Genomic DNA, 57,671 nt, shown 5'->3' with positions numbered 1-57,671 from the left:
CCGTTGAATTCTGGAAACAGGGCCTCAATGCAGCCGGAAATACCCAGGCACTTGCGGGAGCTGTCTTTACCCTGACGGGGAAAACAGGCGGAAAAACCTATCAGGCGGTCAGCGGGAGCGACGGAAAAATCCGTTTTGACTGTGTTCCAAGCGGTGATTACCTGCTCCAGGAAACCGGTTTGTCCGATGAGCTGAGAAAGGAATACCAGATCGATAACCGGGTGATCGATGTGACGGTGTCGGGTAACCGAGTGACATATCCGGCCGTCCATGATCCGGGAAGTACCAGCACGCATCCGGTATTCCAGAATACATCCTCAAAAGGAAAGCTAATAATAATCAAAACGGATGAAAAAGATCCCAATAAAAAGCTTGGCGGTGCCAGGTTCCATTTGTATGGGCCTTATGATGCGGCGGTTACGTCCCTTCCGGCCGGAGCCGTGCCTGTTCAGAATACGGACGGAAGTGATTACGTCATGGAAACAGGCGGCAAAGACGGCACAGCGCTGTCTATGCCTTTGGAAGCGGGAAAATATTTTATCCGGGAGATCGAGGCTCCGGAAAACTATGTGCTGTCTGTAGAGGTCACGGCTTCCGGCGTGTCCGCAAACACAGAAAACAGCATAACGCTTACCAACCGGAAGAAAATAGCGGTGACCATCAGCAAAAAGGGCGATGTCGCCGGATTATACAAGGAAGATCTGGCCGGCGCCGTATTTGAAATATACGATGCGCCTGCCGGCGGCGCGCTGTTAGGCACCCTGACCACCAAGCTGGATTCTTCCATGCATTCCACCTCCAATGAGATCTATCTGGAGAACGGGAAACAGTACTGGTATGAGGAAAAGAACGCGCCGGAAGGGTATCAGCAGATACAGGGGAGACAGCCATTTACGGTCGGCTCAGAAGATTCGGTCCATTTTGAACTGGAGATCGTGAATACCGCGGTGTATGGACAGATTAAAATCCAGAAGCAGGATGCCACGGATACAGGGAAAACATTGTCCGGGGCCAAATTCCAGATATTTAAAGATCCGGCTTGTACGCAGGCTGTCGGTGATGTGCTGACGACAGGCGCAGACGGAACTGTGCTATCCTCGCTGCTGGAGCCGGGAAATTACTACGTGAAGGAGCTTGAGGCGCCCGCAGGTTATGCTATTACGATCGAAGTGATCCGGGGCATCGACGGCGGAGGTAATGCTGCGGCTGATGGGGCCGGTATTGCGGTAAGCCAGAATGTGCAGACCCTGGTGAAGGTAAAGGATGAACCGCTGGCCAGCCTGAAAATCCTGAAAAAAGACTCGGTAACCAATGCCATGCTGGCCGGAGCCGGCTTTACACTGTACCGGGATGAGGCGTGTACACAGCCGGTCGGAACAGAAGTTTTGACTGACAAGGACGGTATCGCGGCATGGAAAGGCCTGGAACCCGGAAAGACCTATTTCCTGAAAGAAACCACAACACCGGCGGGTTATAAAGTATATCAGGAACCGGTAACCGTTACGGTCCCGGCCAGTGGCAGCGGCAGCTGGCAGGCGGATCTGACCTATGAAAAAGAGATCGAAAATATACCAAACGGTATGCTTAAAATCTATAAAACCTCGAATATGGATTGTGAAGGTTCTGATCGTGCAGCCTTACAGGGAGCGCAGTTTGAATTGTACCGGGCAGTATCGGAAAACGGCGCAGCGGATTGCTCCGATCCGGCAAATCAGATTGGAACGCGCACGACCGGCGAAAACGGCCAGGCGGCCTGGGAGAACCTGGAGGCCGGCAGCTATTGGCTCAAAGAAATCCGTGCGGACGGCCACGCAGTACCGGCAGACCCTGTAAAAGTCGAAGTGGCCCCGGGTGAAAATGTAGAAGGTTACGGGATTACCGATATAGAACAGATCGACAACAGTGCGGATAAAGGGAAAGTCCAGATTCTGAAAATCGATGAGAGTGATCCGGCGAAAAAACTGGAGAATGTTACGTTCCAGATCTATGCAAAGCGCGGGGATAACGATTATACCACAGCCGATGTGCTGGGTACGCTGACGACCGACGCAGAGGGCCAGGCGGTGTCGGGATGGCTGGAACCCGGGGAGTATGTGCTGATCGAGCAGGAGACTGCCGGCAGTCCGGAGGGATATGAGGTGGATGCCGCGCCTCATCCGTTTACGATAGCGGCGGGGAAAACCGATAAAACCTATGTGAATCATCCGCTTACAAACCGGTTGATGGGGAAACTCTATCTGTACAAATACGGTACATTCCCGATTGCCGGGGAGGATGGTTCCGTCACCAGCGGGGAGAGCAAATATCCGCTGGCCGGCGCGACGATAGAGATCTACAGAAAATTAACCGAGGATGCGTTAACCGATACATCCGAGCCCAATCTCCCGATATGGAGAATGGAACAGATGCCTTCCAAACAGGAGACGGGATGGCTGCCGGAGGGCGATTACTGGGTAAAAGAAACAGCCGCGCCGGATCAATATACCGCTTCCGCACAAATATATCAGGCCCATGTTACAAGCGGACAGTCTGAGGAGATTACAGGCTCCAATCAGGTGCATATCGATAACCGTTCGGAAAGAGGCAGGCTGCGGCTGTTTAAACGCAGCCATGGTACCAATGCCCTGTTAAACGGAGCCGAATTCCTCCTCTATCAGCAGGTGGCGGAGGGAACTCCTGGTGCACAGAAGTTCCTGGTAGGCGGCAGCGACGTCTGGCTGCTGAAAGTCAGGGTATCCGCTTCCTCCGATGATACCGGATACCTGATGCAGAGCGGTACCGACGGAACCGGATCGGCAGTGACGATCGAGATCGATCCGGGCACGTATTATCTGTATGAACAGAAAGCGCCTGACGGTTACTTTGTGGATGAACTGTGGACCGGGCCGATTACTGTGACGGCAGGAAATGAATCCACCGTAACGGTGGTCAATTATCCGGAAACGACGATCGACGGAAGTAAAGTGGATGCGGACACCAATATGGGTGTGTACAGCGCTTACTTCGGTCTGTTCCGCACGCAGGCGGATGCTGAGGCCGTGGTTCATTATCTGTGGGACAATGAGGCGGCGACCGACACGGTATTTCGCAAGGCGCTGGCCGCGAAGCTGACCGGTGGGACCTATGTCGATGATCCGGATCTGAAACAGATCGTACAGTGGGCGGTTACCGATGCCGGCGGCCGCTTCTCCTTCCGGGATCTGAAGGAGGGTACTTATTACGTAGCGGAACTGGTGCCTCCGGCCGGATATGATTATGATGAGACTGTGATCCGGACTCTGGCGGTTGACCAGGACGGCCATGCTACATCCGAACTGGTATTCTCGGATTATAAGCTGGGGCAGCTTCAGGTCTCCAAGGTGACCAGTCTAGACCAGGGAACCGCAGGTGAGCAGGAATACCGGGTAAACGGTGTGAAATATAATGTCTACCAGGCGGTCGAAGATACAAACGGTGCCTATGAGCGAAACGGTATAAAATACCGGAAAGCGGAATCAGCGTCCGCTGCCGGTTACACCAACGCCAACGGGATCTATACCAGCATTCTGCTGCCGAAGGGCGTGTATATTATAGAAGAAGAAAAGGATGAGTCGAAATATGAGGGAGGGAAAGCGCCGGATATCGTCGATATTACGGTTTCCTCTCCAGACTACCGGATCCTGGAGATTCAGGCCGGTCAGGTAAATGGGGCCACAGACAACGGGAAGGATAACGGGAAGCTGCTGGAGGACCATAAGTTCCGGAATCCTGCCAAAGTGGGTAAATTTGCGCTAAAGAAACTGAATGATCTGGGAAATCCGGTGACGGATGCGGCCGCAACCTTCAAGGTGCAAAGGTATAACGGCAAAGACTATGAGGATTACCAGATAGGTGGAAAGACCTATACATTCCAGACCAAACGCAACGGTGATTATACCTATCTGTCCGATTACCTGCCCGTAGGGGATTACAAGCTTGTGGAAATAAGCTGTCCTGGTTATACACTGGCAGCGGATGTGGAATTCTCCATCGCGGCCGGAAAGATCACGGGAGCGGCAGGTGCAGCCGCGGGCGGCGGACTGGCGGATCCGATCCTGGTTACGAATAACAGGCAGGGCATATTAAGCCTGGAAAAATCCGGTGTGTTCGGGGAGAAGAGTGACGCCTGGTATGCGCAGAAACTTCTGCCGGACGTTACATTCCGAATTTATAAAAATGTCAGCGGCGACAGGACTGCGGATTGTACTGACGCCAACTATATCGGATACAGGATTACGGGCCCCGCTGGAAAGATCATAGACTGGAAGCTGGATGCCGGAGATTACTGGCTGGTGGAGACAAAGCTTGGCAAGAATAGCAGCCAGTATCCGGAATATGAGCCGTTAGGCACACTGGCGGAGCAGATCAAAAAAGCATTTCCTGTAACCATAGCCATAGGCGAGACCACTTATCTGCGGACTGCGGACGGTACGGCGGTCGAAAATAAAGTGATCTACGGTAAATTTAAGATTAAGAAAGCAGACGCCAACAATACCGATCAGGTCCTTGGCGGAGCAGAGTTCGATATTTACCGGAAGGAAACCGGCGGCGCGTGGGAGCGTGCGAAGGATTCTGAAGGCAAGTGGGCGGTTCTTAAAACCGGTACGGACGGCACTGCGGTATCCGGGTATCTGCCGGCCGGCGAGTATTATGTAAAAGAGACAAAAGCGCCAGAGGGATATCTTACGAAGGATACGTATTTCGGGCCTTATGCAGTAGAGCAGGGGAAACTGGCGGACTACACAACCAGTGTGTCAAGTTATGTGACGAACCAGAAGGAATTTAAGATCCAGGTATACAAGACCGACGGCAAAACCAACAGCCCGCTGGGCGGTGTCACCTTCGGGCTCTACGAATCCGAACAGGATGCGGTGAACGATGAGAACCGGCTGGCTGCGGGCAGCACCAATACGGCAGGCAGTTATCTGTTTACCGGACTTTATGTGGAGAACTCGGGAACGAAGACTTATTATCTTCGTGAGATATCCACGGTCGATAATTACCAGATGAATGATACGGTCTATCCGGTCACCATTACCTACACGGACAGTGATCAGGTGACCGTGACGGCAACACCGAATCCGATCCCCAATATGCCTTACGGAAACTTTGCCGTGACCAAGACGGCTGCGTGGAACGGAGTCACCGTGACCCTGCCTGGAGTGGAATTCAAGGTATACCGGGTGGCAGCGGAAAATGTGGAACACAACGATGGAGACGCGCCGGTCGATACGATCAAAACGGTACTGGATGTAGCGACCAATTTTGCGACTGCTGTCAGTAAACCTCTTCCCTCCGGCTGGTATGAGGTGGTGGAGACACTGCCCGACGGATTTGCGCCGGAAACCGGAAAAACAGCTTCCGTCTGGGTGCAGGTGGAGGACGGTAAAACCAATGTTAAATATAAAGATACGCCGGTGGTGAATGTTCCCAATAAAGGAAAATTCCTGCTGAAGAAATACGACGGTGCCGATGGAACCGATCCTGCGTCTTTACACGGGCTGACCGGAGCGCAGTTTGAGCTATATAAGCAGCAGGCAGATCATACCTATCAGCTCCAGATCATAGACGGGGAAGAAAAACTGACCATGAGCAGCCCTGTATATGAATCAGGTATGCTGGAACCCGGTAACTACCGGTTAAAGGAGATCAAGGCGCCCTCTTACCAGAAAGCGGACGGTACCTGGGTTCAGTTCCAGCTGCCGGAACAAACGGAATTCGATTTTACGATTGTTGAAGGGATTACGAAAGAGGTCGTGTTCCACAATAGCCCCAAGGGCACGATTCAGGTGTCAAAACAGGGGGTTCAGTACGATGAGAACGGGCTGCCGATCGAATCGGCCAGAACTATGCTGAGCGGAGTTGTCTTTCGGCTGTATACAGGTTCTCCAGCAGATGGCGTGATGAACTATGTGGAAGTGCCCGACAGCGAGAGAACCACAGACGGCAGCGGCACCTGCAGCTGGACGGATGTGTCCCCCGGTACCTACTATATCCATGAGATCAGCGCTCCGGACGGCTATGAAGTCCAGGAAGATGATTTCTATAAAGTGACGGTGGAGGACGGACGGCTCGTCACAGATGAGCTACTGTATCGGCCTTTAAAGGCAGATAATCCGGACTTGCAGGCCGATGGTGTGATCGGAAATGACGCGGTCAAAGGAGCTATCCTGATCAGTAAGACAGATGGTGACACGGGCAATCCGCTGACCGGAGCCATATTTAAAGTATATGCGAAAGATGCAGACGGAAACTATACCCGGGAAGTGGACAGCGTAGAGGTAACCCGAGGGGACGGCATGGTGAAGACCAGGCTGTTAAGCGCGGCGAAAACGGGAACCACATATCTTGTCAAAGAGGTGAAGGCGCCGGATCCATATACGCTGGATGATACCTATTTTCCGACAGAGCAGGAAGTCACGGTGTATCCGTTCTTTGAGCCGGCGGTAAACCAAACTTCTAATTACGTATCATTCCAGAACAAGAAAATCACGGAGGATATGGGGAATTTCGTGAGTTCGATCACGAAAAGCATTGACGATGAGGATGAAACCGTACCTTCCACGCAGGTGCAGGCGGAACACAGCCTGATGTTTGAAGATTATACCGTCAACTTCACCCTGTCGGGCTATGCTGACGGTGCGAATATTCTGGGAGCCCGGGAATTCACAGTTACCGATAACCGGGTCACCCTTCAGTATCTGCAGAAACTAAATGACGGCAGCCAGATATATACCGATCTGCCGCAGGTGAACCGGGAAGATTACCAGTTTAATTCCGTAACGATACATCCGGCCTATTATGCGGATCCCGCCGCGGCGGCAGACGCGGTGCTGGAATACCAGTTCTACGGGGAAACCGTATGGAGGTCTTATAACAACGGCCATGTGTATTCGCTTACGGCGGATCAGACGCTTCCGCTGGATTCCCTGGGAGGAACGGTGACAGGGATCCGCGTCCATTACCAGAATGTGAAGAAAGGATTCCAACTGGCGGACGCCGCCAAAGGGATCACCATCAACGCCACATTCCACAGCCGGGAGGCCGTGGCTTCCGCGGATTTACCGGAAGTGCGGCGGATCGTGAACAGCGCGGACCTGCACTGGACGGAAGAAGTGTACAACAGCGAGGGGGTAAGTGAAAACGGCACCACAGCGGACATCAGAAGCAGCCAGGTGACGGCGTTGATTCCCAGGGCGGAAGATGTAATGCCGACGGTGAAGCTGACCAATATGATTACCAACGGAAGCGCCAGCGGGAATCAGTTCGCGGCTGGGTCCACGGTGGCCTATCGGGTGACGGCGGAGAATATCAGTACGAACGACGCGGTATTCAGGCAGCCGGTCCTTACCTTTGACCTGGCCGCTTACACCAGTCTCCATCAGAACTTCGGGTCGGCCGGAAACGGCTTCAAGGTAATTAAGAAATCCATGGATGCCCACGGTACCCCCAGCTATACGGAGATACCCGTGGATCAGTATACTCTGAAGGAAACCACGGTAAAAGCTGTCGCAGGTACCGGCAGTGACGGTTCACCTGTCACGGGGGAAGTGGATACCACCAGGTATATCTTTGAATTCGGCCCTGGCGTGGTACTCAAGCCCGGGGAAAGTATTATGCTGGAACTGGAGGCGATCATTGATTACAATAAACCCCAGGGGGCGATTAAGTTTACCTCTCCGGCCCATTTGAGCAGCAACTATACGATTCCGGCTTCCGCGGAAAACAAACTGGGTACCAGTTTCTTATCTCCGGACAACATGCAGGAAAATCCGGATATCGATGACACCATCGGCCAGACAGAACAGGGGAACCGGGAATACCTGTATGAGCCGGTTATCGTTCAGACTACGGACAGCAGCGGCACACAGCTGGTGAAGGAGATCAGCGCGGATAACAAGAATTGGAGTTATACCAAACCGGTCACCGTGAATCCCACGGATGAGGTTTATTACCGGATGACGATCTATAATTTTTCGCCGAACCCGGCCAAGACCATCCGGCTGGTGGATATTCTGCCGTTTACCGGGGACAGTTATCTGTTCAATGCCTTTGTCAGCCGGAATACGGATATCCCGTCCGGAGCCGGATTTGAGGAAATGCTGTTTGAGAGCATGGATATTCCCGACAAGGCCAATGTTGAGAATTATAAATTTTATTATTATGTGGAAGCTACCGCCGATGTCAACAGCTGGGAGACCAGAACGGGCAATCTGTATGCGGAGATGCCGTTCTTCTATGATACGCTGGATTCCGGAAACGGCAGATATGAGAACTGGGGCGGAAGATGGACTACAGGCATGCCTTCAGATCCCGGAAGGATTACCGCGATCGGGATGGAGATCACATTCAAAGACAGCGCGCTGTTGGAATACGGCGACTCCTTCCAGATGACCCTGACCATGAAAACGCCGGGATACACGGCGGATGAGATCGAGGACTATGCCACGAAACAGATGGTAAATACAGCAGCGGTGGCGGTGATCCGGCAGGCCCAGACGGGGATCGCGGACAGCATCGGTAACGAGGACCGTGTGGAGTCCAACGATGTGGCCGCCAAGCTTGTGCTGCCCACAGGCTCGATCGGGGACTACGCGTGGTATGACAATAATAACGACGGGCTTCAGGACGATACGGACACACCGGTGCCGAACCTTAAAGTATCCCTGTATCAGACGGTGACCAGCGCCAAAACCGGAACCAGCATGGAAAAACTCTATGCCACCACAACCACGGACGGCGTTGGAAAATACCTGTTTACGGATCTGCCCTGCAGTTATCTGAAAAAAGGTGCTGCCGCAGGCTCAGAAGACCCGAACGATTATGTGGGCGGAGAATTTTACCGCTACCGCGTGGTATTTGCCATGCTGGATGACTTCTCCAACACAACCAGATATGAAGGAGGAGACAGAGCCAAAGATTCCAATATCGATGAAAACGGGTCCACGGATTACGTGCAGCTGTCGGTGCAGATCAGAGACGGTAAATTATACGGCGAAGAGAATATGACCCTGGACGCGGGCTTTATCCGCCCGTACCGGCTGGGCAATCAGGTCTGGCTGGACTGGAACCGGGACGGTATGCAGGGCACCTATATCGATGTGGATGGTGTCGAGAAGCCGGAACCAGGCGTAAACAATGTGGGTGTCAAGCTTTATAAGGTGGATGGACCGGATGGCAGCATCGAAGGACTTTCGCCTTACGCGACCGCCGTTACCGCTTCGGTAAACGGGGAGGACGGCATCTATTGGTTTAACAACCTGCCGGAGGGCTATTATGTGGTGGTATTTGATACGACCACTCTGGTGAAGGAAGACGGCTATACTTATCGATACATGTTTACGGAAGATAATGTGGATACGTCCAGGGATGCCTATGATTCGGATGCTGTGATTTCACCTGAGCTCCACGCGGATGACAGGATCAGAAAGACACAGGTGATCCATCTGTGGCCCGGAACTTCCCCGGATCTGCTGGCAGATCCCCATGTGGATGACCGCTGGGATGCCGGACTGACGGTATACAGTGCCCTGGGCGGCTTCTGCTTTGATGACGAGAATTATACGGATATGCAGGACATCTACAAACCGCTGCCCGGAACCAAGGTGGATCTGTATCAGGTAGTGAACGGTATACGGGAAGGCAGCCCGGTCCGCACGGCGATGGTGGGAGAAGATGGTAAATATTACTTTGACCAGCTGATGGAAGGGGATTACCAGATTCATTTCACCTATCCGGAAGGTTATACGGCTGTCAAGCCGAATGTGGGCACGACGACCACCGATTCGGATACTAAGATTTTTACAGATGGAGACATGAGCCAGGGATTCACGGAAGTGATCCATCTGCCGAGAGATGTGGCGGACACAACCTGGGATGCCGGAGCCTATAAGCTCAGCACGATCGGAGATTATGTCTGGTATGACCTGAATAAAAACGGACTTCAGGATTCCAATGAACGCGGAGTTGCCGGAGTGAAAGTGATACTCCAAAGCAGGATGGATGGAGGAGCGTGGAGCAGCTACGCGTCCACGACCACGGATCAGAACGGCAGATACCTGTTTACGGATCTGAAGAGCAGCACGCGGTATGGAATCCAGTACCGGGTAGCATTTGACTTTGCGGACGGTATAAAAGTGACAATACCGAAACAGGGTGAGGACACAGCTGTCGATTCCGACGCCATGTTCAAAATCGAAGGACTGGGTTATGTGACTATGCCGATCCCGACCCTGGAATACGGAGCTGAAGATCTGACCTGGGATGCTGGTATTATATCGACCAAAGGGACCATCGGAGATTTCGTCTGGTATGACAAGAATCAAAACGGCATCCAGGATGAAGGGGAGTTCGGAGTAGCGAATATACCGGTGGCTCTGGAGATCTGCCCCAGCGGCGAGGTGGACAATGAGAATGCCTGGTATGTGTATGCAGAGACCAGGACGAATGCCAATGGCTATTATCGGTTCTATGATCTGGATGAAAACTATTACCGGGTGAGGTTCCAGATCCCTGATCAATATAATGTCACTCCTGCCAACCGGGGCATTGGAGATAACGCCCATGAGCTGGATTCCGACGCCTCCAGGGAGGCCACGGGGCGCTGGTTCTACAGCAGAAGCTTCTATCTGGATGTGGAGACAAAACCGGAGGACTTGTCCTGGGATGCGGGTGTCTATCTGAAGACCGAGGCACGCAGGGATACCAGGATCGTGATCAAACGTACGATTGTGCAGCACCCCACGGTATACCGGTATCTGCCTGCGGTCCGGACCGGTGATCATACGCCGCTTTGGCTCTATGTCGGATTGTTCACGGGCATGGGTATTTTGGCTGCCGGGCTGTTTTTAAGCTGGCGCAGAAGAAGAGGATCTTCCGGAGACGGTACTAAATAACGGAATGACTTTGTAAATTTACTATGAGAGGGAACCTCTTATTAGCAGGGCTCGGAACAAACTCGCCAAAGGGCGTCTCGAACAGTGTTCCGGGCCCTGCCAGATTCTCCCTTCGCCTGCGTAACCGGGAGATATAAAATATGCAGTGGGATCTCAAATAATTGATGAAGTTACCATATATTTCTTGGTTTTGTGACAATGGTGTGATTCTGGAGCATTATGATCATAAGTGAAAAGGGTAGAAAGCATTTAGAAGTATAAAGGATGTGAGTGTTATGAAAAAACAGATTATGAAGTTAGCTGCCAGTTTATTTATTATATTAGGAACCGTAGTGTTAGGTGGAACGACGGCTAAAGCAGCAGGATTTACTATAACAGGTGAGACTGCGCCAGGGCCTGGAGAGCAGGTTTTTACGGTATCCAATTATGGAGAAGCCGATCATTTTTCGTGGTCGGCGGACGGCGGTTTCAGCGGACAGTTCTGGCTGGAGAGCGGAAGCAGTACCAGGTTTTCCGTGCCGACGAATGATTATATCGTTGTACAGGTCAGCTCTGAAAAGAATGGGTCTGATTTTGCCGTAAGCCGGAATGAATATCCGGTGACGGTATATGCCAGCTACGGGGGAAGCAGAACTCAGCTGACAACACTTCTCTTCAATATGAATCAGGGAAGCATAGATTATACGGTGGATGCCAATGTGACGGTGAACGGTGTCACTTATACCTGTACCAACGGAACGACCCAGTATCTGTACTATGGGGAAGGCAGCAGCATGGAATTTATATATGAACAGGTGCAGCAGCCGGATAAATATATCGATGTATACTTTACCGATACAAACGGCTATATGCTGGGCAGTGACAGTTTTGCCGTTTCCTATGGAAACAGCGTGAATTATACGGCTCCGGCAGAATATCAGGCTAACAACCGTACCTACAGCGCGGTTTCCGGACAGAGTATGACCATATCCCACCGGTATGACAGCGCCAGAACTTCTTACAGCTTTACCTATGCAGCACAGACAGCGGCTCCGGATAAACCTTATTCCGTAGCCATCCGTCTGGTGGATGCATCCAGCAATGAGGTTTTTGCTGCGGAATCTATGACCATTCCCGCAGGCGGCTCCAATACCTTCAAGGTGCCGGGCACTTATGTAGCAGGTACGACATCCTACAGACTGGCCGCAAACCAGCCGGCCTCCATCACACACAGTGCGGATTATACACAGAGAAGTTACGATGTATTGTACGATGTAGTAAGTACAAAAGTGGAATATCAGATTAATATTCGTTTTACAGACGCGGTATCCGGCGAAACCCTGCGGACCGAGACGATTACCGTTCCGGTAGATTCTGTGGCTACCTATGATTTACCCTCCACAGTGGAAGCCAACGGTCATAAATATCTGCTGGCCTCCGGTCAGGCATCCAGGCTGACCCATGATTATAACAAGACGGCCAGAAATTATACCATCTATTACAATGAAGAAAACAGCGCACAGACAGCTTCCTATAATATCGGAGTCCAGTATGTGGATGTAAAGACAAATTCCGTATTATTCCGGGATACCAAGCAGGTAACTGCCGGAGGCAGCGTAAAAATTACCGCTCCCGCTTCTTATCAGAGCGCTGGAAACAGCTACGTAATGCTTTCTGGACAGTCTGGCGATGTAACCCACAGCTATTCGAACACCAGACGAAACTATATCATCTACTACCGGAATGTCAATGACACGGAAAATGAAAACACCGTCGTTACGGAACAGGTAGTCAACGAAATCATCAATGAAAACGGTGAGACCGTTGTTATACCCAGCGCTGTAGCCACGATCACCAATCCGGCCGGCACCCAGACCACAGTCGACCAGAACGGCAATCTGGTGACGATTCCGGATGAAGCGGTCCCGCTGGCAGACGGCTCCCAGCCGGAAACCCCGGAGGAGCAGTCACCGAAGACAGATGATAATGAAAAACAGGACCTGGTAAACATTGAAGATGAGCCGGTCCCGCTGGCAGCAGGGGCACCCGAACAGGCTTCTCCCAATGTCCTGATGATCACCGGTATCAGTCTGGCGGCGTTGGCGTTTCTTGGCGCATGTGGGATTCTGGTTGTGAGGAAGAGGAAAAGAGTTTAAAGAATCGTTCATTTAGATCCGCCAATCACTTTTGTGGTTGGCGGATTTTTATTCCTGCTGGTGGTTTGTCCAGAATTCATTAGGGGACTGTCCGGTCCTCAGATCATTTCCTTCCTCCTAAGATCCCACTCAAAACCTTGACAAATGGTGCTCGTATGATAGAATGAAAACTAGTGTAATTAGTGGGAACTCCGCTTGGGGCTTCTTGTTAGAGCATAAAGAAAGTGTATCTGATACATTAGGAGGAAGAGAAATGGCAGTACCTTACAACCATAGGGCCATTGAGCAGAAATGGCGGAAGAATTGGGAAGAGCACCCGGTAAATGTGAATGATGGAAAGAAACCCAAATATTATTGTCTGGATATGTTTCCGTATCCCTCGGGAAGCGGACTGCATGTGGGGCATTGGAGAGGGTATGTCATCTCGGATGTGTGGAGCCGTTATAAGATGCTGCAGGGATATTATCTGATACATCCCATGGGGTGGGATGCATTCGGACTGCCGGCAGAGAATTACGCGATTAAGATGGGTGTTCATCCGGCTAAGTCTACGGCAGAGAATATTTCTAATATTAAAAGACAGATTAATGAGATCGCTGCGATCTATGACTGGGATATGGAAGTGAATACCACAGATCCGGATTTTTATAAATGGACCCAGTGGATTTTTGTGAAGATGTTTAAAGAGGGACTGGCTTATGAAAAGGAGATGCCGATTAACTGGTGTCCTTCCTGTAAGACCGGCCTGGCCAATGAGGAAGTGGTGAATGGCTGCTGCGAACGCTGCGGAGCTGCTGTGACGAAGAAGAATCTGAAACAGTGGATGCTGCGCATTACCAAATACGCGGAGCGGCTGCTGAATGATCTGGATAAGCTGGATTGGCCGGAAAAAGTGAAGAAGATGCAGACGGACTGGATCGGTAAGAGCTACGGGGCTGAGATTGATTTTGAGGTGGTTGGCCGGGAGGATAAGATTAAGGTGTATACGACCAGACCGGATACGCTGTACGGCGCTACGTTTATGGTCCTGGCGCCGGAACATGCGATGGCCGCTTCTCTGGCTGCCGACGAGTATAAGGAGCAGGTGGAGAAGTATATCTTTGACTCTTCCATGAAGTCCAATGTGGACCGGCTCCAGGATAAGGAAAAGACCGGTGTGTTTACGGGCAGCTATGCGGTCAATCCGCTGAATCAGGCAAAGATCCCGATCTGGTTGTCGGATTATGTGCTGGCTGATTATGGTACCGGAGCGATCATGTGTGTACCCGCCCATGATGACCGTGACTTTGAATTTGCGAAGAAGTTTGAGATTCCGATCGTACAGGTCATCGCCAAAGGCGGGGTGGAGAATCCGGATTTGACGCAGGCGTATACGGAACCTGGTATTATGATTAATTCTGAGAAATTTAACGGCATGAATTCTGAGGATGCGAAGCGGGATGTGCCCGGTATGCTGGAAGAGCAGGGGATTGGCAAGAAGACCGTGAATTATAAGCTGCGTGACTGGGTATTCTCCAGACAGCGTTACTGGGGCGAGCCGATTCCGATTATCCACTGTGAGCACTGCGGCGCCGTGCCGGTGCCGGAGGATCAGCTGCCATTACTGCTTCCGGAGGTAGAATCCTATCAGCCCACCGGAACCGGGGAATCTCCGCTGGCTGACATCGAGGAATGGGTGAATACAACATGCCCGGTCTGCGGACGCCCGGCAAAGAGGGAGACGAATACCATGCCCCAGTGGGCGGGGTCGTCCTGGTATTTTCTGCGCTATGTGGACAGCCATAATCAGGAAGAACTGGTATCCAGAGAAAAAGCGGATAAGTACCTGCCAGTCGATATGTATATCGGTGGTGTGGAGCATGCGGTCCTGCATCTTTTGTACTCCCGGTTCTATACAAAATTCCTGTGTGACATGGGCGTGATTGATTTTGACGAGCCCTTTAAGAAGCTGTTTAACCAGGGTATGATTACCGGTAAGAATGGGATCAAGATGAGTAAGTCCAAGGGAAATGTGGTGTCTCCGGACGATCTGGTACGTGATTACGGCTGCGATTCCTTAAGACTGTATGAACTGTTTGTAGGGCCTCCGGATCTGGATTCCGAGTGGGATGAGAGAGGAATCGACGGCGTTTACCGCTATATCAACCGGTTCTGGAATCTGGTTATGGATTATAAGGACGGTAATGTAAAGGCGACGAAGGAGATGATCAAACTTCGTCATAAGATGGTCTATGATATAACGAACCGTCTGGATAACTTCAGCCTGAATACGGTTATTTCCGGTTTCATGGAATATAATAACAAATTTATCGAACTGGCCAAGAAAGAGGGCGGAATCGATAAAGAAAGCTTGGAGACCATGGTACTGCTGCTGGCGCCGTTTGCTCCGCATATCACGGAGGAGCTGTGGGAAGCGCTGGGACATACGGATTCCGTATTCCACAATACCTGGCCGGCTTATGAAGAAGACGCCATGAAGGATGACGAGAAGGAAGTGGCGGTGCAGATCAACGGCAAGACAAAAGCGGTGATCAGCCTTCCCGTCGACGTGACCAAGGAAGCGGCACTGGAGGCCGGAAAAGCGGCGATCGCGCAGAAGCTGACCGGGACAATAGTGAAAGAGATCTACGTGCCGGGACGGATTATCAATATTGTGCAGAAATAAGTTCGCATTCTATAATGCCTTTAATTGGGAGGGGACTGGCATCTTTCGGCAGTAAAGCCAGCCCGAACAGCAAATACGCGGAGAAAGGGGCCTGTCCCCGGAGGTTGACTCGAATAGACCAACATCCGGGGACAGGCCCCTTTCTCCACGCAGTTTCTTGAAGATTTGGCTTTACTGCCGAAAGATGCCAGTCCCATCCCCTGCATATTGCTATTCTTAGGAATTACGTATCCGAGGGTTATCAAGATGCAGATCCGGCGTTATCGGAACCGGCAGCGGCAGGGCAGCAGGAAGCGGCTCCTGTGTCTGTTCACAGCTCTGCCAGCAAAGTTCCCATGCGCAGCCGATCTCCGCAGACGCATCTTTCTGCCTCGCCCGCAGTAGCATCCGGGCAAACAAAGGACCGGTGATCAGACAGCGCAAAGACTTCACCGAGAGCTTATATACCACATCCGCACCATGCAGCCACAGAGTCATTTCCCGGTCGAACCAGAGGGAATTGACCAGCCCCCGGCCGAGGGCTGTGTGCTCATCGGCCAGTCCCAGAAGCAATGTCGAGCCGTTTACCTTGAGAAGCGAAGGGCAGACGAACGTCACCGGGCCGGACGGATGGACTGGACAGGGGGCCTGGAGGTATCCCCCGCAGTTACCCGATTCCAGCAGTTTTTGTATCTCAAGTGGAAGTTCCTTTTTCTCATACAACTGAAACAATGTCATCCAACCTTTCCAGATCACTGTCGGGATGATTTCCGCAGTGCTTATAATCATCATTGGTACAGAACAAACCGTATTCTCTTCGGATATCGTGAAGCCCTCTGGCGAGTCGGATATAGTAGTCAAGCGGGGGCATTTTCTGATATCCCAGCTTGGAATACCTGTGGGGCCGCCAGATGGTACTCAGGAAAATAACTCCGTTCTCAGCGAAAAACTCACAGGCCTGGAAATTGGATTCCAGGGCTTCCTCTACGGTTTTAAATCCATAAGGGGAAGCCATCTCGGCTCCGGCCACCACCTGCGTGCATACCTTACCTTTTCCGAAGATTTCCACGGCATCTACCGTGCGGCGGATCCATTCGTTCCGGCCAATATATTTTTCCTTGCCGGGACACAGGAGGGGGAAGAGAGACTTATCCCATATTTCAATATTCGGACAATATGCGGTCAGCCCGGTCTGCCCGTACAGGCGGCGCAGCTGTGTCTTCGTGTAGGCCGGCGCCATCAGCTGACTGGAAAAGCGTCCGCTGAAATTACGGCCGATCGCCTGTAAGATCCGGATATAACGGTCCACCTCGTCATCGAAAGGATGCTCGCCGCCAAAATCCGAACCGCCGGATAAGAAGATTTCAGAAAAACGTCCGGGCTCCCGGATCGCTTCTCTTACTGTTTCATAAATATCTTCGCAGTCAGCCTCCCCGTGATTTTCCCCGCCTGTAAAAAATGCGCAGAACCCGCACTGATGGCCTCCCTCCCAGAAACGGCAGCGCTCATATGCGGTGAGGATCAACTTCTGTGCACGGATATCTACCAGCGACTCCATCGGTGTCCCGCGGCTGGTTAACTTTCCGAAAAAAGCGGGTCTGGGAACAAAGTCTACCGTATCCAGCACATCATCCCCGTCTTTTAACTGGAATTCTTCCCGATCCTGATCCCAGTCCACCAGATAAGGGGCATCGAAGGTTTCTCCATAATTGATATAGACATTGCTGGCATCCCGCAGCAGAATCGCGCCGGGCATCGCTTTGTCCGCCGGCCGGCCCTGGAAATTAATACCAAAGGAATCTACCTTGCCGAAATTGTACAGCGGGGTCTGTAGCTGATCCAGCGCCCGTTCACTGAGCAGCACGCCGTCGCAGAGCATACTCAGTTTTAGAATAACAAAAGGAGACAAATCCGGATTGGCCGCACAGGTGTTTTCCAAAAGCTCCCGTTTCGTTTTATACATAAGAATCTCCATTCCGCCGCCTTTCAGTTAGCGGCACAATATAGCAATGAAAGTCTACATTCTGTCACACTAAATCTCCTAAATATAACCTATAAGAAAATCAGCCCCACGATCAGAATCCCTGTAGTTCCAATCAAGAAAAGGATGTCCACGGCCCGAAGAGGCACTCGAAAAGCGACTGCCCTTTGCACCCCGCCCTCAAAGCCGCGGGATTCCATAGCCATAGCCAGGCTTTCCGAGCGCTCCAGGGCATGGACCAGCATAGGGAAGATCCTTTTTGGAGAAAATACATAAGCTTTGATCCCCCGTACCTTTAACGCAGCGCCCACGGTTGCGTATTCGTTTCGAACCGTAGGAAAGAAATGATAAGCCGCAAGGATGCCATACGCAAATTTGGGCGGAAGGTGAAACTGCTGCATCAGGCTCATAACCAGTTCCATGGAATTCGTTGTGAAGGCAAAGAGCATACCCAGCCCTCCAAAGGCCATAATACGTGACGCCAGTTTCAGAGCCGTAGACCAGGAAGTGGCATAGAGGGTCCGTTGATCGACCATGCGTACAGCGATCTCAGCCTCCCCAGAGGAGGGAAAAAACAGTCCAGTCATGAACATTCCGGCTGCAGTCAGCAGAAATGGCAGCAGGGCGAGCAGCAGACGCCGGCGGTTTACGCCTGGGGTAAGGAAGGTTACCGTCAGAGCAGTGAGCGCGACCAGGACATTCAGTGTAGTGCAATAAGTCAAGGACAGCAGCAGGGAGGCAATGATCAGGGTCAGCAGTTTAAAACCCGGATTTAGTTTCGTCATAATCAATTCCCCTTTCAGCGGTCTTAATCATAATAGAATCCCTCTTTCGGCGGCGTAATGATCCAGATCTTCGGTTGACATCGGTGTGAGGCGGCCGTTCTCAAGTAATAGAATTTGATTAGCGAAAGCTCTGGCCAAAGCCAGATCGTGGGTGGCAATTACAGCGGTCAGGCCCTGCTGGACCCGCTGATTCAAAAGCTTGAGTATCTTTCGGCTGGAGCGTTCATCCTGGGCATAAGTGGGTTCATCCAGCAGCAGTAAAGGCCGGTCCCCGGCCAGCATAGACAAAAGGGCCAGCCGGCGCTGCTGCCCCTGGCTTAAGGAATAGGGAGATACTTCCTTATAGGGGAGCAGCCCGAATTCATCCAGAAGATCCTCCGCCCGTTTCTGAAGAATGGCAGCGTCGGCGGGGGGATCGATTACATGCAGGGTAGTCAGCACCTCTTCCTGGACCGTTAGTGTGAGAAACTGAAACCTGGGATTCTGAAATACCAGTCCGGCCCGGCCGCCTACCAGCAGCTCGCCTTTGTATTTACCCACTCCGGCCAGTGCGCATAAGAGGGTGGTTTTTCCGCTGCCATTTGGCCCAATCAGAGCCGTAACGCTGCCTTTCTTCAGTTGGAAGGTAAGGCGGTCGATGACAGTTTCCTTTTCATACTTAAGAGCCAGGTCTTTGGCCCGGACGATAGCGGGAGAGTCAGGGACGGTCTCCGGCGGTGTAATGCCGGTAAGCCAGTGATTATCCAGAAACAGTCCGTATCTGTCGAACAGTTCGCGATAGGATTCCAACTGATCCGGCAGAAGATTTTCATTTACCAGTGTTCCCTGCCCGTCCATCAGAGCGATCCGGCTGATAAAAGAGCGCCAGTAGCCGGGATTATGGTCCACGATCAAAAGGGTAAGCCCCTGCCGGTTCAGCTCCTTAAGTTTCCCTGCCAACTGTACACAGGCGGCAGGATCCAGATTAGCAAACGGTTCGTCCAGCACAAGAATCCGGGCGTTTGTAGCCAGAGAGGTGGCCAGGGCCAGTTTCTGTTTGGTTCCGCCGGATAAGATATGGATGGGGGCCGTGCCGATAGCCTCTAGCCCTGAAAAATGAAGCAGTTCCTGCATCCGCTCCTGCAGGTCGCCGTCATAATTCATATTCTCCAGCGCAAACAGGATCTCATGATCCGGCCGCCCCATACAAAACTGGTTATCCGGGTTCTGAAACAGGATGGAAATCTCCTGAGCCCGCTTGCTGGGCGGCATCTGTGAGACAGGCCGTTCACCGATCAGGATCTCTCCTTCCAGACTGCCTGCGTACTCCGGGTACAAGCCGGCCAGACAATAGGCCAGGGTACTCTTTCCGCAGCCGGAGGGCCCCATAAAAAGGACCGCCTCCCCCTGATCCACATGAAAAGAAAGATTCTCGAACACAGGTCCAGCCTGGGCCCCATAGCGAAAGGTCAGATTCCGGCAGGAAAGGATCGGACGGCTGCTATGCATGTGCTCTTCCCAGCGCATAGCTCTTAAGAAGCCCTGTCTTAGCCAGGCCGTCACCCATCAGTTTACACAAGATACCGGCGAAGAGGACGGAGCTGACCAGACGGATCAGGAACATTACGATCAGCAGCTTCACAGAAAGCAGCCCGTATCCGGAGCGGACGAAGCTCCACAAAAAGCTGGTGATACAGCAGCCTACAGCGGCCAGATTCATGGTAAGCGCGTCAAATCTTTTATAACGCCAACCCGCAAAGACAATTTCGCCGCCTGCGCCCTGGATGATTCCAGCCACGATTACCATAGGGCCGTACATATTTCCCATCAGCACTTCGATCAGTGCGGCAAGCACCTCAGAGACAATCGCAACGCCTGGTTTCTGAAGGATATAAGCAGCCAGTGTGGAAGCCATAAACCAGACGCCAAAGACAATCTCATTGGCCAGAGGCGCCAGTCCAAAAGGGGTTAGAGCAGTGCTCAGGAAAGAAGCCAGATACACACCGGCCAGATAGACGACGCCGAAGACAATGCAGAGCATTGCAACAAAAATTACTTCGTGAAGTTTCCATTTAAATTTACTCATGATTCATTCCTCCTAAAGCTATTCTATTTATTTTATAAATCTTCTTCATTTGTGGGACTGTTGACTGAGACTGTAAAGTGCAGAATATAATGCGGTACAGCCTGTTCCATCCGATGGCAGACATTTTCCAGATAATCAAAAATCTGATGGATATCCCCGGAAATCCTGGTCGCATAATGAATCGACTCCGGATGCAGCCCCGCGTCTTCCGCCATATGATAGACACCGGCAATGTGATCAATATAATCACTCACGCCCATAGGATAAAGAGCCAGCTTACAAAGCGCCGGAAAGCCTTTCTCCCTGACCTGTGAATTGGGAGCAGGGCCATCAAAACTCAGCAGACTGTCGCCATCGCAGTCTCCGGGACACCCTTTGGAAAATTGTCCCTCCATCGCCATATGTATGCCAGGCTTAAATGCATTGACAAAAAGTCCCCGCACGGCGTCCACCACATAGGGCAGACGCCCCCGATAAACCGTAGACAGGGCGTCCGACTCACTCCATACTGCGGAAGTGTCGGTGTATTCAAGCGCCCCCAGAATAATCGGTACAAAATCACGATCCATCGGATACAGAGAAAAACGGCATCCCGAGATATTTAACCCGGTTCCCCTCCCGGACCACGGCAGATCCTGCCCGCCGCAACAGCAAGATTGTTGCATCACACATCATCCTTTCCTGATAAATGTTCAATATTAAATGTTTAAATGGTAAAAAAATATAAAATAAAAAGGATGGCATTTTCCGCAAGAAAACACCATCCTTCAATATCAAGGTATCAATAAATACGATGTTTTAGAATTGCTTCCCTACGATGGTACTAACCAAATCAGGTTCAAAGGGTCAGAATTAAATCTTCTCAGCTCAAAAGAGTTCCCCTAGAATTCTAATTAAAAATATGAAATTGTATGGCTACAAATATACGCTGTTCACCAGCTGCTGTCAAGAACTAAAAAAAGTACAAGAATGATACGGTCCGCTTATTTCACATGATAAACATAGGAACTTTTCCTGGGCTTGGCTGCCTGCTCAGCGCCGTCCGCGTATCCAACAATACAATGCCCGATCCCCTCATAATCGCCTTCAATACCCCATTCCTTCAGCAATGCCTTTCCCTCCGGGCTGTCAAACTCCTCCTTAGCCCTGTGAATCCAGCAGCTGCCAAGCCCCAGATCATGAGCCGCCAGCATCATATTTCCTATCACGAGGCTGCCGTCATATAGATAAGTAGAACGGTTCCGGTCTGCCAGTACGACCAAAACTACAGGCGCTCCATAGAAAGGATCCGTCCCGGTCCCCATAATACCTGCATTCATACGGGACAGCCGGTCCCGGATATTCTTATTCGTCACTGCTGCAATAATCGGAGACTGGGCGCCCATACCGGTAGCCGCATAAGTCCCGGCTTCCACAATCTGATCCAGCAGTTCATCTGGAACCATATCCGGCTTATAAGAGCGAATACTTCTTCTGGTTAAAATAGCATCCATAACCTGACTCATAGCAATACCTCCTTCGAATCCCATATATTATAGAAATAACAGTAAAACAACAACAGTAAAAAATAGTAATAAATGAGTACTATAAATTTTTAAATCCAATATCTTAATTATAATACAATCTCACATATTTTCAAGATTTCACCGCTGAAAGAATTGGGACGAAAACGAATCCGAACATAGGATTTGTAGAAAAAAGCCGATTTATAAAATAGTAATAATTACTATTACTGTGATTAAGTCACAGAACTAAGGACTGCAAGATGGTAAAATAAAACAAAAAGGAGGTTCGTTACAATGAAAACGTATGTATGTACTATTTGCGGCTTCGTCTATGATGAGGCCGGAGGCATCCCGAACGCAGGAATTGCACCGGGAACCAGGTGGGATGAATTAGCGGCGGACTGGGTATGCCCATTGTGTGGGGCGGCAAAGTCAGAATTCAAGGAACAGGGATCCGTTATTCCCGCAAAAAAACCAACCGCCGTGCTAGAGGCGGATCAAGACAGGAAAGAACTTACCCCATTAGAAATGAGTGCATTGTGTTCCAATTTGGCAAAAGGATGTGAAAAGCAGTATAAAGCCCGGGAGGCAGCCCTGTTCACGGAGCTCGCCCAATCTTTTAAGGCAGGTTTGACCCCTTCAGAGGAAGCGGAGACAAAGAATCTAATATCCCTCATTGAAAAAGACCTGGAGGAAAGATTCCCTCTGGCCAATGCGGTTTCCGCCGATGCAGAAGACCGTGGTGCAATGCGTGCGCTGGTATGGAGTGAAAAAGTGACCCGTATCCTAAAATCCCTTTTGACCAGATATGAAAAAGAGGGGGATGCCATGCTGGAACACACAGGTGTATATGTCTGTACGATCTGTGGGTTTATATATATTGGGGATACTCCCCCGGAGATATGCCCGGTATGTAAAGTTCCGAATTGGAAATTTGAAAAAATAGAAGGGAGGGCATCCTGATGACAAAACAGTACGCAGTTAGAAATATACGGCTATGCACCAAGGATTGTCTGTGCCTCTATGTCTGCCCGACAGGTGCAACAGATACGGAGAACAGCATCATAGATGTCAAGAAATGTATTGGTTGCGGAATATGCAGGGATGCCTGCCCGTCCGGCGCGATTTCTATGGTACCGGTGGAACTTCCGCCCCAGCAGGGACACACGGAAGCGGTTACATCGGCTCTCCGGGCTATTATGCACAGTAAATCAGAGCAGGAAAGCATTGCGGCGTCACTCCCGGGGCGACTGACAGCCGCTATAGAGCGGTCCAACCGCATTATGGCAGAGGATATGATCCGGGAATCCGGATATATGCTGCCCCAAAGTGCCAATACCCGCACTTTCCTGGAAAAACTCCTGGACACACAGCATGGAGAAGGATTCCCGCGTGCAGCCGTAGAAGAACTATTATCCATGCTTCAGACAAATGAAAAAACGGAGAAAGGCGGCTGAACAGCAGCTTAGGAAAATACGGAAGCCGGATTCTTGATACCTGAATCCGGCTTCCGTGTTTTCCAGCTTGCGAGCAGCAATTCCCCTCAATACTTGTTGGATTGTGTTGGGTTTGTGTGGAAATTTCTTTGTTTCGTGTTGACATTTCAGTTGGTTTTTTATATAATTGTACTAACAGAAAACTCGGAGAAGTATCCTCTTTTCCAGGTGAAAATAGAATCACATGTGTTACGGTATGCTGAAAAGTATACATACGAATCAGAGAAATGAAACTAAAATAAAGGTGAAATCTATGAGCAGATCAAAGAGAATCAATGTTTTGAATGCAAGGCCGGTGAATCAGGACGGATTTATTGACGAATGGCCGGAAAAAGGATTTATCGCTATGAAAAGCCCCTACGATCCGAAGCCTTCCATTTCCATCCGGGATGGTGTGATCGTGGAATTAGATGGAAAGAAACGGGAAGACTTCGACTTTATCGACCAGTTTATTGCGGACTATGCGATCCGGATCGACCGGGCCGAGGCATCCATGGAGATCTCCTCTCTGGAAATCGCGAGGATGCTGGTAGACATCCGCGTTTCCCGGAAAGAGATAATGAAAGTGGTATCCGGGATCACCCCCGCCAAGATGGTGGAAGTGATCAATGAATTAAATGTAGTGGAAATGATGATGGCCATGCAGAAGATGCGGGCCAGAAAGACCCCTGCGAACCAGGCGCACATTACGAATCTGAAGGATGATCCGGCTCAGATCGCTGCGGACGCGGCGGAGGGAGCCTTAAGAGGTTTCCGGGAAGAGGAGACCACCATGAGTACCGCCAGATACGCCCCGTTTAATGCGATCGCCCTGCTGATCGGGGCCCAGGCCGGCAGAAGGGGTGTGCTCACCCAGTGTTCTTCGGAGGAAGCGACGGAGCTGGAACTGGGAATCCGCGGATTTACCACCTATGCCGAGACGATCTCTGTGTATGGAACCGAGCAGGTGTTTGTGGACGGGGATGACACCCCTTATTCCAAGGCGTTTTTGAACGCGGCTTACGCATCCAGAGGATTAAAGACCCGGTTTACATCCGGGGCGGGCTCGGAGGTGCTGATGGGAAATGCGGAACAAAAGTCCATGCTGTATCTGGAATGCAGATGCCTGTATGTGACCAAAGGCGGCGGCTCCCAGGGGATCCAGAACGGATCGGTCAGCTGTATCGGCATCCCGGCCAGCGTGCCTTCGGGGATCCGGGAAGTGCTGGGAGAGAATCTGGTGGCTTCCATGCTGGGATTGGAGTGCGCGTCCTCCAATGATCAGAGCTTTTCCCATTCCGATATGCGGCGTACGGCGAGAACCATGCTGCAGTTCATGCCTGGTACCGATTTTATATTCTCCGGTTACGCGGGAGAACCCAACTATGATAATATGTTCGCAGGGTCAAATTTTGACGCCGAGGACTTTGACGATTATAATGTATTACAGCGGGACATGCAGGTGGACGGCGGTCTGCGCCCGGTGAAGGAAGAGGAAGTGATCGCCGTCAGGAATAAAGCGGCCAGAGCGGTTCAGGCTGTGTTCCGTTACCTGGGGCTGACCGAGATCACCGACGAACAGGTGGAAGCCGTCACCTATGCCCATGGAAGTAAGGATACGCTGTCCAGGGATGCGGCTGCGGACTTGATCGCTGTGGAAGAGATGATGAACCGGGGCGTCACTGGCATCGATATTGTAAAAGCGCTGGATGAGAGTGGTTTTTCTGATGTGGCGGAAAGCATCCTGAGTATGTTAAAGCAGCGTGTGGCCGGTGATTACATGCAGACATCGGCGATCCTGGATACGGATTTCCATGTGATGTCCGGAGTAAACCTGCCGAATGATTATCTGGGGCCGGGTACCGGATACCGGGTCAGCGGTGAACGCTGGGAAGAGATTAAGGCGATTCCGCACAGAATCGACCCGAATCAATTTTAGGAGGTGTATCCATGGAAATCAACGAGCAGCTGATCAAACAGATTACGGAAATCGTAGTAAAACAAATCAACGGTCAGGGGAGCGAAAATCAGCATCCCCAGAATCCGAAAACCTCCTATGAAGGATATCCTGCGGCCCATAAAGGCACGGATCCCAAGGAAGTGGTGATCGGCGTAGGGCCGGCTTTTCAAAGAGAAATCAATCATACCATCAACGGCCTTGATTTAAAGGAAGTGCTGAAAAATATCGAGGCGGGAATCGAGGAAGAAGGGATGGTACCCAGAGTGGTGAAGATCCTGAAAACCTCTGACGTCTGCTTCATGGGTCTGGAAGCCGCCAAACTGAGCGGTTCCGGCGTGGGAATCGGCCTGCAGTCCAAAGGGACGGCGGTTATCCACCAGAAAGATCTGTATCCGTTGTCCAATCTGGAGCTTTTTCCTCAGGCGCCGCTGATGACGCTTGAAAGTTACCGGAAGATCGGAGCCAACGCGGCTAAGTACGGAAAAGGGGAGAAGGTTACTCCGATGGAAGGACGAAACGATCCGATGGTCCGGGCTTCCTATCAGGTAAAGGCAGCGCTGATGCATATTAAGGAAACGGAACAGGTAGATAAGAATATTCCCTATATCGAATGGGCGGAGGTATAGAGCATGAGATATCCGTTAGGAGAATATGAAGCGGATTCGATCCGCTCCAAAACAGGAAAAAAATTAGACGAAATCACTTTGGATGAGATCCGCAAAGGGCATGTCTCTCCGGAGGATATAAAGATATCCAAGGAAATGTTGTATAATCAGGGGCAGGTAGCAAAAGACAGCGATAATCCTGCGCTGGCAGCGAATTTTGAACGGGCATCTGAACTGGTGGATGTACCGGACGATGTGATTTTACACATGTATGACAAGCTGCGGCCGAACCGCTCGACGAAATTAGAGCTGGTGACGATCGCAAAGGATCTTCTGGAAAAATATCACGCGCCGAATTGTGCGAAGCTTGTGCTGGAGGCGGCGGATATCTATGAAAAGAGAGGGATTCTTCTTTGAACTATATTGCAGGCGTAGACATTGGCAATTCCACAACGGAAGTCTGTATCGCGGCTTTAGAAAACGGCAGGCTACATTTTCTGGGAAGCGCATCGAAGATGACGACCGGAACCAAGGGGACCCAGGCCAATGTCGCAGGAATTCTGGCCGCTTTAAAAGAGGCCTGTGAAAAACTGAATATGTCTGCCGGTGAGATATCGCTGATTCGTATCAATGAGGCGGCTCCGGTAATCGGGGATACCGCAATGGAGACGATTACGGAGACGATTATCACGGAATCCTCCATGATCGGGCATAACCCCTCCACCCCGGCAGGTGAGGGGCAGGCAGTGGGACGCACGATTTCCCTCGGACATCTGAAACAGGGCAATTCCTACACGCCTTATATTGTCATGGCGGATAAGAGCTGCTCCTATGAAGAGGTGGCGGATACGCTGAACCGCTATGCGCAGGCCAGAAATGTAACCGGGATGATTCTGCAGGCGGACGAGGCCGTGCTGGTGGAAAACCGGCTGGAACGCAAGATTCCTATCGTGGATGAAGTCCGGTATATAGAAAAGATCCCGGAGGGAAAGCTGGCGGCACTGGAGGTGGCTATGGCCGGTTCCAGCGTGCGTATGCTGTCGAACCCATATGGAATCGCCACGCTTCTGGAGATTGACGCCCAGGAGACAAAAACGGTTACACCCATAGCCAAGAGCCTGATCGGGAAACGCAGCGCCGTGGTGATAAAGACACCTCACGGCAATGTCCGGGAACAGATCCTGCCGGCAGGTGAGATCTACATAGAGGCAGAGAAAGACCAGACCGTAAATATTGACGCGGGAGCGGACGCCATCATGCAGGCGCTTGCACAGGCCGGCGAGATCAGGGATATTCGCGGGCAGGAGCAGACAAATGTAGGAAACATGCTGGCCCGGATCAAAAAGGGAATGAGCACGGTCTCCGACGAGAATCAGGAAGAAATCCGCATCACGGATCTGCTGGCCGTGGATACGCTGGCGCCGGTGGTGATATCAGGTGCCCTGGCAGGGGAAACCTGTCTGGAGAAAGCGGTGGGAATCGCCGCCATGGTAAAAACCAGACAGCTTCCCATGGAAAAGATCGCGGATGAGCTGCGAAGACAGCTTAAGACGAAGGTAAAGGTGGCGGGCGTGGAGGCGGTTATGGCTGCGCTGGGCGCTATGACGACACCGGGAACCAGGCTTCCTCTGGCGATACTGGATCTGGGAGGCGGTTCCACCGATGCGGCGGTAATGACCCCGAAAGGAACCGTGCGGATGGTGCATCAGGCAGGAGCCGGAGAGTTAGTTACCATGCTGATTCAGGTCGAACTGGGGCTTCACAGCAAAAACACAGCGGAACAGATTAAGCGGTATCCGCTGGCTAAAGTGGAGAGCCTGTTCCATATGCGGTTGGAAAGCGGAGCCATTGAGTTTTTCCCGGATGCGATTGAACCGAAATATTTCGGCAGCGTAGTCCTGCTGACCGGAAAAGAAATGATCCGGATTGACGAGGATATCCCGATGGAAAAGATCGCTGCGGTGCGGCGGGAAGCCAAGCGGAAAGTTTTCGTGACCAATGCCGTCAGAGCGCTTCAGGCGGTGGCGCCGGAACAGGATCTTAGGAATATACCGAACGTCGTATTGGTGGGCGGATCGGCGGAGGATTTTGAAATACCGGAAATGCTGATGGAGAAATTTGCCGAATACCGGATCGTCTGCGGCCGCGGCAATATCCGCCGGACGGAGGGCCCCAGGAATGCGGTGGCCACCGGACTGGTTTTATCTTATCTGGGTGATAGCCATGTTGATGATGAATAAACCAAGTATTTTTATCTATATATCGGATGCCCGGACGGATCTGCTCCATGAGATCTGCGCGGGAATCGAAGAAGAGGGTGTACCCTACGAGGTGCGGGAAATGCCGGTGCAGGATGTGGACGCGTTAGCATATGCCGCCGCGGAGGAGTCGGTTCTCGGTTCCGGAATCGGGATCGCTGGGGATACGGCTGCGATGCAGCTTCGGAAGATTCCGAAAGGGCAGAATATATTCAAGATCGTACATCCCGGCAGAGAACAGTGCCGCGCATTAGGGGCAAACAGTGCCAGGGCGGTCAAACGCCAGAAATTTAAGGGGAATGACGTATGAGCATTTATACTAGAACCGGCGACAGTGGAATGACCAGTCTTATGAAAGAAAAAAATATATCAAAATCCGATGACCGGATCCAGCTGCTGGGGACCATTGATGAGCTGACCAGCAACCTGGGGCTTGTCAAGGCAGATACGGACCAGACGAATGTTGTTAAGTTTCTGGAGCGGATTCAGAATAATCTGATGACGGTGATGGCGAAGGTGGCGGATCCGTTCAATAAGGATTACCGGCTGAGTAAGGATGAAGTCACGGCTCTGGAACAGGAGATCAACCGCCTGGAGAGCCTGTTTGAGCGGGAAAAGAAGTTTATCCTTCCCGGTAAGACCAGGCGTTCGGCGCAGATGGATGTGGCCCGGACCGTGGCCAGAAGAGCGGAGCGCTGGCTGGTGGCTGTGGATAAAAAATACGGCGGCGACCTGATCATAAAACAGTATATGAACCGGCTGGCCGATTATCTCTATGTGTTGGCCAGGTATACGGACTACTCCGAAAGTAATCGGCAGCAGGATCAGCCTGCAGATAGTCAGAAATCCCAGGAAAAGAGAACCCAGGAAACCGCTGCTTTGCAGAATCCGGCAGGGGATGCACAAATGAAGGGACAGGACGGAATGCAGATGAAAGAAATGAATGAGGCGCTGGTGCAGGCTGTTCTGCACAGGCTGGGAACTCCTGGTCGTGTGGGTCTGGACCTGGCGAAAAAGCTGATAGAGAAAATAGAGCTGCATGCGCTGCAGATGGGGCTTCCTTCCGTGATCGCCATCTGTACGCCGGAGGGTAATCCGGTGGCGGTTCATGTGATGGACGGCGCGTTCCTGGCAAGCTTTGATATAGCGATGAAGAAGGCGTACACCTCGGTAGCGGTGAAAATGTCTACGATGGAATTGAGCGCGTTAGCGCAGCCGGGCGGTACCTTCTACGGTGTAGACAAAGCCGATAACGGCCGGCTGATTATTTTTGGCGGCGGCATCCCCTTAAAAGCAGGGGATACGATTATCGGCGGACTAGGGATCAGCGGTGGAACAGGCGAACAGGATCATGAGTTGGCGCAGTATGGTCAGCAGATATTAAAGGATTTATTGCAGCAGTGAGAAAAATGCAGGTAAAATGTCCGATAAAATAATACTTTAGGAGGTAAAAGTAGTGAAAAAATTTTATGATGGAGACATTGAAAAGAGTCCGAGAATTCAGAAACTGATTGATCATCTATATGGGAAAATGCCGGTGATTGAGGCGGATCGTGCTGTTTTGCTGACGGATAGTTATAAGGAAACAGAAGGGGAACCGGTCATTACCAGAAGGGCGAAGGCTTTCTATAAAATTTGCCGGGAGCTTCCGATTACTATTCGTCCGGATGAGTTGATCGTGGGCAGTAATTCGATAGCGCCAAGAAGCTGTCAGGTTTTTCCGGAGTATTCATTTGAATGGCTGGAAAACGAATTTGATACTGTTGCAGCGAGGGACGCCGATCCCTTTTATATGTCAGAAGACACGAAGAAAAAGCTCCATGAGATTTATCAATATTGGAAAGGTAAGACCACCAGTGAACTGGCTACCGCTTATATGGCACCGGAAACACTGGTTGCCATTGATCATAATATTTTCACGCCTGGTAATTATTTTTACAATGGTATCGGGCACGTGACAGTGAAATACGAAGAAGTGCTGCAGATTGGCTTCGAGGGAATCAAGGCGAAAGCACAGGCTGAACTGGATGCCTGCAAAATAACAGATGCGGATTATGCGAAAAAGTCTCATTTTCTGGAAGCCGTTATCTTATGCTGCCAAGGCGCTATTGATTACGCCTACCGTTATGCTGCGCTGGCATTGGAAGAGGCATCAAAAGAGAGCGACAAACAGCGGAAATTAGAGTTGCTAATGATCGCCCAGAATTGCGCACGGGTACCGGCAAAACCAGCCAGATCTTTCTATGAGGCCTGCCAGTCTTTCTGGTTTGTACAGATGCTGATTCAGACAGAATCTTCCGGCCATTCGATCTCTCCCGGACGGTTTGATCAGTATATGTATCCGTTTTATGATGCGGACCGTAAATCCGGGAAGCTTACCCGTGAATTTGCCCAGGAGCTGATGGATTGTGTCTGGGTAAAATTAAACGATCTGAGTAAGGTAAGAGATAAGGATTCTGCGGAAGGCTTTGCGGGCTACAGCATGTTCCAGAACTTGATCGCAGGCGGGCAGGATGAGGAAGGAAATGATGTGACCAACGATCTTTCGTTTATGTGTATTGAAGCCTCCATGCATACACAGTTGCCGGCTCCGTCCCTTTCTGTGAGAGTATGGAACGGTACGCCGAATGAATTTCTGATCAAAGCGGCGAAGCTGACCAGAACCGGTGTGGGACTGCCTGCTTATTATAACGATGAGGTAATTATCCCGGCTTTGATGAGCCGCGGTGTTGCCATAGAGGATGCCAGAACCTATAACATTATTGGATGTGTGGAACCCCAGAAGGCGGGAAAAACAGACGGCTGGCACGATGCGGCATTCTTCAATATGTGCCGGCCGCTGGAGATGGTATTTTCAAGCGGAATGGAAAATGGCGTACAGGTAGGCGTTCGGACGCAGGATATCAACACGATGAAGACCTTTGATGAATTACTGCGTGCCTATAAGGAGCAGATGGATTATTTCATCGGACTGATGGTAAATGCAGATAACGCCATCGATGTGGCCCACGCGGAACGCTGTCCGCTGCCTTTTGAATCCTGTATGGTGGACGACTGCATCAAACGTGGAAAATCGATACAGGAAGGTGGGGCGGTTTACAACTTTACCGGACCTCAGGGATTCGGTATTGCGAATATGACGGATTCGCTGCTGGCCATCAAACAGCTTGTATTTAACGAGAAAAAATTGACGCTGGCGGAATTTAAAAAGGCGCTGGATGATAATTTTGGAAAAGGATTAAGCGAAGAACGGCTTCAGGCACTGACCACCAAGATTGCCAAAGAAATGGCAGAAGCAGGCCAAACGGTGGGAGCGAATGAAATCCGCGTAATCTATAATACGGTCAAGGAGAACAGCGTATCCGAAGCGGATAAGAAAAAATATGACCAGCTTCTCAAATGGATTGAGGAGGTACCCAAGTACGGGAATGATATTCCCGAAGTGGATGCATTTGCCCGGGAAGTGGCTTATTACTATACGAAGCCCCTGCAGAATTATCGGAATCCCAGAGGCGGCTTGTATCAGGCTGGCTTATATCCGGTATCGGCCAACGTGCCGTTGGGTGCCCAGACCGGCGCAACGCCGGATGGAAGGCTTGCCAATACTCCGATCGCCGATGGTGTTGGACCGGTACAGGGAAAGGATACAATGGGTCCTACTGCCACAGCGAATTCTGTGGCAAGACTGGACCATATCATTGCCTCCAACGGAACCTTGTTTAACCAGAAGTTCCATCCGTCAGCGCTGAGCGGTATGGAGGGACTTCAAAAGTTTGTGTCATTGATACGGGCGTTTTTCGATCAGAAAGGTATGCATATGCAGTTCAATGTAGTAAGCAGGGAGACACTTTTGGATGCGCAGGCCCACCCTGAAAAATATAAAAACCTGGTGGTGCGTGTGGCAGGTTACAGCGCATTATTTACCACTTTATCCAAATCGCTTCAGGATGATATCATAAACCGTACCGTACAGGGATTTTAACAAAAAGTGAAAATAGACAGGGAGTACCTGTCAGATAAGCGCTGGGAAAAGATAGAAAGCAGACAGGAGAAAAATGATGGACACAAGCATTAGCAGCCAGACAGGCAGAATATTCGACATCCAGAAATTTTCCATCCACGACGGTCCGGGAATCCGTACAATTGTATTCCTGAAGGGGTGTCCGCTGCGGTGCAAGTGGTGTTGTAATCCGGAATCTCAAAGTCATCAGATCGAGACGATGCTAGTGGACGGTATGGAAAAAACCATTGGACGGGATGTGACGGTGGAGGAAGTGATGGATGAGGTCTTAAAAGACCGTGCTCATTTCTGGCGCTCCAGGGGAGGTCTTACATTATCCGGTGGAGAAGCATTAGTGCAGCCGGATTTCGCGAGTGCCTTGCTTCAGGCGGCAAAAGAGGCGGGGATCAGCACCGCGCTGGAATCCACAGGATTTGCAGACTTTGATATGATCCGGGACAAGATCCTTCCGTATCTGGATGTATTCCTGATGGACATCAAACACATCAATGAGGCGAAGCATAAGCTGTACACCTCCCAGAGTAACGGGAGAATACTGGAAAACGCCAGGAAGATCGCCGAAACAGGACAGAATCTGATCATCCGGGTTCCAGTAATTCCAACCTTCAATGATACGCCGGAGGAGATCCTGGAGATCGCCCAGTTTGCACGTTCGCTGCCTGGAGTGAAGAGAATTCATCTGCTGCCCTATCACAGACTTGGTCAGGATAAGTATGGACAGCTGAGCAGGGAGTATCTGCTGCCGAATATCGTGCCGCCGGAGAATGACCGGATGCAGGAGCTGTTCGAAGTGGCGAAGACTACCGGGCTGGATGTGCAGATTGGAGGATAATAGGAGGGGCAGAAGCGGGCTGGGACAGGTCGGCAGCGAAGCCCCAAAAGAAGCGATTTGGCGCCCGCTTCTTTTGGGGCTTTGCTTCCGGCCTGCTCCAGTCCGCTCCTGTTTTGGTGGTATTTGGGGACGGGCTGCAAGGCGGCATTATGTGATGATGTGGAGGAGTTTAGGAATAGAATAGGGGAGTAGAGGAAATGGCAGTTTCAGTCGAAAAAGAGGCAATTTTTGAGCATGAACCAATACCAAGGGCAGTTGCTGCGTTGTCGGTTCCGACGATTATCAGTTCGCTGGTCACGGTGATATACAGTATGGCGGATACGTATTTTGTCGGCTTGCTGAATGCACCGGTGCAGACGGCGGCGGTTACGCTGGCGGCTCCGGCGCTGCTGGCTTTTAATGCAGTGAATAATCTGTTCGGGGTGGGCAGCTCCAGTATGATGAGCCGTTCTCTGGGGAGAAAAGATATAGAGACGGTCCGGTTGAGTTCGGCGTTCGGGTTTTACGGTGCGCTGATCTGCGGGATCTTGTTTTCCCTGTTGTGTACCGTGTTCCGGCCCGGGCTGTTAGGACTGCTGGGAGCGGGGGTGGATACGATCACGGCTACCAGCGCGTATCTGGACTGGACGGTGACGATCGGAGCGGTCCCGGCTATTCTGAATGTGGTGATGGCCTATATGATCCGTTCGGAGGGCGCTTCTGTAAATGCCAGTATCGGTACGATGAGCGGCTGCCTTTTGAATATCGCGCTGGACCCTATTTTTGTGCTGCCCTGGGGATTTCATATGGGGGCAGAGGGGGCGGGACTGGCGACCTGTATCTCGAATTGTTTTGCTCTTGTTTATTTTTTGGTTTATCTGATGGTGAAGCGTGGGAAAAGCTGCGTCAGCATATCACCGCGGTCGTTTAAGCTGCGGCGCAATGTGGTGTTCGGCGTTTGTACCGTGGGTATTCCGGCGGCGATTCAGAATTTGTTAAATGTGATAGGAAGTACGGTGCTGAATAATCTGGCGGCGCCGTTTGGGGCTTCCGTGCTTGCTGCTATTGGCATTTGCTCTAAGATCAATATGGTGCCTATGTATCTGGCTATGGGGCTGGCCCAGGGCGTCATGCCGCTGATCAGCTATAATTTCGCCAGCGGCAATACGAAGCGTATGAAGGCGGCCATGGGATTTACCATGAAAATAGCGGAGTGTCTGCTGATCGTGACTGCGGCCGTGATGTTTTTTGCGTCAAATCCACTGGTCCGGTTCTTTATCGAGGATGCGGATACCGTGGCCTTCGGCTCCCTTTTCCTGAGGGGATTCTGTCTTGCGCAGCCGTTTCTGGCTATTGATTTCCTGTGTGTGAGTACGTTCCAGGCGGTGGGAATGGGCAAGGAATCCCTGATCTTTGCGATCATGAGAAAACCGGTTTTGGAGATTCCGTTTATGTATCTTCTGAACTTTCTATTTCCTCTTTATGGCCTTCCCTTTGCGCAGGCACTGACGGAAGTATTTATGGCGGCACTGGCCGGAGTCGTGATGATTCGGTTTTTGCGCCGTTTGAGAGCCGGAAGAAAAGGCTAGATAGTTATTAAAGTTCTGGATTACATAATACCGAAACTGTAGATTTTGTAATTTTTATCGTCTTTGGATTTTCCTACAAGGAAGCTTCGCTCGTGTTCACCGGGGCCCCATTGGGGGCCATTTTCCAACATTTTTTCTGAATAATCCCAGGAGAATTTTACGTGGATGACAGCATAGTCGGTTAGCTTAAATTGTTCGATCTCATCCCCGATTCCATAGTAGCAGAGAGGATTCTCGGAGCCATTCTCTGACTTTGGCTCTTTATATTGCTCCGGAGTTAAGGTGTCGATCTGGTGTACGGTGTAGGTCTTGAGGTAAATACCGTCGTTAAAATTGTCTTTTTCATTATCGATGGAGATGTTATGCGGTTCGATATCCGCCAGGATCTCTTTCTTTTTATCGAATTCCCCCTGTATTGTATATAAAAATTCAAGGATTACGGTCTCTTCCGCGGCAGATGCCGGTATGTCCTCCAGAATCAGACTTCGGTCATCTACGGTATATTCGGTCTCACCGCCATAGCTGTAGGCGGGGGTTTTGGAAGCCGGGCCGCAGGCAGTTGCTGCCAGGATAAGGCAGAGTGGTATTAGGATACTGGAGCGTCTCATATTAGGTCCTCCTTTAGGTATGAGGTTTTTTAGGGGTACGGGATCTGTGAGCCGTGTGTCTGTTTTAATCTTAGCGGATAGGAACAGGGATGTCAATTGGGAAGCTGATTGGAGAAAGGGGAGAACGATTCGTGCTGCGTACCTTGCATGCCAGTAAAAAGACCGGCGGTCAAAAGACCGCCAAAATAGTTTGCAAAACCGCTTGAAATAAAATATAATAAAACGAGTAAGTAGAGTTAAGGAAGCGGAACTGCTCTATGTCTGGCAAAGGATGCGACGCTATGAAAAAGTCTGGAAGCATGATTCTTTATATGGTTTTGGTTTTCGTTCTGCTTGCCCTGGTGAAAACCGGGACAGGTTCTGAAGCGGGGACTTACGCTGCCGTTTCGGAGGATACGCAGATTTTTGCTTACAGTTATCAGAGAACTCCGATATTTACCGTGGTATCTCCCATGGAGATTACAATGGGCATGCAGGAACAGGAGGGGAACGGGAGAATTACAAACCCTTTGTCACAACGGGATGAAGAATTCTTCTTTGACGGTTTACTGGCCGCTCTGTTGCTGTTGTCGATGGAATTCCTGTTAGGACGTATCTATAACATTTTTCTATGGATACGCTCTGTCTGCCTTACATTCTTATGTGTTCTGATGAATCAGGTCTTTATCATACACCGGTCGGATGGAAAAAAACGTGCGGTTTTTATCTGATTTTATTAATTATTAGGAAAATAAAAATTGGAGGAACCGTACCTTGAAAGATAAAAAAAATCATATATGGTTTGCGATGATACTCATTGCAGGCTTTCTTTTGTTAACTATTTTCGGAGCGGGCAGTGACGTGAAAGGTATCCGGGATATGCGTTTTGGTATTGATATCCGTGGCGGAGTGGAAGCGGTGTTTGAACCGGTTGGGGTAACCGGGGTTCCATCGGAAAAACAGATGGAAGCGGCGCGAAATGTCATGGAGAGCAGGCTGGACGCCCAGAACATAACGGACCGGGAAGTGACTGTCGATAAAAGTGAAGGGCATATAATCGTGCGTTTCCCGTGGAAATCCGACGAAAAAGAATTTAATCCGGAACAGGCGATCTCTGAATTAGGGGAGACCGCGAAACTAACCTTCCGGGACCCGCAGGGAAATGTCCTGGTGGAGGGGCAGAACGTAGCGGACAGCTCCGTTACGCGGAATACCCAGACCGGCGAGTATGAGGTAGAGCTCCAGTTTGATTCGACCGGAGCGAAAGCCTTTGCAAAGGCCACGCAGAATCTGGTCGGACAACAGATGGGGATCTATATGGATGAACAGATGATATCGAATCCCAAAGTCAAACAGGCGATCAGCGGAGGGCAGGCCGTGATCAACGGCATGGCGGATTATGAGGAGGCCAAGGCTTTGTCGGATAAGATCAATTCCGGCGCCCTGCCGTTCTCGATGGAGACCAGCAATTATAATACCATCAGCCCGACACTTGGGAGCCAGGCTTTAAAAGCAATGGTAACCGCTTCTATCGTAGCGATTCTGCTGGTGATTATTTTCATGATCAGCATTTACCGGCTGCCCGGAGTGATCAGCTGCCTGACCCTGGTATTTCAGATGTGCCTTCAGATCCTGGCCCTATCCATACCGCAGTATACGCTGACGCTGCCGGGTATCGCCGGACTGATCCTCTCCGTGGGCATGGCGGTGGATGCCAATATTATTATCAGTGAGCGGATCGGGGAGGAACTAAAGACCGGGTCCAGTATCCGAAGCGCTGTGAAGAAAGGTTATCACAACGCGTTCTCCTCTGTGCTGGACGGCAATCTGACGACAGCGGCGGTGGCGGTGATCCTGATGATCTTTGGTTCGGGAACCATGCTGAGCTTTGGTTATACCCTGTTTACCGGTGTTATCATTAACCTGCTGGCTGGTGTCTGGATGTCCAGATTTATGCTGGAATCTGTAATCCGTTATGATAAATGCAGCAAAGAAAAACTCTTCCGCAAGAAAAAAGAACGGAAAATGATCCGGTTCGCGGAAAAGAGAAAATGGGTTTTTCTCTTTACGGCCTGCGTCCTTCTCATCGGCGGGGCGATCACGGCGGTAAACGGTGTGAAGCTGGATACCCAGTTCACCGGAGGGGTTGTCTTAAAATATACGTATACAGGCGACGCGGATACGGAAAAGATCAAAGAATCGGCGAATAAAGTCCTCGGGCGCCCGGTCAGTGTACAGACATCTGAGGATTCCGCTACCGGGGATAAGAAGCTGGTGCTGACCCTGGCCGGAAACGAGGGAATCAGCCCGGATGATCAGAAAAAAGTATCCGAGGAGATCAATCAATTAAGCGATACCCAATACGAGCTGTCGGAAACCTTTGCCGTGGAACCATACATAGGGGCAAAAGCGCTTAAGAACTCTGTGCTGGCCATCGCGCTGTCCGCGCTTTTTATCATCGTGTATATCTGGGTGCGTTTTCAGTCCCTGTCTGGACTGTCGGCCGGGGTATCCGCAGTCGCGGCCCTGCTTCATGACGTGATCCTGGTATTCTTCGTTTTTGGAGTGTTCCGGATACCGGTCAACGACGCTTTTGTGGCGGTGACCCTGACCATTATCGGTTATTCCATCAATGATACCATCGTTCTCTACGACCGGATTCGGGAAAATATAAAAAAGCAGAACACCGGAAAGAAAGAATCCCTGTGCGCGCTGGTAGACCGCAGTATTACGGAGACCATCGGACGTTCGGTAAAGACCGCAGTCACCACGGCAATCTGCGTGGCGGTCGTGTTAGTCTTTTCCCTGGTTTATCACATAGAGTCCATCCGGGTATTTTCCCTGCCTCTGCTGGTGGGGATTATCAGCGGATGCTATTCCTCTGTCTGCGTCGCCGGACCGCTGTGGGTATCCTGGAAAGAGTTTAGGAGCCGCGCAAAGAGTACGGTGAAGTAACGGGCCTGAAAGCCCGGTGCGAGGAACACCCATGGTAATTTAGGAAAGTGAGGGGGCTTTAAAAAAACTCCTCTCAGAACAAAAAACATCCCGCCATAGCCACGGTAAATCCAGGTTTTAGCGGGATTGTTTTACTTAAAATCGATAATATATCGAGTTTTTTAAAGCCCCTTTTTTGGTGCCATGAGTTGATTTAAGCGGTGGATAATCCGTGTAAAATGAGAAAGATTCCAGGAGGAGATGGGGGATGGAATCCGATGGGACAAAAACAAAAAATTGTGAAATTTTGTGAAAAAAGAACAAAAATCGGAAAGATTTCAACCGAATTCGGATTAAAAAATAGGGAAAATGATGAAAAATAATTTTGGAATTGACAACATAAATGGTGTCTGCTATGATAAAACCATAAGAAATGGGAACATTCCCAAATAAAAATACTCATAATATATACAGTATTACTAACTTTTTTTTTAGTCTAAATTGGGAATGTTCCCATAAACGAGCCGACCCAGGACAAAGAAGAGCAGAGGAATGCAATGGCAACGATATTTGATGTGGCGAAGCGGGCGGGGGTTTCAAAATCTACCGTGTCCCGGGTTTTAAATCATCCGGATTCCGTGAAGGAAAAGACCAGAACAGCAATCGAACGGGCTATCCGGGAATTGAATTATTCCCCCAGCTATTTTGCCCAGGGAATCCGGACCGGGAAAACCAAAACCATCGCGATGCTGGTACCGGAATACAGTAATATGTTTTACAGTGAAATGTTCCGGGGAGTGGAAGATATCGCCCTGGCCCACGGATATATGGTGCTGGTCTGCAATACGGAGCGGCATTCCAATTCCGAGGAAGAGTACATTGAAGAACTGCTTCGCAGAAATGTGGACGGTATTATTTACAATACTTACCAGATAAATGAAAAAACGATCTGTTATCTCCAGGAAATATCGGATAAAATACCGGTGGTTTTCATGGACCGGATCTTTCAAAAGAATGAAGGAATCTCCTATGTATTGACAGACGGCTATAACAGTACCCGCAAGGCGGTACATTATCTGTTCGAACGGGGCAAACGTAATATAGGGTATATCCGGAACACGGAAGATATCGCTGTCATAGAAGAGCGTTATCAGGGATACCTGCAGGGGTTAAAGGACTGCGGGCTTCCTGTGAAGCAGGAATTTATCTACCGGATCGAGCATGAGCACGAACCGGATTACATCAGGCTCGGAAGACGGGCGGCCAAGCATTATCTGAGGCTTGGCAGGCGGCCGGACGCGATCATGGCGGCCATCGATACGATTGCGATCGGATGCCTGCTGCAGTTGAGAAGGGAAGGCGTGCGGATACCGGAAGAGATCAATGTAGTGGGATACGATAATATTTCTCTAAGCGAGCTGATCGAACCGTCCCTCACCACGATCGCGCAGCCGATCCGGAAACTGGGACAAAAGGCCGGAGAGATCGTCATTGCCAGAATCAACGGGGAAGAAATCGACCATCAGGTAATTTATGACGGGGAACTGGTCATACGGGACACGACGAATTAATGATATGAATCTCCACAGGCGAGATTGATATAAACCAAAAACAATCCAAGGAGGATATGAAATGAAAAAGAAATTATTAAGCGTATTATTATGCATGACCATGGCAGTTTCCATGCTGGCTGGATGCGGCAGCAAAGAAGAAGCAAAGGAACCGGCATCGGAAGCGGGAAAAGAAGAAGCCGCGCCGGCGGCAACCGCAGCCGGCGATGAAGCGAAGGCCGGCGAAGGCGAGGCAAAGGGCGGAAGCTATAAGATCGGCATCTCCGTGCTTACCATGTCCGGACAGTTCTTCATCGACATGGTAGCCTCCGCGCAGAAAGCGGTAGACGCAGTGGGCGGTGAGCTGATCGTCAACGACGCCAACAACTCATCTGAGACCCAGGTGGCGGCGCTTGAAAACTTCATCCAGGCCGGTGTCAATGGAATCATCGTAACTGCAGTAGACCCCACCGCTCTGGCTCCCGTGGTAAAAGAAGCCAAAGACGCGGGGATCGCAGTTGTGTGCCATACTTCAAAAGTTGACGGCTATGACGCATATATCGGTGCGGATGAATATCAGCTGGGATATACCCAGGGCCTTGCAGTTGGAAAATGGATCGCGGATAAATGGGGAACCGATGAGAAGATCGAAGCGGGAACCTTAAATTACGATCTGCTGGAATCCGTTATCCAAAGAAAAGTGGGAATTATGGAAGGGGTTCAGGAAAATGCCCCGAATGTGGAATTCGTGGCGGATGCCACTGCAGCGGATCAGACGGAAGGTATGACCGCGACCGAGAACTTCCTGCAGGCACATCCGGAACTTAGAATCGTATGCGGAGTCAGTGACGGAGCGGCTCTTGGCGCATACGAGGCATTTAAGGCGAACCAGATGACCGATCCGGAAAAATACATCATCGCCGGTGTGGATGCCACAGACGAAGCGCTGAACAAAATCAGCGAAGCAACGATCTATCAGTTCACCGTAGACCAGAACCCGACCGGAACCGGACAGAAGTTAGTGGATACCTGTATCGCGGTCATCGACGGCGGACAGTTTGAGAAAGACTTTAATCAGGAACTGGTTGCAGTAACCCCTGACAATATCGCTGATTACAAATAAGAAAAACACCAGAACAGGCACCGATCGTTCAACACCGTACTTTGGGCTGACCAGAGGATAAAAATGAAAAACGGCGGAATCGGTGCCTGTAGTATGTAGAGAACTTCTTGAAGGAGGAGTGGATATGGAGACAATTCTGGAATTAAAGCATATCACGAAAGAATATCCGGGTGTGAAAGCGCTGAGTGATATGAATGTTACATTTTATAAAGGCGAAGTCCACGCCTTGATGGGAGAGAATGGAGCCGGGAAATCCACCCTGATCAAGGTTATCTCCGGAGCCATTAGACCCAATGCCGGAGAAATTATATATGAAGGTAAATCCTACCGAGAAATGAATCCGATCCTGTCCCAGAAGCTGGGTATCGGGGTCATTTACCAGGAATTCAATCTGGTGCCGGAGCTATCCATTGCGGAGAATATATTTCTGGGAAATAAACTGACCAAAGGCCTTACGATCAACCGGAAAATGATGAACCAGAAAGCCAGGGAGATCATGGAAGGCTTTGGAATCAAAATCGATGTGACAAAACCGGTCAGGAGCCTGACCGTGGCCTACCAGCAGCTGGTGGAAATCGCCAAGACAATATCCAATGACGTAAAAGTATTGATTATGGACGAACCGTCCGCTCCGCTTACGAACCGGGAGATCGAAGCTATGTTCCGGATCGTGGAACAGCTGAAGAAAAAAGGAGTGGCGATCATATACATATCCCATCGTATGGAGGAGATCTTCCAGATCGCCGACCGGGTGACTATCATGCGGGACGGTGAATACGTGGGTACCAGGCAGACACAGAAGACCGGCCGCGCCGAGCTGATCAGCATGATGGTGGGCCGCACGCTGGATGACCAGCAGTATCCGGCGGTGGACAAAGAAATCGGAGAAACCGTGCTGGAAGTCAGAAACCTGTCCACCCCTGCTCTGCTCAAAAATGTAAACTTAAGTGTGAAAAAGGGAGAGATCCTGGGTCTGGCGGGCCTAGTGGGAGCCGGCAGGACGGAAACCGTCCGGGCGATCTACGGTGCGGACCCAAAATCTACGGGTGAAGTCTATGTCCACGGCAAAAAAGTGGAGATCAAAAAGCCAAGGGATGGAATCAGAGACGGAATCGCCCTCATTCCTGAGGACCGGAAGAAGCACGGAGTCCTGCTGGAGATGAGTATCCGGGACAACATTTCCTTCATATCCATCCGGGATATCTGCAAAGCAGCTGTCGTAAACCGCAAAGCCGACCGGAATCTGGCCCAGTCCTACATTGACAGGCTGAAAATCAAGACACCCTCCATGGAACAGCTGGCTAAGAACCTGTCCGGCGGAAACCAGCAGAAAGTAGTATTAGCCAAATCCATGGCCAGCAAATCGGATATCCTGATCTTTGACGAGCCCACCCGTGGGATCGATGTGGGTGCCAAACAGGAGATCTACATGCTGATGAACCAGCTGGCAAAGGACGGAATGGCGATTATTATGATATCCTCGGAAATGCCGGAGCTGTTAGGCATGTCCGACCGGATTCTGGTCATGCATGAGGGGGAAGTGACAGGTGAGTTATCCAAAGAGGAAGCGACGCAGACGAAGATTCTGGAGCTGGCCTCAGGAAAGAATTGATGACAAAGTATACCTATATGTGCTGAAATACGCACGCAAGGAGGAAAATATGAGCAAAAATATTTTAAAACAATTCAGTACCATTATATTACTGTTCATTATGGTTATCTTTTTTGCCGTCATGACAGATACGTTCTTTGCAGCCAAAAATATGATCAATATCCTGCGCCAGGTAGCAGTCCTGGGAATCCTCTCCGCCGGTATGACCTTCGTCATCATCTCCGGCGGCATGGACTTAACCGTTGGTTCCCTGTTGGGGCTGACCGGCGTGGTCTGTGCCAAGTTCCTGGTGGAATACCAGATGAACAGTGTGCTGGCTATCCTTCTGACACTGGTTATTTTAACCTTATTCGGAACGATCACGGGAATGCTGATCGTGAAGCTCCATGTAGCCGCCATCGTCATTACCCTGGGCATGATGACCGTAGCCAGAGGCCTGGCCTTTATCATCTCCGGCGGGCTTCCCATCTATGACATTCCCGAAGGCGTCGTTACGCTGGGACAGGGCTATGTAGGGGCTATTCCCATTCCGGTCATCACTATGCTGGTCATCGTCATCATTGCCGCATTCATCTTGAACCGCACCTACTACGGCAGATACGTGTATGCCATCGGAGGCAATGAGGAAGCCGCCAGGCTGGCCGGTGTCGCTGTCGATAAAATTAAAGTGTCTCTCTATTCCGCCAGCGCGTTTCTGGCCGGCATCGCCGGTGTGACCCTGATGGCCCGTGTCAGCTCCGGCGCACCAGCTTCCGGAACCAGCATGGAAATGGATGTGGTTACCGCGGTCGTCATCGGCGGCGTCAGCATTAACGGCGGGAAGGGCAAGATCTCCGGCGCCTTCATCGGCGCGCTGATCATCGGTGTCTTAAGCAACGGACTGACCATTATGAACATCGGCGAATACTATCAGCAGGTGGTAAAAGGCCTGGTCCTGATCCTGGCGGTAGCCTTTGACGTATTTACCAACACGGACCGCATCAAAAAGGTAAAATCCGCCTGAGAATAATACGGAACAGAAAGGAACCATGTACCATGAAAAATATACTGTGTTATGGGGATTCCAACACCTACGGACTGAAATCCGACCTGGTAAGCCGTTACGAGAGGCATGAGCGCTGGACCGGAATCCTCCAGGAACGTTTAGGAAGCGAATACTACGTCATCGAGGAAGGCCTGGGCGGCCGTACGACCGTCTGGGATGACCCGGTGGAGGAGCATAAAAACGGTAAGACCTACCTGCTTCCCTGTCTGGAAAGCCATAAACCTCTGGATCTGGTGATCCTGATGTTAGGCACCAACGATTTAAAGCTTCGTTTCTCCGTCTCCAGCTTTGACGTGGGCTCCGCCATGGAAAACCTGGTTAAAACAATTTTAAAATCGGAGGCCGGCCGGAACCAAGCCGCCCCGGAGATTCTTTTGATTACCCCGGTCCCGATCCGCAGCGTGGGAAACCGCGACCTGGACCGGATGCTCCAGGGGGCGGTAACCAAGAGCCGTGAACTGGCGTCTTACTATGAGCGCATCGCCCGGCAGTATCAGATTCACTACCTGAATCCTGAGGGGCAGGTGGAACTAAACGAGCAGGATGGAATCCACTATACCCTGAAAGGGCATCAGGAGATGGCTGAACTGATTCAGAAAATGGTCTGCGGGATTTTTGCTGAGGGGAAATAGTTTCTAATAGGAATTGGGACGAAAACCTATCATTTTAATGCATTCGATTCGATTTAGCAAGAAATGTGAAACATTTATCTTGTTATTGTGCTATGTTATTAAAAGGAGGTGTCCCATGAAAAATAACCTGCAGGAGATCGAAGGGATTCTGGATTTTATTGAGAAACATCTTTTTGATGAGAGATTAGATCTGGATAGCATTTCCGCAGAAAGCGGATATTCAAAATACCATCTGCATCGGATGTTCGCAGCCGTTGTGGGTTTTCCGATTCACAATTATATACAGAGGAGAAGATTAACAGAAGCGGCTCGTCTGTTGGTCGCTACAGACAGGCCCATATTGGAGATTGCCCTGTGCTCGGGCTATGATTCTCAACGCTCTTTTTCGAGGGGATTCAAAAACCTGTATAAGGATAGCCCTGCCGTTTTTAGAAAGCGCAAAGATTTTCTTCCCCTGCAATTAAAATATGACGTCCAAAGACGGGAGGAGCTGCGTGCAGACCGGATACAGGACGTTAAAATAATAAACTCCGGTCAGATAAAGCTGGTGGGATATAGGGAAAGTACTAAAAAGGGATTCCGGGTAATTGGAAAATGCTGGAGAATCCTGCACAAAAATAAAAGCAAAATATGCAGCAGAACTGATCCTGCGTATCTAATCGGCATCGATGACTATTCATCCCAGGAACAAAGCTGCGAAAACCCCGACTTCAACTATATTGCCGCCGCACAGGTAGATACCTTCACCAGAATACCCGAAGGAATGCGATGCTTCACGTTACCTCCGAGTACCTATGTGGTCTTTTCCTTCCGCGGAAAAACAGAAGATAGTTTCCAACCCATTGTGGAATATATATATCAGGAATGGTTTCCCCATTCCACCTGTCATTTCAACGAGAATAACCGTTATGACCTGGTAAAATACGGGGAAGCAGCAGATGAAAATGGCCTGAGCGATATACAGTTCTGGGTTCCGATACGAAGCTAAAACAAATCCGGCGGGGAGTCCGGTGAGTTACGTTACGCGGAACTCACCGGACTCCCCGCCGTTTCAAAGAGTCCAATTTGTATGCCGGCAGAATTCTGCCGGCTTTTTAGCTTGACCCGGACGACTCCATCAGGGCTTTTTAGGGGCCATCATGGCAGCCATATTTTTAACATAATCGATTTGCTTTTGTTCTTCCGGGGATTTCCCCATTTTCAGGGCTTCGATAATCAGGTCCATCTCATTGTTGTTGAAAGACATGCCGCTGTTCTGGGCCTGTGACATGGCGGCCATCATAAAGGGAGCCATTTCGTTCATCCCTTTTCCTTTTCCCTGATTGGCCAGGGCCATCAGCATCTGAAGCTTGGCCGGGTCTATTCCGTTGAGCTTCGGGTTGTTGGTTAAGTTTTCTTCTGACATAGGAACCTCCTTGTGGCTTATCATAATTTTGAAAGGCCTTAGGCCATATTACCCAGCATGGCTGAGTATGTATCGAACATTGCCTGTTGTTCCGGAGAGAGCATGGATTTTAAGGCATCCATAGAGTTTGCAGGGCCCGCATTTTCTCCGGAGGATGAGGTGGACGATTGGTATGCCTGGTATAAGTTCATAGCCTGAAATACATTGAGCAGCATATCCATGGTTTCCCGTTCGGAATCCGTGCAGAAGGGGCGGATGTCATTCAGCATATTCAGGGGATCGGATGAATCTGCGTTCAGAGAACATGCCTGCAGCTGTTCATCGTCTACGTTGAAGAAATCCATCGTATTTTTAAATTCCAGAAATTTAACATAAATAGAAAGAAAGCGCTGTTCCGTTAAATGTACATAGGGAATAGCCGCCTTGATCATCTGCAGATGCCGCGGTGAGACCTGGGCGTCCAGGGCCGTCATTGTGAGTCTTTCATTTTCTTCCATGGAGACCTCCTAAGGTCTTGTTTAAAAATGTATATGTGCCAGGCCTAAAAGATATGACCGATTTCCCGGGTAATCATATAATATAATGTATTATATGATAATAAAGAGGAGTTTGACATGGACCAATTAATAATAGATGGGACCGCTGTATATGAGCTGGATGAGGAATGCATCTGCCGTAAAAAACAAAGGCTGGAAGAGGAGTTAAAACAGCAGGAGATCTCAAGGCAAAGAGAAAGCGGTTCCCGGAGAAATTAAAAAGGTATTCCTGCGAAAGCAGGAATACCTTTTTTTATTCAATAGGAAAGTGCGCCTATGGAATAAAAATACCCTCCGGGGGATCGCACTGCGGCGGAAAGGAAGATGCCGCTTACGCGGCCCGCCGCAGGCGGAGAGTTTCGCAAGCGAAACTCTTTTTAACTGATTAGCAGCATCCGATGTTGTTTCCACCACAGCTATTGCCGCCGCAGCAGAAGAGTAACAGGATGATAATCCAGCAGCAGTCGCCGCCGAAGCCGCCGTTGCAGCCGCCATTGCAGCCACCGCCACCATTGCCCATTCCGCCACAGCAGAACAGCAGGATGATGATCCACCAGCAGCTATTGCCTCCGAAGCCTACGTTTCCTTCGCATCCACATCCGCAGTTTGTAGCAGCTAAATCACTCATGTTTTGTTCCTCCAACAAATATTTTGTTTACACTTCATAATATGTAGGTGGGCTTGATTATGTTTACAAAATTTAAAATAATTTTTTATTTCTATTTATGATAGGTTTTAGGTATCGTATCGGAATATCAGGATATTTTAAATGCTGACCCGGATCATCAGATTCTTTGAAAAGGCTGTTTTCACAGGGAACGCTTTGTGATAAACTAAAACACGTACGAGTGCAAGGAGGAAAATATGAATTTTGATATTATATGTTTGGATAAAGCTTGTGTGATGCAGGAGGGAGGAAAGCCTTATTACCGAATGGATGAACTTCTTAAGGAGCTTACGCGGACAGGATATCCGACTGTATATTCGACGGAGGAGATCCCTCAGGGAATAGAGCCTGGCCGGGTCCTGTGCGTATCCAACCGGGCGGAGGACATGCCTGCTTTGCGTGCGGCGGGAAGAAAATCCGGTCTGGCGCTGTGGGGATGTTCTTCGGTACGGCATACAAAAGCGGATTACTATTTTATACAGCCGTTCGATATCCTGAATCTTCTGGATACCGACCCGCAGGTGTGGGACAGACAACGGTGGCTGTCCTGGGCGATCGAACTGCAGTTCATCGGGCAGGCGGGAATCACCTATTCCAGGGATCCTTTTGACCTGGAGCGGTTTGCCAGGATCAGGGAGATCGCTGCGGAGATACTTCATATGCAGTCGGGAGTCCCGCTTGCTAAGGTGAAAGATTTATTCTGTAATGAGACGGGATTCCAGACGCCGAAGATGGATACCCGCGCGGCGATCTTCCAGGACGGCAGGATTCTTCTTGTAAAAGAGCGGGACGGTACCTGGTCCATGCCGGGCGGATGGGTGGATGTGAATCAGTCCATCCGGACAAACACGGTGAAGGAAGTGGAAGAGGAGGCGGGGCTTTGTGTGGTTCCCAGCCGGCTGATCGCGGTCCAGGACCGGAACCTCCACAATACGCCTCCCTATGCTTACGGTATACTGAAAGCGTTTGTGCAGTGTGAGATTGTAGAAGGACAGTTTGTGGAAAATATCGAGACGCAGGAAAGCCGATTCTTCGGACCGGACGAGCTGCCGGATCTGGCAGATGAGAAAAACACCGCCGAGCAGGTAAGATTATGCTTTCTGGCCAGCCAGGATCCGGACTGGGTAACCGTCTTCGACTGAAGCTAGTGAATTTATAAGGAAAAGGGAGAAAAAGAGGATGATTACATATTTGGGAGATAAGATCGATATCCGGCTGGCGGCATTTTTCGGAATAGTGTTTGCGTTTGCCGCTACCTGCTTTTTACTTCAGAAATTCAGCGGCCTGCTGCCCACGGACCAGGGCAGGGAATACGCCCATGATGGCAAGCTGTCCGCAGGGAAACCGAGAGGGGCCGGCTTTTTATTTATTCTGGTGTTCCTGGTGTCCGCGCTGCTGTTTATCGGAATCGAGCGGGAAATGGTGATCTATCTGATTCTGGTGGCCGCCGCCATGATGACTGGTTTTCTGGATGACTGCTCGAAGGCGCCGTGGGGAGAGTATAAAAAGGGCCTGCTGGATCTGATCATTGCGGTAATGGTGGCTGTGACATTTCTGAATTTTAACAGCAATACGGTTGAACTGATGTTGTTTCAGACCAGCCTAACGATTCCCCCGGTGGTGTTCGGTATTCTCATTGTAATTCTGGTGTGGGTATCGGTGAACGTGACCAACTGTTCGGATGGAGTGGACGGACTGTCCGGAACGCTGACGATCGTTACCCTCCTTTCCATCTATGTGCTGGACCGGATGAAAGGGATGGATGAAAACTATAATTATCTGATTCTTCTGTTTGTAATCTGTCTGCTGGGATACCTGTGGTTTAACGCGGCTCCCAGCAAGCTGATGATGGGAGATGCGGGATCCCGGGCCATGGGATTATTTATCAGTATCGCAGTGCTGAAGATGGGAAGTCCTTTCCTGTATATACTGCTGGCACTGGTACTGATCCTGGACGGGGGACTGGGGCTCTTAAAAGTCTCCCTCCTTCGGTTCCTGAAAATTAAAATCCTGAAAAATGTCAGGACACCGCTGCACGATCATGTCAGGAAGGTGTGGGGATGGTCAAATACCCAGACGGTATATCGGTTCGCAATCATCCAGATTATGATTGCGGTGGGAGTGGTTTATATAGCCTCGCTGCTGGCCTGAAGTCAGCGATATATCCGAAAGCCGGCAGTCAAGATTGGGAGGGGACTGGCATCTTTCGGTAGTAACGTTACATCTTCAAGCAACTGCGTAGAGAAAGGGGCCTGTCCCCGGATGTCGACTGGAATAGTCCCACCTCCGGGGAAACAGGCTCTTTATTTCTTCGAATGGACCGGCATCCGGGGACAGGCCCCTTTCTCCACGTTGTTGTTTGAAGATTTAGCGTTACTGCCGAAAGATGCCAGTCCCCTCCCAGTTGCCCGTAAATATGTACAGCTGGATACCCGCCGGTTCCACTTGACAAATAAGAGAGAAACAGATATGATGCTACTAATTTAGTAAATTACTAAATTAGTAGTGAACAAGATCTCTGAAAATGGGAAAGGAGCAAGCAGCGATGGATAAATCCAGAAAGAAAGAACTTCAAATGGAATATAAATTACGTAAGCCGGATATGGGGGTGTTCGCCATTTCCTGTTCCGGGAATGGAAAACATTACGTGGGATACGCCCAGGATCTGAAAGGAAAGATGAATGGGCATTATTTTAAAGTGAGTTCAGGATTTCATCCAAACCGCAGAATGCTGGCGGACTGGAAGGAATATGGAGAACAGGCCTTTGAAATGAAAGTCCTGGAACAACTGCCTTACGATGAAAAAGAGGAGAACAAGATGGACTACACAAAAGAACTCCAGGAATTACAGCTAAAATGGATAAGCAAACTTGAGAAAGCGGAGGAATTATAATATGAAAATACCGGTAACCTTAAAACATAAACCGGTCATCGTATCGGAAAACTATGAAAATATCGATGGGAGAAAAGCGTATCACACTGATGCCAAAGGGCTGTCACTGGGGTTGGCCCAGTGGAACGACAGAGGAAAAGTGGACATTTCAGCCAAGGTCTGGCGCTATACCGGAGAAAAATGGTCCCGCCAGTCGGAGGAACTGCCGATGCACCGGGTACTTGATCTGTCTATTCTGATCTGCAGAACCATGCAGTATTTCCAGGAGGCTTACCGCTATCCGAAGCTATACGATTCAGCGCATACCACGATTGACCGGGTGGGCCTGCAGGGGGATGCCATGACGGTGGCGGTGTGTACGGAGAATCCGATGATCGATGAAGATATCCGCCTGTTTTCCCAGACGCTGAGCGACGATGGCGAGATGATCGGAGAGCGGCTTCGGGTCCTGGGACAGATGCTGAAAGATATGGGATATGCCTAACAATTGGCCTGCAGTCTACAGATAAAGGGATGAAAGATAAAGGAATAAAAGATAAAGGAATAAAAGATAAAGGAAAAAAGACAAATAAAGGATAGATGGATGAAGGAAAAAATACTGATCGTGGAAGATGATCTGGCCTTAAGTGCCGGACTGTGCTTTGAACTGCAGGCGGACGGATATATCGCTATGGCGGCCTACAATTCCGCTGGATCTGGATCACAGCTGCATCGACCGGAGGATGGTCGGTGAGATTGTGGAGATGTTGAAACTTGAGGACAGGCTCACAGCTTTTCCCCATGAACTGTCCGGCGGCCAGCAGCAGAGAACGGCGATCGCCAGAGCCCTGGCGGTAAAGCCGGCTATCGTTCTGGCAGATGAGCCAACCGGGAATCTGGACAGCAGGACCAGCCAGGATGTGATGGGACTGCTCAAGAGTATGGCGGATCGCTTCCATCAGACACTGGTTATGATCACCCACAATGAGGACATAGCCCAGATGGCGGACAGACTGATCCGTATTGAAGATGGGAAAATCATATCATCAGGAGGAAACGGGAATGTTCCGGAACAATAACCTGTCCGTATGCTGGCGGCTGGTCAGGAGGGAATTCAGGTTCCATAAGGGCAGAAATCTGATGGCTGTCTTAAGCGTGGCATTGACGATGGCGTTATTTACCGTGTTGTCCGTCATAATACAGAGCCTGGTGGGCAGTGTCCGTGATTATTGCATCCATGATATGCATGCAACGGAAGAAATGTACCGGCAATTTCTGGTAAGCCAGCTGCCGGAATTGTTTCCCTATTTCTTAAGTTTTATTCCTGTATTTGTCTGCGGCTTCCTGATCATTTATAATATTTTCCGGATCGGGGTGGACGCGGATATTCGTTTTTATGGGAAGCTCATAACCCTGGGAATGACACCCAGACAGGTCCGTGTGATCTGGTATGGGCTGGCGCTTGCCGTCTGCGGGCTGGGTATACCGGCTGGCGCGGCCCTGGGAATCGGCGGGGCTGTGGTTTTTGAACATGAAATCCTGAACTTTTCTAAAATCCCGATTGGGATGATTGTGAGTCTGAAAGCGATAGCCGCGGCAGGAGTGCTGTCCCTTCTGACCGTATTCGTTTCCAGCTTCCGGCCGGCCCGGATCACGGCTGGCATATCACCGGCACTAGCCGTCCGCTATATGGAACTGTCGGGATTCGAAAGAAAGAAGGAGAAAAATAAATTTTTCCCGATATCGATTGGTACAGGAAATCAAGTGGGGGAAGATGATAGGAAAAAGAGGATAACGCCCAGGAGAATGGCTGTTTACCATCTGGCCCGCAGCAAGAGAAGAACTGCGGTTGTGATTGCCTCGCTGTCGCTGGCTTTCATTTTGCTGAGCTGTGTCTATGTCCAATATATAAGCGCGGATCACGATATTTATCTTCATTTTATCACTTTTTCGGATTATACATTGTCTGTAGAGGGAGCCGGCGCGGACGGGGCCAATATCAGCCGTGATCTGGAACCGTCTTTGATCCGGCAGGTGGAAGCGCTGCCGGGAGTCAGCCGCAAAGGAGCGCTCTATAAACAGGAAGAATGGCTGGACCTGGGGGAGCATGTCTACAGCAGGCTGACGAATTATTTTGAGTCAGAGGGGGGCTGGCGTTTAAGGGAGATGGAATCCGATGTTTACTGGACGAAAGCCTACGAAAATATGCGGAAGAATCATACCTGCATCGGTATGGTCTATGGCATAGACAGCAGCTATACGGAATTGCTGGCCAGGCCGGAACAGCTGATAGACGGAACCTTTGACGCGGAACTATTTGCATTCGGCGCCTACGCCATAGCCGAGGGAGTGGAGGGCGGGGGCGGACAGCCGAATTATCAAGTCGGGGAACAGGTGGAGATCGGAGGCAGGACATTCGAAATCATGGCGTTGTCCATAGCACCTGCCTATCTAAGAGCAGACAATGACAGCGCGGAATCCGCTTTTTCCCTGGGCCTGTTTATTCCCGAGAAGAGTTTCAGACAGCTGTATCCGCAGAGGGGGATTCGTGAGCTCCATCTGAATGTGGAGGAAGAGGAACGCGCCAGAGTTGACCGCTGGCTTGCTGATTACCAGAATACGAAGGATCCGTTTCTGGATATCCGGTCCAGGGAAGCGCTGAAAGAAACCTTTGACCAGCAGATCCGTTCCGGTGCAGCGGTCGGTGCGCTGATGGCTTTGACCTTTGGGGTGATCGGCATATTTAATCTGGCCAATACGCTGATTGCAGGACTTTTATCCCGCAGTCAGGAATTCGCGGCCTGCCTGAAACTGGGAATGTCAGACAGACAGCTGCTGTATATGATGATCTGGGAAGGTGTCTGCGAGATCGGCCTGGTGCTTGCTGTTGTATATCCGCTGGCCTTGCTGGCGGCAGGTCCCGGAATGTATCTGTATCTTACCAAAGTCAGTAATCTATGGGCATATCAGTACCGATTTTCCATATGGCCGCTGTTAATCTGTACACCGATTATGCTGGTGGCAGCGGCAGGGATTCCTTTTCTGTGTTACCGGATCATAAAAAGACAGAGTGATACTTCCATGGATCCTGAGCGGCCAGGAGCATGGAGCTGATTATGGAGATGCTGTCTTTTACATTATTTTGTTCAAGAGCGACATGCAGGAGCGTGGTGTAGGAGTAATAGTCCCACATCTCAAACAATCTTGCGGCCTGCTGGGATAGTCCGGCTATGCCGTAGGCTATATCCTGCCGGTCTTCGCTGAGCGCGATATCGGTTAGACTGTTTAAGATCAGCTGGATTTCGTTGAGTTTGAAAAGCAGCTGACGTTCCAGAAAAACAGAGATGAGGAGAACTGTGAAATGGAAACTATCTTACGGACGAAGGATCTGAAAAAATATTATGGAACCGGGGAAACGGTGGTAAAAGCCCTGGACGGTATTGACCTTTCCATTGGAAAAGGAAGTTTTACGGCCATCGTCGGAACCTCCGGAAGCGGAAAATCGACGCTTTTAAACATGCTGGGCGGTCTGGATCATCCAAGCGACTGCAGTGTAATCGTAGGAGGAACTGAGCTGACCGGTCTGGACGAGGAGCAGCTTACCATATTCCGAAGAAAACAGATCGGTTTTATTTTCCAGAATTACAATCTGATTCCGGTTCTGAACGTATGGGAAAATATCGTGTTTCCGTTATCTATGGATGCACGCGAACCGGATGAGGATTTTATCGACCGGATTGTAACTTTGTTAGGGCTAAATGAGAAACTGTACCATATGCCGAATCACCTGTCCGGCGGACAGCAGCAGCGGGTGGCGATCGCGCGGGCGCTGGCGTCCAAGCCCTCCATCGTTCTGGCCGACGAACCGACCGGGAATCTGGACAGCAGGACCAGTGACGATGTGATCGGTCTTTTGAAAATGACCGGAAAAGAATTTCACCAGACCATTGTAATGATTACCCACAACAATGACATCGCGGAGCTGACAGACAGGAGCGTCCGGATTGAAGACGGCCGGATCTTTGAGTAGGGGGTGGCGAGGTTGAACGTAAAGATGCTAAAAACATTGGCAAAAGCCAGCTACCGCGCCAACCGAGGCCGGAATCTGGTGACGATCCTGGCGATTGTCCTGACCACGGTGATGTTTACCTCCCTGTTTGTTCTATCCGAGAGTATGATGGAAAATATAAGACAGATGAATTTCAGGCAGGCAGGGACCTATGACCATATATCTTTTAAATATTTGACTGGGGATCAGGCGGATCTTATTAAAACCCACCCGGAGATTACCAGCTGGGGAGAAAGTATTGTCATCGGTATCGCCGAGGATGAGGGTCTTAAAAACCGCCAGGTGGAGATCCGCTACGCGGACGATGCCTATGCAACATACTCCTATGCCATACCGACAACCGGTACCATGCCTGCAGGAGAATATGATATCGCCCTGGATACCGCTATTCTGGATGTGATGGGGCTTCCCCATGAACTGGGTCAGAAGGTTACGCTTCACTGGCGGGATGACCTGTACAGCGAAGCGCTTACCGGGCAGGAATTCGTGCTCTGCGGATATTGGGAAGGAAATGCTTCTTCTTTGGCCAGCATGGCATTTGTATCCAGGCAGTTCACAGCGGACAAATATGCCGGAGCCGATATAGCCGGGCGGATCGCACAAAACCAGGTGGGCGGCACCCATATGTTAAGCGTCATGGTAAAGGATGCATCGAACCTGGAAGAGGCCGCGCAGCAGATACTTTCCGACCTGAATGTTCCGGACCTCCCATATGGGATTAACTGGGCCTACGACCCGCAATTGAGATTTACCGGGCTTTCAGAACTGATTCCCATGCTGCTTGGCATGATCCTGGTATTTGTCAGCGGGTATCTGATTATCTATAATATTTTCCAGATCTCGGTCGTTAACGACATTCAATTTTACGGGAAACTCAAAACGCTGGGAACGACTGGAAAACAGATACGAAAACTGCTGTATGCCCAGGCCGGCCGGCTCTGTCTGTGGGGAATACCGATCGGGCTTTTGCTGGGCTATGGGCTTGGAAGCCTTTTGGTACCGGTTCTGATCTTAAGTGAACGTCCATTCGTATCCACGAGCCCGTTGATCTTTTTGGGAGCAGCCGTATTTGCCTGGGTGACGGTCCGTATCTCCTGCCGCAAGCCTGCGAAGGCAGCGGGAAAAATCTCTCCGGTGGAAGCGATGAATTATTCCGATGCCCTGGTCCACGGCCCGGAAACCAGGAAGACGAAAAAGGGAGCTTCCTTATTCCGTATGGCTCTTTCGAATCTGGGCAGAAATAAAAAACGTACGGCTACGGTCATCTGTTCCCTGACCCTTGGTATGGTGCTGCTCTGCTGCATTTTTGCAAAAAATAAAAGTTTTGACCTTGATAAATACATGAGAAGCCAGGCAATCAGCGACTTTACGGTGGAGGATCTTTCTTTGGGCGCTATGTCTGCCGCCTTTAACCCATACGGCCTGACGCTGTCCAAGCAGCTGATCGGACAGATCGGAAAGCTTAACGGCCTGCAGGATACGGCCGCACTCTACGCGCAGAAGGCAGATCTGGCGCTGACCCCGGATGTGCTGGACAGAATCGAATCGTATTTTGAGCGGGAGAATAAGTATCGCTATGAGGCCATGGAATATGATCCGTACTGGATCGAGAGCTATAATGACGCGAAGAAGCAAAAGAAAGTGAAGGCTATCGTCTTTGGAATCGACGGTTTCCTGCCGGAAATGCTCACAGAAGATGCCTATGTATTGGAGGGTACCTTTGACGCGGAGAAGTTCAGGTCCGGCGATTATGTGATTGCGGGCGGTTATGATACGGAAGGCAAAAAGGAACCACAGCCTATTCCCGGACAGCAGCTTATGCAAATATTTCTTTAATGTGGCAAAAGAAAATCAGGCCGATGCGGAAAAATTCCTGGAGGACTACCGCAAGAATACCGATAAAAACCTTCCGATCATATCCAAAGCAACATTGGCCGAACAGTACCAGTCGGAGACCATGTCCACGGTTATCACCGGAATGGCAGTCAGCGTGATTATCGCGTTTGTCGGTATTTTGAATTTTATCAATTCCATGGTAACGGCCATCGTGTCCAGAAAGAAAGAGTTTGCCATGATCCAGAGCGTGGGGATGACGACGAAACAGCTTCGGAAAATGTTGATATTTGAAGGACTGGATTACGCGGTGCTGACCCTTGCCGCTTCTTACCTGATCGGAACGCTGGCCGTTGGGATCGGGGTGCGCGTGATGGTGGCTTCCAGCTGGAGCAGCACTTTCCAGTTTACCATCATGCCTCTGGTCCTGTGTACGCCGGTACTGCTGCTGTTCGCGGTCATCGTTCCCTGCATTTGCTTTAAAAATATCGAGAAGGCCAGCCTGGTGGAACGGCTGCGTGCGGCGGAATAAAGAACTTTTTCCCTTGATCTGAATATTGTAATAGAAAAGAATCAAGAGGGAATTATCTTGTGAATCGAGTCAGAAATTTGCTGGGATGTGAAAGTGCATACAGGCAGCACGTTCTGGGACAGGGAATCGGCGTTGCGATCCTGGATACGGGTGTCAATCCGCATCCGGATCTGCAGGGCCGGATTATGGGTTTTTATGATGTTTTGCATCAAAAGACAAGACCCTATGATGATAACGGTCATGGCACCCACGTAGCCGGTATCATCGGCGGCAGCGGTCAGGCTTCCAATGGAAAATATAGGGGAATTGCCCCGGAATGCCAGCTAATCTCCATAAAAGTGCTGGATCAGAAGGGAAATGGTAATTCCAAGGATGTGCTGACAGCCCTGGACTGGGTGATCGCCCATAAAGAAGAGTATAATATCCGTATTATTAATATATCTGTAGGTACAAAACCAAAAGAGGGGACCGGCGAGGAATCTGCGCTGGTCAGGGGGGTGGATAAGGCCTGGGACAACGGGCTGGTCGTATGCGTGGCGGCCGGGAATAACGGGCCGAAGCCCCAGAGTATCACGACGCCCGGCATCAGCCGGAAGGTGATCACCATCGGTTCTTCCGACGACCAGCAATATGTGGATGTATTCGGAAACCGGCGTTATAATTATTCCGGCCGCGGTCCGACCATGTCCTGTGTGAAGAAGCCGGATGTGGTGGCGCCCGGATCGAATATCGTATCCTGTAATGCCGCCTGTATCCGGCGGGGGCGGCCTTTTTATTCATCCAAAAGCGGCACGTCTATGGCTACCCCGGTGGTATCAGGCTGTATTGCGCTATTGCTTTCCAAATACCCGGATATGACCAATGTGGAGGTAAAGCTTCGGCTGCGGGAATATTCCGAGGATCTGGGCCTGGCCAGGGAGCAGCAGGGATGGGGACTGGTCCAGGTGGACCGGTTGCTGCAGATGTAAGAGGGCCGGGGCTTGGGAGGGCCGGGCTTGGGAGGGCCGGGCTGAGAGGGAACGGGCGTACCCGGCCGGCATCCGGCGGCAGATCTCGTGGGGACAAATCACTTCGGCCGGACCTAAGAACGACTAACTACGAAGGCGGGAGAACCTCTTATTGGCAGGGCCCGGAACAAACTCGCCAAAAAGCGGCTCGGACAGTGTTCCGGGCCCTGCGAGGTTCTCCCGCCTTCTGCGTAAGTCGTTCTAAGGCCCGGCCTCAAGTGATTTGTCCCCACGAGATCTGCCGCCGGATGCCGGCCGGGTACGCCCGCTCCCTCTCAGCCCTGCTTTACGATGGGCCCTCTTATTCTCGGCTAATGGGAGGGGACTGGCACCTTTCGGTAAGAGAACCGGGCCATCCGGCAGCTGCGTGGAGAAAGGGGCCTGTCCCCGTATGTCGGCCTTTTAGAGAAAAACTATAAAAAAGTAAATGAAGTAAATTAAGTAGCTGACTTGAAAAAGTAAATTCCAGTGCAAGACTAAATTCCACCAGCGGTTAAAAGTTGCAGTAAATTATAGACTT

Annotated in this window: 45 protein-coding genes, 1 pseudogene and 1 riboswitch (1 of these 47 running past the window's edge); of the genes and pseudogenes, 35 read left to right on the top strand and 11 right to left on the bottom strand. The window is 50.5% G+C overall.

What is annotated here, in order from left to right:
• The 3 genes from KTH90_RS14810 to leuS all read left to right on the top strand — a co-directional run.
• On the top strand, positions 1 to 10,913 hold the 3' portion of the coding sequence (locus tag KTH90_RS14810) for a SpaA isopeptide-forming pilin-related protein (RefSeq protein WP_238726999.1). Its footprint begins 1,939 nt before the window's first position; the window shows 10,913 of its 12,852 coding nt (coding positions 1,940–12,852); its start codon lies off the left edge, out of view; it ends in the stop codon at positions 10,911 to 10,913.
• A gap of 275 nt (positions 10,914 to 11,188) precedes the next feature.
• The gene (locus KTH90_RS14805) at positions 11,189 to 13,048 is read left to right on the top strand and encodes a hypothetical protein (RefSeq protein ID WP_158354013.1); all 1,860 of its coding nucleotides are present in this window, start codon (positions 11,189 to 11,191) and stop codon (positions 13,046 to 13,048) included.
• 253 nt (positions 13,049 to 13,301) lie between these two features.
• On the top strand, positions 13,302 to 15,713 hold the full coding sequence (gene leuS / locus KTH90_RS14800; protein ID WP_238726998.1) for a leucine--tRNA ligase: 2,412 nt from the start codon (positions 13,302 to 13,304) through the stop codon (positions 15,711 to 15,713).
• Positions 15,714 to 15,929: 216 nt separating this feature from the next.
• Here leuS and KTH90_RS14795 read toward each other — a convergent pair whose 3' ends face one another.
• The 7 genes from KTH90_RS14795 to KTH90_RS14765 form a co-directional block, all read right to left on the bottom strand.
• Positions 15,930 to 16,430, bottom strand: coding sequence for a hypothetical protein (locus tag KTH90_RS14795; protein ID WP_158354010.1), 501 nt, complete (start codon positions 16,428 to 16,430; stop codon positions 15,930 to 15,932).
• On the bottom strand, positions 16,408 to 17,655 hold the full coding sequence (locus tag KTH90_RS14790) for a radical SAM protein (RefSeq protein ID WP_158354009.1): 1,248 nt from the start codon (positions 17,653 to 17,655) through the stop codon (positions 16,408 to 16,410). Before KTH90_RS14790 ends, KTH90_RS14795 begins: the two co-directional genes overlap by 23 nt.
• Positions 17,656 to 17,744: 89 nt before the next feature.
• Positions 17,745 to 18,458 (bottom strand): energy-coupling factor transporter transmembrane component T family protein, encoded by a 714-nt coding sequence (locus KTH90_RS14785; RefSeq protein WP_158354008.1) that lies wholly within the window; start codon positions 18,456 to 18,458, stop codon positions 17,745 to 17,747.
• Positions 18,459 to 18,485: 27 nt separating this feature from the next.
• A complete protein-coding gene (locus KTH90_RS14780; RefSeq protein ID WP_158354007.1) occupies positions 18,486 to 19,946 on the bottom strand; it encodes an ABC transporter ATP-binding protein in 1,461 nt (486 codons plus the stop codon).
• Positions 19,939 to 20,523, bottom strand: coding sequence for an ECF transporter S component (locus KTH90_RS14775; RefSeq protein WP_158354006.1), 585 nt, complete (start codon positions 20,521 to 20,523; stop codon positions 19,939 to 19,941). The genes KTH90_RS14780 and KTH90_RS14775 overlap by 8 nt, the downstream gene beginning before the upstream one ends.
• Before the next feature lie 32 nt (positions 20,524 to 20,555).
• Positions 20,556 to 21,188: a YkoF family thiamine/hydroxymethylpyrimidine-binding protein gene (locus tag KTH90_RS14770; RefSeq protein WP_158354005.1), complete on the bottom strand. Its 633-nt coding sequence runs from the start codon at positions 21,186 to 21,188 to the stop codon at positions 20,556 to 20,558.
• 127 nt (positions 21,189 to 21,315) lie between these two features.
• Positions 21,316 to 21,416: riboswitch (TPP riboswitch) on the bottom strand.
• Positions 21,417 to 21,506: 90 nt separating this feature from the next.
• Complete coding sequence (locus KTH90_RS14765) at positions 21,507 to 22,028, bottom strand: nitroreductase (protein WP_158354004.1); 522 nt, start codon at positions 22,026 to 22,028, stop codon at positions 21,507 to 21,509.
• A 294-nt stretch (positions 22,029 to 22,322) separates the two neighbouring features.
• On the opposite strand from KTH90_RS14765, the gene KTH90_RS14760 reads away from it, so the two are divergent.
• The 11 genes from KTH90_RS14760 (at position 22,323) to KTH90_RS14710 (ending at position 34,747) form a co-directional block, all read left to right on the top strand.
• Positions 22,323 to 22,991, top strand: coding sequence for a rubredoxin (locus KTH90_RS14760; protein WP_158354003.1), 669 nt, complete (start codon positions 22,323 to 22,325; stop codon positions 22,989 to 22,991).
• A complete protein-coding gene (locus KTH90_RS14755; RefSeq protein ID WP_158354002.1) occupies positions 22,991 to 23,485 on the top strand; it encodes a 4Fe-4S binding protein in 495 nt (164 codons plus the stop codon). The genes KTH90_RS14760 and KTH90_RS14755 overlap by 1 nt, the downstream gene beginning before the upstream one ends.
• Before the next feature lie 292 nt (positions 23,486 to 23,777).
• The gene (locus tag KTH90_RS14750) at positions 23,778 to 25,442 is read left to right on the top strand and encodes a propanediol/glycerol family dehydratase large subunit (RefSeq protein WP_158354001.1); all 1,665 of its coding nucleotides are present in this window, start codon (positions 23,778 to 23,780) and stop codon (positions 25,440 to 25,442) included.
• An 11-nt stretch (positions 25,443 to 25,453) separates the two neighbouring features.
• Positions 25,454 to 26,089, top strand: coding sequence for a propanediol/glycerol family dehydratase medium subunit (locus tag KTH90_RS14745; protein ID WP_158355687.1), 636 nt, complete (start codon positions 25,454 to 25,456; stop codon positions 26,087 to 26,089).
• Between the two features lie 3 nt (positions 26,090 to 26,092).
• A complete protein-coding gene (locus KTH90_RS14740; protein WP_158355686.1) occupies positions 26,093 to 26,485 on the top strand; it encodes a diol dehydratase small subunit in 393 nt (130 codons plus the stop codon).
• On the top strand, positions 26,482 to 28,308 hold the full coding sequence (locus KTH90_RS14735; protein ID WP_158355685.1) for a diol dehydratase reactivase subunit alpha: 1,827 nt from the start codon (positions 26,482 to 26,484) through the stop codon (positions 28,306 to 28,308). Before KTH90_RS14740 ends, KTH90_RS14735 begins: the two co-directional genes overlap by 4 nt.
• Positions 28,298 to 28,636 carry a glycerol dehydratase reactivase beta/small subunit family protein gene (locus tag KTH90_RS14730; RefSeq protein ID WP_238726997.1) on the top strand — a complete coding sequence of 113 codons (339 nt, stop codon included), beginning with the start codon at positions 28,298 to 28,300 and terminating at the stop codon, positions 28,634 to 28,636. Before KTH90_RS14735 ends, KTH90_RS14730 begins: the two co-directional genes overlap by 11 nt.
• Positions 28,633 to 29,730, top strand: a complete 1,098-nt coding sequence (locus tag KTH90_RS14725) for a cob(I)yrinic acid a,c-diamide adenosyltransferase (protein ID WP_158355684.1) — start codon at positions 28,633 to 28,635, stop codon at positions 29,728 to 29,730. The genes KTH90_RS14730 and KTH90_RS14725 overlap by 4 nt, the downstream gene beginning before the upstream one ends.
• 52 nt (positions 29,731 to 29,782) lie before the next feature.
• Complete coding sequence (locus KTH90_RS14720) at positions 29,783 to 32,308, top strand: glycyl radical protein (protein ID WP_158355683.1); 2,526 nt, start codon at positions 29,783 to 29,785, stop codon at positions 32,306 to 32,308.
• 76 nt (positions 32,309 to 32,384) lie between these two features.
• Positions 32,385 to 33,179, top strand: coding sequence for a glycyl-radical enzyme activating protein (locus KTH90_RS14715; protein WP_330656030.1), 795 nt, complete (start codon positions 32,385 to 32,387; stop codon positions 33,177 to 33,179).
• Positions 33,180 to 33,376: 197 nt separating this feature from the next.
• Positions 33,377 to 34,747: an MATE family efflux transporter gene (locus KTH90_RS14710; RefSeq protein ID WP_158355681.1), complete on the top strand. Its 1,371-nt coding sequence runs from the start codon at positions 33,377 to 33,379 to the stop codon at positions 34,745 to 34,747.
• Between the two features lie 20 nt (positions 34,748 to 34,767).
• On the opposite strand, the gene KTH90_RS14705 is transcribed toward KTH90_RS14710, so the two are convergent.
• Positions 34,768 to 35,355 (bottom strand): hypothetical protein, encoded by a 588-nt coding sequence (locus KTH90_RS14705; RefSeq protein ID WP_158355680.1) that lies wholly within the window; start codon positions 35,353 to 35,355, stop codon positions 34,768 to 34,770.
• Positions 35,356 to 35,636: 281 nt separating this feature from the next.
• Here KTH90_RS14705 and KTH90_RS14700 point away from each other — a divergent pair, with 281 nt between their 5' ends.
• The 9 genes from KTH90_RS14700 to KTH90_RS14660 all read left to right on the top strand — a co-directional run bounded on the left by KTH90_RS14700 (position 35,637) and on the right by KTH90_RS14660 (position 45,218).
• Positions 35,637 to 36,065: a hypothetical protein gene (locus tag KTH90_RS14700; protein WP_158355679.1), complete on the top strand. Its 429-nt coding sequence runs from the start codon at positions 35,637 to 35,639 to the stop codon at positions 36,063 to 36,065.
• Positions 36,066 to 36,108: 43 nt separating this feature from the next.
• Positions 36,109 to 38,289 (top strand): protein translocase subunit SecD, encoded by a 2,181-nt coding sequence (gene secD, locus KTH90_RS14695; RefSeq protein ID WP_158355678.1) that lies wholly within the window; start codon positions 36,109 to 36,111, stop codon positions 38,287 to 38,289.
• A 218-nt stretch (positions 38,290 to 38,507) separates the two neighbouring features.
• Positions 38,508 to 38,651 carry a hypothetical protein gene (locus KTH90_RS14690; protein ID WP_238726996.1) on the top strand — a complete coding sequence of 48 codons (144 nt, stop codon included), beginning with the start codon at positions 38,508 to 38,510 and terminating at the stop codon, positions 38,649 to 38,651.
• Positions 38,652 to 38,825: 174 nt separating this feature from the next.
• Positions 38,826 to 39,839, top strand: a complete 1,014-nt coding sequence (locus KTH90_RS14685) for a LacI family DNA-binding transcriptional regulator (RefSeq protein WP_158355677.1) — start codon at positions 38,826 to 38,828, stop codon at positions 39,837 to 39,839.
• A gap of 61 nt (positions 39,840 to 39,900) precedes the next feature.
• Positions 39,901 to 40,941, top strand: coding sequence for a sugar ABC transporter substrate-binding protein (locus KTH90_RS14680; protein WP_158355676.1), 1,041 nt, complete (start codon positions 39,901 to 39,903; stop codon positions 40,939 to 40,941).
• 124 nt (positions 40,942 to 41,065) lie between these two features.
• Positions 41,066 to 42,553 carry a sugar ABC transporter ATP-binding protein gene (locus KTH90_RS14675; RefSeq protein WP_158355675.1) on the top strand — a complete coding sequence of 496 codons (1,488 nt, stop codon included), beginning with the start codon at positions 41,066 to 41,068 and terminating at the stop codon, positions 42,551 to 42,553.
• Between the two features lie 49 nt (positions 42,554 to 42,602).
• A complete protein-coding gene (locus tag KTH90_RS14670; RefSeq protein ID WP_158355674.1) occupies positions 42,603 to 43,556 on the top strand; it encodes an ABC transporter permease in 954 nt (317 codons plus the stop codon).
• Positions 43,557 to 43,588: 32 nt separating this feature from the next.
• Complete coding sequence (locus KTH90_RS14665) at positions 43,589 to 44,230, top strand: SGNH/GDSL hydrolase family protein (RefSeq protein WP_158355673.1); 642 nt, start codon at positions 43,589 to 43,591, stop codon at positions 44,228 to 44,230.
• Positions 44,231 to 44,345: 115 nt separating this feature from the next.
• Positions 44,346 to 45,218 carry a helix-turn-helix domain-containing protein gene (locus tag KTH90_RS14660; protein WP_158355672.1) on the top strand — a complete coding sequence of 291 codons (873 nt, stop codon included), beginning with the start codon at positions 44,346 to 44,348 and terminating at the stop codon, positions 45,216 to 45,218.
• Between the two features lie 129 nt (positions 45,219 to 45,347).
• On the opposite strand, the gene KTH90_RS14655 is transcribed toward KTH90_RS14660, so the two are convergent.
• On the bottom strand, positions 45,348 to 45,635 hold the full coding sequence (locus KTH90_RS14655; protein ID WP_238726995.1) for a hypothetical protein: 288 nt from the start codon (positions 45,633 to 45,635) through the stop codon (positions 45,348 to 45,350).
• Positions 45,636 to 45,673: 38 nt separating this feature from the next.
• Positions 45,674 to 46,132 carry a hypothetical protein gene (locus KTH90_RS14650; protein ID WP_158355670.1) on the bottom strand — a complete coding sequence of 153 codons (459 nt, stop codon included), beginning with the start codon at positions 46,130 to 46,132 and terminating at the stop codon, positions 45,674 to 45,676.
• A gap of 117 nt (positions 46,133 to 46,249) precedes the next feature.
• Here KTH90_RS14650 and KTH90_RS14645 point away from each other — a divergent pair, with 117 nt between their 5' ends.
• Positions 46,250 to 46,390 (top strand): hypothetical protein, encoded by a 141-nt coding sequence (locus KTH90_RS14645; protein ID WP_238726994.1) that lies wholly within the window; start codon positions 46,250 to 46,252, stop codon positions 46,388 to 46,390.
• Positions 46,391 to 46,556: 166 nt separating this feature from the next.
• Here KTH90_RS14645 and KTH90_RS14640 read toward each other — a convergent pair whose 3' ends face one another.
• The gene (locus KTH90_RS14640) at positions 46,557 to 46,799 is read right to left on the bottom strand and encodes a chorion class high-cysteine HCB protein 13 (RefSeq protein WP_158355669.1); all 243 of its coding nucleotides are present in this window, start codon (positions 46,797 to 46,799) and stop codon (positions 46,557 to 46,559) included.
• A 236-nt stretch (positions 46,800 to 47,035) separates the two neighbouring features.
• Here KTH90_RS14640 and KTH90_RS14635 point away from each other — a divergent pair, with 236 nt between their 5' ends.
• The 11 genes and pseudogenes from KTH90_RS14635 to KTH90_RS14585 all read left to right on the top strand — a co-directional run bounded on the left by KTH90_RS14635 (position 47,036) and on the right by KTH90_RS14585 (position 57,112).
• Positions 47,036 to 47,980 (top strand): NUDIX hydrolase N-terminal domain-containing protein, encoded by a 945-nt coding sequence (locus KTH90_RS14635; protein WP_238726993.1) that lies wholly within the window; start codon positions 47,036 to 47,038, stop codon positions 47,978 to 47,980.
• Positions 47,981 to 48,017: 37 nt separating this feature from the next.
• Positions 48,018 to 48,989, top strand: coding sequence for an MraY family glycosyltransferase (locus KTH90_RS14630; RefSeq protein ID WP_158355668.1), 972 nt, complete (start codon positions 48,018 to 48,020; stop codon positions 48,987 to 48,989).
• A 394-nt stretch (positions 48,990 to 49,383) separates the two neighbouring features.
• Positions 49,384 to 49,731, top strand: coding sequence for a GIY-YIG nuclease family protein (locus tag KTH90_RS14625; RefSeq protein WP_238726992.1), 348 nt, complete (start codon positions 49,384 to 49,386; stop codon positions 49,729 to 49,731).
• A gap of 1 nt (position 49,732) precedes the next feature.
• Positions 49,733 to 50,215 carry a DUF6530 family protein gene (locus tag KTH90_RS14620; RefSeq protein WP_158355666.1) on the top strand — a complete coding sequence of 161 codons (483 nt, stop codon included), beginning with the start codon at positions 49,733 to 49,735 and terminating at the stop codon, positions 50,213 to 50,215.
• A 99-nt stretch (positions 50,216 to 50,314) separates the two neighbouring features.
• Positions 50,315 to 50,464 carry a hypothetical protein gene (locus KTH90_RS14615; RefSeq protein WP_238727016.1) on the top strand — a complete coding sequence of 50 codons (150 nt, stop codon included), beginning with the start codon at positions 50,315 to 50,317 and terminating at the stop codon, positions 50,462 to 50,464.
• A pseudogene (locus KTH90_RS14610) lies at positions 50,415 to 50,789 on the top strand (ABC transporter ATP-binding protein); the annotation flags it as partial. The gene KTH90_RS14615 and the pseudogene KTH90_RS14610, both read left to right, overlap by 50 nt.
• Positions 50,773 to 52,824, top strand: a complete 2,052-nt coding sequence (locus KTH90_RS14605; protein WP_238726991.1) for an ABC transporter permease — start codon at positions 50,773 to 50,775, stop codon at positions 52,822 to 52,824. The pseudogene KTH90_RS14610 and the gene KTH90_RS14605, both read left to right, overlap by 17 nt.
• Before the next feature lie 247 nt (positions 52,825 to 53,071).
• On the top strand, positions 53,072 to 53,740 hold the full coding sequence (locus KTH90_RS14600; protein ID WP_158355663.1) for an ABC transporter ATP-binding protein: 669 nt from the start codon (positions 53,072 to 53,074) through the stop codon (positions 53,738 to 53,740).
• Between the two features lie 12 nt (positions 53,741 to 53,752).
• Positions 53,753 to 55,615, top strand: coding sequence for an ABC transporter permease (locus KTH90_RS14595; protein ID WP_238726990.1), 1,863 nt, complete (start codon positions 53,753 to 53,755; stop codon positions 55,613 to 55,615).
• On the top strand, positions 55,548 to 56,144 hold the full coding sequence (locus KTH90_RS14590) for an FtsX-like permease family protein (RefSeq protein ID WP_238726989.1): 597 nt from the start codon (positions 55,548 to 55,550) through the stop codon (positions 56,142 to 56,144). Before KTH90_RS14595 ends, KTH90_RS14590 begins: the two co-directional genes overlap by 68 nt.
• 59 nt (positions 56,145 to 56,203) lie before the next feature.
• The gene (locus tag KTH90_RS14585; RefSeq protein ID WP_158355662.1) at positions 56,204 to 57,112 is read left to right on the top strand and encodes a S8 family peptidase; all 909 of its coding nucleotides are present in this window, start codon (positions 56,204 to 56,206) and stop codon (positions 57,110 to 57,112) included.
• Positions 57,113 to 57,671 lie beyond the last annotated feature (559 nt).

The sequence above is a fragment of the Diplocloster modestus genome (assembly GCF_019042245.1).
Lineage (GTDB): Bacteria > Bacillota > Clostridia > Lachnospirales > Lachnospiraceae > Diplocloster > Diplocloster modestus.
Note: the sequence above shows the minus strand (reverse complement) of the source record. Positions and strands in the feature narration are given on the sequence as shown.

What these genes read in the sequence shown, in the direction of transcription:
- KTH90_RS14805 (WP_158354013.1), top strand. Translation starts at nt 11,189, where the DNA reads ATGAAAAAACAGATTATGAAGTTAGCTGCCAGTTTATTTATTATATTA.
- leuS (WP_238726998.1), top strand. Translation starts at nt 13,302, where the DNA reads ATGGCAGTACCTTACAACCATAGGGCCATTGAGCAGAAATGGCGGAAG.
- KTH90_RS14795 (WP_158354010.1), bottom strand. Translation starts at nt 16,430, where the DNA reads ATGACATTGTTTCAGTTGTATGAGAAAAAGGAACTTCCACTTGAGATA.
- KTH90_RS14790 (WP_158354009.1), bottom strand. Translation starts at nt 17,655, where the DNA reads ATGTATAAAACGAAACGGGAGCTTTTGGAAAACACCTGTGCGGCCAAT.
- KTH90_RS14785 (WP_158354008.1), bottom strand. Translation starts at nt 18,458, where the DNA reads ATGACGAAACTAAATCCGGGTTTTAAACTGCTGACCCTGATCATTGCC.
- KTH90_RS14780 (WP_158354007.1), bottom strand. Translation starts at nt 19,946, where the DNA reads ATGCATAGCAGCCGTCCGATCCTTTCCTGCCGGAATCTGACCTTTCGC.
- KTH90_RS14775 (WP_158354006.1), bottom strand. Translation starts at nt 20,523, where the DNA reads ATGAGTAAATTTAAATGGAAACTTCACGAAGTAATTTTTGTTGCAATG.
- KTH90_RS14770 (WP_158354005.1), bottom strand. Translation starts at nt 21,188, where the DNA reads ATGCAACAATCTTGCTGTTGCGGCGGGCAGGATCTGCCGTGGTCCGGG.
- KTH90_RS14765 (WP_158354004.1), bottom strand. Translation starts at nt 22,028, where the DNA reads ATGAGTCAGGTTATGGATGCTATTTTAACCAGAAGAAGTATTCGCTCT.
- KTH90_RS14760 (WP_158354003.1), top strand. Translation starts at nt 22,323, where the DNA reads ATGAAAACGTATGTATGTACTATTTGCGGCTTCGTCTATGATGAGGCC.
- KTH90_RS14755 (WP_158354002.1), top strand. Translation starts at nt 22,991, where the DNA reads ATGACAAAACAGTACGCAGTTAGAAATATACGGCTATGCACCAAGGAT.
- KTH90_RS14750 (WP_158354001.1), top strand. Translation starts at nt 23,778, where the DNA reads ATGAGCAGATCAAAGAGAATCAATGTTTTGAATGCAAGGCCGGTGAAT.
- KTH90_RS14745 (WP_158355687.1), top strand. Translation starts at nt 25,454, where the DNA reads ATGGAAATCAACGAGCAGCTGATCAAACAGATTACGGAAATCGTAGTA.
- KTH90_RS14740 (WP_158355686.1), top strand. Translation starts at nt 26,093, where the DNA reads ATGAGATATCCGTTAGGAGAATATGAAGCGGATTCGATCCGCTCCAAA.
- KTH90_RS14730 (WP_238726997.1), top strand. Translation starts at nt 28,298, where the DNA reads ATGATGAATAAACCAAGTATTTTTATCTATATATCGGATGCCCGGACG.
- KTH90_RS14725 (WP_158355684.1), top strand. Translation starts at nt 28,633, where the DNA reads ATGAGCATTTATACTAGAACCGGCGACAGTGGAATGACCAGTCTTATG.
- KTH90_RS14715 (WP_330656030.1), top strand. Translation starts at nt 32,385, where the DNA reads ATGGACACAAGCATTAGCAGCCAGACAGGCAGAATATTCGACATCCAG.
- KTH90_RS14710 (WP_158355681.1), top strand. Translation starts at nt 33,377, where the DNA reads ATGGCAGTTTCAGTCGAAAAAGAGGCAATTTTTGAGCATGAACCAATA.
- KTH90_RS14705 (WP_158355680.1), bottom strand. Translation starts at nt 35,355, where the DNA reads ATGAGACGCTCCAGTATCCTAATACCACTCTGCCTTATCCTGGCAGCA.
- KTH90_RS14700 (WP_158355679.1), top strand. Translation starts at nt 35,637, where the DNA reads ATGAAAAAGTCTGGAAGCATGATTCTTTATATGGTTTTGGTTTTCGTT.
- KTH90_RS14690 (WP_238726996.1), top strand. Translation starts at nt 38,508, where the DNA reads ATGAGAAAGATTCCAGGAGGAGATGGGGGATGGAATCCGATGGGACAA.
- KTH90_RS14685 (WP_158355677.1), top strand. Translation starts at nt 38,826, where the DNA reads ATGGCAACGATATTTGATGTGGCGAAGCGGGCGGGGGTTTCAAAATCT.
- KTH90_RS14680 (WP_158355676.1), top strand. Translation starts at nt 39,901, where the DNA reads ATGAAAAAGAAATTATTAAGCGTATTATTATGCATGACCATGGCAGTT.
- KTH90_RS14675 (WP_158355675.1), top strand. Translation starts at nt 41,066, where the DNA reads ATGGAGACAATTCTGGAATTAAAGCATATCACGAAAGAATATCCGGGT.
- KTH90_RS14670 (WP_158355674.1), top strand. Translation starts at nt 42,603, where the DNA reads ATGAGCAAAAATATTTTAAAACAATTCAGTACCATTATATTACTGTTC.
- KTH90_RS14665 (WP_158355673.1), top strand. Translation starts at nt 43,589, where the DNA reads ATGAAAAATATACTGTGTTATGGGGATTCCAACACCTACGGACTGAAA.
- KTH90_RS14660 (WP_158355672.1), top strand. Translation starts at nt 44,346, where the DNA reads ATGAAAAATAACCTGCAGGAGATCGAAGGGATTCTGGATTTTATTGAG.
- KTH90_RS14655 (WP_238726995.1), bottom strand. Translation starts at nt 45,635, where the DNA reads ATGTCAGAAGAAAACTTAACCAACAACCCGAAGCTCAACGGAATAGAC.
- KTH90_RS14650 (WP_158355670.1), bottom strand. Translation starts at nt 46,132, where the DNA reads ATGGAAGAAAATGAAAGACTCACAATGACGGCCCTGGACGCCCAGGTC.
- KTH90_RS14645 (WP_238726994.1), top strand. Translation starts at nt 46,250, where the DNA reads ATGGACCAATTAATAATAGATGGGACCGCTGTATATGAGCTGGATGAG.
- KTH90_RS14640 (WP_158355669.1), bottom strand. Translation starts at nt 46,799, where the DNA reads ATGAGTGATTTAGCTGCTACAAACTGCGGATGTGGATGCGAAGGAAAC.
- KTH90_RS14635 (WP_238726993.1), top strand. Translation starts at nt 47,036, where the DNA reads ATGAATTTTGATATTATATGTTTGGATAAAGCTTGTGTGATGCAGGAG.
- KTH90_RS14630 (WP_158355668.1), top strand. Translation starts at nt 48,018, where the DNA reads ATGATTACATATTTGGGAGATAAGATCGATATCCGGCTGGCGGCATTT.
- KTH90_RS14625 (WP_238726992.1), top strand. Translation starts at nt 49,384, where the DNA reads ATGGATAAATCCAGAAAGAAAGAACTTCAAATGGAATATAAATTACGT.
- KTH90_RS14620 (WP_158355666.1), top strand. Translation starts at nt 49,733, where the DNA reads ATGAAAATACCGGTAACCTTAAAACATAAACCGGTCATCGTATCGGAA.
- KTH90_RS14615 (WP_238727016.1), top strand. Translation starts at nt 50,315, where the DNA reads ATGAAGGAAAAAATACTGATCGTGGAAGATGATCTGGCCTTAAGTGCC.
- KTH90_RS14605 (WP_238726991.1), top strand. Translation starts at nt 50,773, where the DNA reads ATGTTCCGGAACAATAACCTGTCCGTATGCTGGCGGCTGGTCAGGAGG.
- KTH90_RS14600 (WP_158355663.1), top strand. Translation starts at nt 53,072, where the DNA reads ATGGAAACTATCTTACGGACGAAGGATCTGAAAAAATATTATGGAACC.
- KTH90_RS14590 (WP_238726989.1), top strand. Translation starts at nt 55,548, where the DNA reads ATGATACGGAAGGCAAAAAGGAACCACAGCCTATTCCCGGACAGCAGC.